General features: G+C 60.8%; 52 protein-coding genes, 3 tRNA genes and 1 other RNA gene (2 of these 56 cut by a window edge). 19 read left to right on the top strand and 37 right to left on the bottom strand.

The window, feature by feature from the left end; all coding sequences use genetic code 11:
* On the bottom strand, positions 1-104 hold the start of the coding sequence (locus AC07Y9_RS13360) for an agmatine deiminase family protein (protein WP_102678666.1). Its footprint begins 946 nt before the window's first position; 104 of the gene's 1,050 nt are visible here — the first part of the coding sequence; its start codon is at positions 102-104; its stop codon lies beyond the left edge, outside the window.
* A gap of 133 nt (positions 105-237) precedes the next feature.
* Between AC07Y9_RS13360 and AC07Y9_RS13365 the strand changes: the two genes are divergently transcribed.
* Positions 238-1,098 carry a LysR substrate-binding domain-containing protein gene (locus AC07Y9_RS13365; protein ID WP_087091214.1) on the top strand — a complete coding sequence of 287 codons (861 nt, stop codon included), beginning with the start codon at positions 238-240 and terminating at the stop codon, positions 1,096-1,098.
* A gap of 136 nt (positions 1,099-1,234) precedes the next feature.
* Here AC07Y9_RS13365 and AC07Y9_RS13370 read toward each other — a convergent pair.
* The 16 genes from AC07Y9_RS13370 to rlmE form a co-directional block, all read right to left on the bottom strand.
* Positions 1,235-1,310: transfer RNA gene (locus AC07Y9_RS13370), tRNA-Thr, on the bottom strand.
* A gap of 137 nt (positions 1,311-1,447) precedes the next feature.
* Positions 1,448-3,553 carry a polyribonucleotide nucleotidyltransferase gene (gene pnp, locus AC07Y9_RS13375; RefSeq protein ID WP_007920885.1) on the bottom strand — a complete coding sequence of 702 codons (2,106 nt, stop codon included), beginning with the start codon at positions 3,551-3,553 and terminating at the stop codon, positions 1,448-1,450.
* Positions 3,554-3,749: 196 nt separating this feature from the next.
* A complete protein-coding gene (rpsO, locus tag AC07Y9_RS13380) occupies positions 3,750-4,019 on the bottom strand; it encodes a 30S ribosomal protein S15 (protein WP_009042128.1) in 270 nt (89 codons plus the stop codon).
* 140 nt (positions 4,020-4,159) lie between these two features.
* A complete protein-coding gene (truB, locus tag AC07Y9_RS13385; RefSeq protein WP_007920884.1) occupies positions 4,160-5,077 on the bottom strand; it encodes a tRNA pseudouridine(55) synthase TruB in 918 nt (305 codons plus the stop codon).
* Positions 5,078-5,080: 3 nt separating this feature from the next.
* Entirely contained in the window at positions 5,081-5,476 is a 396-nt protein-coding gene (gene rbfA / locus AC07Y9_RS13390) for a 30S ribosome-binding factor RbfA (RefSeq protein WP_007920881.1), read from the bottom strand.
* Positions 5,477-5,635: 159 nt separating this feature from the next.
* On the bottom strand, positions 5,636-8,149 hold the full coding sequence (infB, locus tag AC07Y9_RS13395) for a translation initiation factor IF-2 (protein WP_007920879.1): 2,514 nt from the start codon (positions 8,147-8,149) through the stop codon (positions 5,636-5,638).
* A 26-nt stretch (positions 8,150-8,175) separates the two neighbouring features.
* Positions 8,176-9,657, bottom strand: coding sequence for a transcription termination factor NusA (gene nusA / locus AC07Y9_RS13400; RefSeq protein ID WP_007920878.1), 1,482 nt, complete (start codon positions 9,655-9,657; stop codon positions 8,176-8,178).
* A 47-nt stretch (positions 9,658-9,704) separates the two neighbouring features.
* Entirely contained in the window at positions 9,705-10,163 is a 459-nt protein-coding gene (rimP, locus tag AC07Y9_RS13405; RefSeq protein ID WP_007920877.1) for a ribosome maturation factor RimP, read from the bottom strand.
* A 130-nt stretch (positions 10,164-10,293) separates the two neighbouring features.
* A tRNA-Met gene (locus AC07Y9_RS13410) sits at positions 10,294-10,370 on the bottom strand.
* A 96-nt stretch (positions 10,371-10,466) separates the two neighbouring features.
* Positions 10,467-10,552 (bottom strand) — tRNA-Leu (locus AC07Y9_RS13415).
* A 29-nt stretch (positions 10,553-10,581) separates the two neighbouring features.
* Positions 10,582-10,965, bottom strand: coding sequence for a preprotein translocase subunit SecG (gene secG / locus AC07Y9_RS13420; protein WP_009042126.1), 384 nt, complete (start codon positions 10,963-10,965; stop codon positions 10,582-10,584).
* Positions 10,966-10,969: 4 nt separating this feature from the next.
* Positions 10,970-11,725 (bottom strand): triose-phosphate isomerase, encoded by a 756-nt coding sequence (gene tpiA, locus AC07Y9_RS13425; RefSeq protein ID WP_007920876.1) that lies wholly within the window; start codon positions 11,723-11,725, stop codon positions 10,970-10,972.
* Between the two features lie 66 nt (positions 11,726-11,791).
* The gene (gene glmM, locus AC07Y9_RS13430) at positions 11,792-13,129 is read right to left on the bottom strand and encodes a phosphoglucosamine mutase (protein ID WP_009046932.1); all 1,338 of its coding nucleotides are present in this window, start codon (positions 13,127-13,129) and stop codon (positions 11,792-11,794) included.
* Positions 13,130-13,145: 16 nt separating this feature from the next.
* Positions 13,146-13,997, bottom strand: a complete 852-nt coding sequence (gene folP, locus AC07Y9_RS13435) for a dihydropteroate synthase (RefSeq protein WP_102678667.1) — start codon at positions 13,995-13,997, stop codon at positions 13,146-13,148.
* A gap of 8 nt (positions 13,998-14,005) precedes the next feature.
* A complete protein-coding gene (gene ftsH, locus AC07Y9_RS13440; RefSeq protein ID WP_009046930.1) occupies positions 14,006-15,910 on the bottom strand; it encodes an ATP-dependent zinc metalloprotease FtsH in 1,905 nt (634 codons plus the stop codon).
* A gap of 201 nt (positions 15,911-16,111) precedes the next feature.
* A complete protein-coding gene (gene rlmE / locus AC07Y9_RS13445; RefSeq protein ID WP_007920869.1) occupies positions 16,112-16,741 on the bottom strand; it encodes a 23S rRNA (uridine(2552)-2'-O)-methyltransferase RlmE in 630 nt (209 codons plus the stop codon).
* Positions 16,742-16,847: 106 nt separating this feature from the next.
* On the opposite strand from rlmE, the gene AC07Y9_RS13450 reads away from it, so the two are divergent.
* Positions 16,848-17,156, top strand: coding sequence for a YhbY family RNA-binding protein (locus AC07Y9_RS13450; protein ID WP_007920867.1), 309 nt, complete (start codon positions 16,848-16,850; stop codon positions 17,154-17,156).
* 12 nt (positions 17,157-17,168) lie between these two features.
* On the opposite strand, the gene AC07Y9_RS13455 is transcribed toward AC07Y9_RS13450, so the two are convergent.
* The 8 genes from AC07Y9_RS13455 to grpE all read right to left on the bottom strand — a co-directional run bounded on the left by AC07Y9_RS13455 (position 17,169) and on the right by grpE (position 27,647).
* The gene (locus tag AC07Y9_RS13455) at positions 17,169-17,573 is read right to left on the bottom strand and encodes an MFS transporter (protein ID WP_102678668.1); all 405 of its coding nucleotides are present in this window, start codon (positions 17,571-17,573) and stop codon (positions 17,169-17,171) included.
* A 28-nt stretch (positions 17,574-17,601) separates the two neighbouring features.
* Positions 17,602-18,078 (bottom strand): transcription elongation factor GreA, encoded by a 477-nt coding sequence (gene greA, locus AC07Y9_RS13460; protein ID WP_007920862.1) that lies wholly within the window; start codon positions 18,076-18,078, stop codon positions 17,602-17,604.
* Positions 18,075-21,296, bottom strand: coding sequence for a carbamoyl-phosphate synthase large subunit (carB, locus tag AC07Y9_RS13465; protein WP_102678669.1), 3,222 nt, complete (start codon positions 21,294-21,296; stop codon positions 18,075-18,077). The genes greA and carB overlap by 4 nt, the downstream gene beginning before the upstream one ends.
* Positions 21,297-21,400: 104 nt before the next feature.
* The gene (carA, locus tag AC07Y9_RS13470; protein WP_007920857.1) at positions 21,401-22,537 is read right to left on the bottom strand and encodes a glutamine-hydrolyzing carbamoyl-phosphate synthase small subunit; all 1,137 of its coding nucleotides are present in this window, start codon (positions 22,535-22,537) and stop codon (positions 21,401-21,403) included.
* Between the two features lie 258 nt (positions 22,538-22,795).
* Positions 22,796-23,602, bottom strand: coding sequence for a 4-hydroxy-tetrahydrodipicolinate reductase (gene dapB / locus AC07Y9_RS13475; protein ID WP_007920855.1), 807 nt, complete (start codon positions 23,600-23,602; stop codon positions 22,796-22,798).
* Positions 23,603-23,612: 10 nt separating this feature from the next.
* Positions 23,613-24,737 (bottom strand): molecular chaperone DnaJ, encoded by a 1,125-nt coding sequence (dnaJ, locus tag AC07Y9_RS13480; RefSeq protein WP_007920853.1) that lies wholly within the window; start codon positions 24,735-24,737, stop codon positions 23,613-23,615.
* A 324-nt stretch (positions 24,738-25,061) separates the two neighbouring features.
* Positions 25,062-26,978 carry a molecular chaperone DnaK gene (gene dnaK / locus AC07Y9_RS13485; protein ID WP_007920851.1) on the bottom strand — a complete coding sequence of 639 codons (1,917 nt, stop codon included), beginning with the start codon at positions 26,976-26,978 and terminating at the stop codon, positions 25,062-25,064.
* 102 nt (positions 26,979-27,080) lie between these two features.
* Positions 27,081-27,647 carry a nucleotide exchange factor GrpE gene (grpE, locus tag AC07Y9_RS13490; protein ID WP_007920848.1) on the bottom strand — a complete coding sequence of 189 codons (567 nt, stop codon included), beginning with the start codon at positions 27,645-27,647 and terminating at the stop codon, positions 27,081-27,083.
* A gap of 252 nt (positions 27,648-27,899) precedes the next feature.
* Between grpE and recN the strand changes: the two genes are divergently transcribed.
* Positions 27,900-29,573: a DNA repair protein RecN gene (gene recN, locus AC07Y9_RS13495; protein WP_102678670.1), complete on the top strand. Its 1,674-nt coding sequence runs from the start codon at positions 27,900-27,902 to the stop codon at positions 29,571-29,573.
* A gap of 90 nt (positions 29,574-29,663) precedes the next feature.
* On the opposite strand, the gene fur is transcribed toward recN, so the two are convergent.
* The gene (fur, locus tag AC07Y9_RS13500; protein WP_007920840.1) at positions 29,664-30,068 is read right to left on the bottom strand and encodes a ferric iron uptake transcriptional regulator; all 405 of its coding nucleotides are present in this window, start codon (positions 30,066-30,068) and stop codon (positions 29,664-29,666) included.
* A gap of 98 nt (positions 30,069-30,166) precedes the next feature.
* Here fur and AC07Y9_RS13505 point away from each other — a divergent pair, with 98 nt between their 5' ends.
* Complete coding sequence (locus AC07Y9_RS13505; protein WP_102678671.1) at positions 30,167-30,694, top strand: outer membrane protein assembly factor BamE; 528 nt, start codon at positions 30,167-30,169, stop codon at positions 30,692-30,694.
* Positions 30,695-30,752: 58 nt separating this feature from the next.
* Here AC07Y9_RS13505 and AC07Y9_RS13510 read toward each other — a convergent pair whose 3' ends face one another.
* From AC07Y9_RS13510 to AC07Y9_RS13520, 3 genes are read right to left on the bottom strand one after another with little or no spacing between them, the layout of a single operon-like run.
* On the bottom strand, positions 30,753-31,073 hold the full coding sequence (locus AC07Y9_RS13510; RefSeq protein ID WP_173679750.1) for an RnfH family protein: 321 nt from the start codon (positions 31,071-31,073) through the stop codon (positions 30,753-30,755).
* Entirely contained in the window at positions 31,066-31,500 is a 435-nt protein-coding gene (locus AC07Y9_RS13515) for a type II toxin-antitoxin system RatA family toxin (RefSeq protein WP_007920838.1), read from the bottom strand. Before AC07Y9_RS13515 ends, AC07Y9_RS13510 begins: the two co-directional genes overlap by 8 nt.
* Before the next feature lie 7 nt (positions 31,501-31,507).
* Positions 31,508-32,911, bottom strand: a complete 1,404-nt coding sequence (locus AC07Y9_RS13520) for a sodium-dependent transporter (protein WP_102678673.1) — start codon at positions 32,909-32,911, stop codon at positions 31,508-31,510.
* A gap of 117 nt (positions 32,912-33,028) precedes the next feature.
* On the opposite strand from AC07Y9_RS13520, the gene smpB reads away from it, so the two are divergent.
* Positions 33,029-33,511 carry an SsrA-binding protein SmpB gene (gene smpB, locus AC07Y9_RS13525; RefSeq protein WP_009042112.1) on the top strand — a complete coding sequence of 161 codons (483 nt, stop codon included), beginning with the start codon at positions 33,029-33,031 and terminating at the stop codon, positions 33,509-33,511.
* Positions 33,512-33,590: 79 nt separating this feature from the next.
* Here smpB and AC07Y9_RS13530 read toward each other — a convergent pair whose 3' ends face one another.
* Positions 33,591-34,358 (bottom strand): FCD domain-containing protein, encoded by a 768-nt coding sequence (locus AC07Y9_RS13530; RefSeq protein ID WP_007920835.1) that lies wholly within the window; start codon positions 34,356-34,358, stop codon positions 33,591-33,593.
* Between the two features lie 261 nt (positions 34,359-34,619).
* Here AC07Y9_RS13530 and AC07Y9_RS13535 point away from each other — a divergent pair, with 261 nt between their 5' ends.
* From AC07Y9_RS13535 to AC07Y9_RS13570, 8 genes are all read left to right on the top strand, one after another.
* Positions 34,620-36,305 carry a lactate permease LctP family transporter gene (locus AC07Y9_RS13535; protein WP_007920833.1) on the top strand — a complete coding sequence of 562 codons (1,686 nt, stop codon included), beginning with the start codon at positions 34,620-34,622 and terminating at the stop codon, positions 36,303-36,305.
* A 144-nt stretch (positions 36,306-36,449) separates the two neighbouring features.
* Entirely contained in the window at positions 36,450-37,274 is an 825-nt protein-coding gene (locus AC07Y9_RS13540) for a (Fe-S)-binding protein (protein ID WP_053259597.1), read from the top strand.
* Entirely contained in the window at positions 37,271-38,728 is a 1,458-nt protein-coding gene (locus AC07Y9_RS13545) for a LutB/LldF family L-lactate oxidation iron-sulfur protein (protein ID WP_087091206.1), read from the top strand. Before AC07Y9_RS13540 ends, AC07Y9_RS13545 begins: the two co-directional genes overlap by 4 nt.
* The gene (locus tag AC07Y9_RS13550) at positions 38,725-39,396 is read left to right on the top strand and encodes a LutC/YkgG family protein (protein ID WP_102678674.1); all 672 of its coding nucleotides are present in this window, start codon (positions 38,725-38,727) and stop codon (positions 39,394-39,396) included. The genes AC07Y9_RS13545 and AC07Y9_RS13550 overlap by 4 nt, the downstream gene beginning before the upstream one ends.
* Positions 39,393-42,203 carry an FAD-binding and (Fe-S)-binding domain-containing protein gene (locus AC07Y9_RS13555; protein WP_102678675.1) on the top strand — a complete coding sequence of 937 codons (2,811 nt, stop codon included), beginning with the start codon at positions 39,393-39,395 and terminating at the stop codon, positions 42,201-42,203. Before AC07Y9_RS13550 ends, AC07Y9_RS13555 begins: the two co-directional genes overlap by 4 nt.
* A gap of 278 nt (positions 42,204-42,481) precedes the next feature.
* Positions 42,482-42,769, top strand: coding sequence for a PA2433 domain-containing protein (locus AC07Y9_RS13560; RefSeq protein ID WP_007920821.1), 288 nt, complete (start codon positions 42,482-42,484; stop codon positions 42,767-42,769).
* 79 nt (positions 42,770-42,848) lie between these two features.
* Positions 42,849-43,240: a transfer-messenger RNA gene (gene ssrA, locus AC07Y9_RS13565) on the top strand.
* Positions 43,241-43,676: 436 nt separating this feature from the next.
* Positions 43,677-44,063, top strand: a complete 387-nt coding sequence (locus AC07Y9_RS13570) for a DUF6124 family protein (RefSeq protein WP_102678676.1) — start codon at positions 43,677-43,679, stop codon at positions 44,061-44,063.
* A 142-nt stretch (positions 44,064-44,205) separates the two neighbouring features.
* Here the strand turns inward: AC07Y9_RS13570 and AC07Y9_RS13575 are convergent, their stop codons facing one another.
* The gene (locus AC07Y9_RS13575) at positions 44,206-45,444 is read right to left on the bottom strand and encodes an SGNH/GDSL hydrolase family protein (protein WP_102678677.1); all 1,239 of its coding nucleotides are present in this window, start codon (positions 45,442-45,444) and stop codon (positions 44,206-44,208) included.
* Between the two features lie 109 nt (positions 45,445-45,553).
* Between AC07Y9_RS13575 and AC07Y9_RS13580 the strand changes: the two genes are divergently transcribed.
* Both AC07Y9_RS13580 and AC07Y9_RS13585 read left to right on the top strand, forming a co-directional pair.
* Positions 45,554-46,459, top strand: coding sequence for a LysR family transcriptional regulator (locus AC07Y9_RS13580; RefSeq protein WP_102678678.1), 906 nt, complete (start codon positions 45,554-45,556; stop codon positions 46,457-46,459).
* 246 nt (positions 46,460-46,705) lie between these two features.
* Positions 46,706-47,806: a polyamine ABC transporter substrate-binding protein gene (locus AC07Y9_RS13585; RefSeq protein WP_087091200.1), complete on the top strand. Its 1,101-nt coding sequence runs from the start codon at positions 46,706-46,708 to the stop codon at positions 47,804-47,806.
* Between the two features lie 39 nt (positions 47,807-47,845).
* Here the strand turns inward: AC07Y9_RS13585 and AC07Y9_RS13590 are convergent, their stop codons facing one another.
* From AC07Y9_RS13590 to AC07Y9_RS13600, 3 genes are all read right to left on the bottom strand, one after another.
* A complete protein-coding gene (locus tag AC07Y9_RS13590; protein WP_102678679.1) occupies positions 47,846-49,483 on the bottom strand; it encodes an ArnT family glycosyltransferase in 1,638 nt (545 codons plus the stop codon).
* Positions 49,484-49,658: 175 nt separating this feature from the next.
* Positions 49,659-50,540, bottom strand: a complete 882-nt coding sequence (locus AC07Y9_RS13595; protein WP_102678680.1) for an alpha/beta fold hydrolase — start codon at positions 50,538-50,540, stop codon at positions 49,659-49,661.
* 2 nt (positions 50,541-50,542) lie between these two features.
* Positions 50,543-51,619: a sugar phosphate isomerase/epimerase family protein gene (locus AC07Y9_RS13600; RefSeq protein ID WP_102678681.1), complete on the bottom strand. Its 1,077-nt coding sequence runs from the start codon at positions 51,617-51,619 to the stop codon at positions 50,543-50,545.
* A gap of 130 nt (positions 51,620-51,749) precedes the next feature.
* Here AC07Y9_RS13600 and AC07Y9_RS13605 point away from each other — a divergent pair, with 130 nt between their 5' ends.
* The gene (locus AC07Y9_RS13605) at positions 51,750-52,355 is read left to right on the top strand and encodes a TetR/AcrR family transcriptional regulator (RefSeq protein ID WP_007920808.1); all 606 of its coding nucleotides are present in this window, start codon (positions 51,750-51,752) and stop codon (positions 52,353-52,355) included.
* A gap of 79 nt (positions 52,356-52,434) precedes the next feature.
* On the opposite strand, the gene AC07Y9_RS13610 is transcribed toward AC07Y9_RS13605, so the two are convergent.
* On the bottom strand, positions 52,435-52,752 hold the full coding sequence (locus AC07Y9_RS13610; RefSeq protein WP_053259584.1) for a hypothetical protein: 318 nt from the start codon (positions 52,750-52,752) through the stop codon (positions 52,435-52,437).
* A gap of 342 nt (positions 52,753-53,094) precedes the next feature.
* Here AC07Y9_RS13610 and AC07Y9_RS13615 point away from each other — a divergent pair, with 342 nt between their 5' ends.
* Positions 53,095-53,649 (top strand): GNAT family N-acetyltransferase, encoded by a 555-nt coding sequence (locus tag AC07Y9_RS13615; RefSeq protein WP_102678682.1) that lies wholly within the window; start codon positions 53,095-53,097, stop codon positions 53,647-53,649.
* Between the two features lie 6 nt (positions 53,650-53,655).
* Here AC07Y9_RS13615 and AC07Y9_RS13620 read toward each other — a convergent pair whose 3' ends face one another.
* Positions 53,656-54,000, bottom strand: coding sequence for a hypothetical protein (locus AC07Y9_RS13620; protein ID WP_087091193.1), 345 nt, complete (start codon positions 53,998-54,000; stop codon positions 53,656-53,658).
* Positions 54,001-54,126: 126 nt separating this feature from the next.
* Positions 54,127-55,080, bottom strand: coding sequence for a LysR substrate-binding domain-containing protein (locus AC07Y9_RS13625; RefSeq protein WP_102678683.1), 954 nt, complete (start codon positions 55,078-55,080; stop codon positions 54,127-54,129).
* Between the two features lie 152 nt (positions 55,081-55,232).
* Between AC07Y9_RS13625 and AC07Y9_RS13630 the strand changes: the two genes are divergently transcribed.
* Positions 55,233-56,402 (top strand): M20 aminoacylase family protein, encoded by a 1,170-nt coding sequence (locus AC07Y9_RS13630; protein WP_102678684.1) that lies wholly within the window; start codon positions 55,233-55,235, stop codon positions 56,400-56,402.
* A gap of 73 nt (positions 56,403-56,475) precedes the next feature.
* Positions 56,476-56,817 carry the start of an ABC transporter substrate-binding protein gene (locus AC07Y9_RS13635; RefSeq protein ID WP_102678685.1) on the top strand. It continues 447 nt past the right edge of the window, so the window shows 342 of its 789 coding nt (coding positions 1-342); its start codon is at positions 56,476-56,478; its stop codon lies off the right edge, out of view.

Genomic DNA, 56,817 nt, shown 5'->3' on the forward strand with positions numbered 1-56,817 from the left:
TTTTCCCACAGGGCCTGGTTATGGGGAAAAGCCATCCAGGTGGCGGCGTGCTGTACCCATTCGGCGGGCATGAACCAGCCGTTCTGCGCATCGTTGAATTGCATACAAGTGCCTTCAGTTAAGATTTTGTTATCACTGAAAGCCGCGACCGCGGCCATGACTTGTATGCTAGGCCTGTAAAAACGACCGAACAAACGATAGATTTTGTCGAATTCTGATTAGCTGGGCTTATCAATCATGCTTAAACACTGGCCACCCCTGAATGCCCTGCGCGGCTTCGAAGCCGCCGCCCGCCTAGGCAGCTTCCACAAGGCCGCCGAAGAGCTGCACCTCACCCAGTCGGCCATCAGCCAGCAGATTCGCAGCCTGGAAAGTTTCCTCGAACAGCCGCTGTTCTTCCGCAACGGCCGCAGCGTGGCCTTGACCGATGCCGGCTTCGACCTGCTCAGCACCACCCAGTCGCTGCTGCAACAACTGGCCGTGGGCATCCGCCGCCTGGACCAGTACCGCAAACCCAATCAACTGGTGGTCAACACCACCCCGGCCTTTGCCCGCCACTGGCTGGTGCCGCGCCTGGCGGACTTTCACCGACTTCATCCGCAGGTTGACCTGTGGCTGCTGACCACCGACGAAACACCCGACATGGCCACCCAGACCATCGACATCGCCGTGCGCGACGACCTCAGCGCCCAGGCCGAATGCAGCTTTCGCGTGTTGCTGGAAGACCGCCTGTACCCGGCCTGCCATCCCGCCTTGCTGGAACAGGCAGCGGACGCGCGCACCACCCTGCACGGCGAGCGCGAGATGGACTGGAGCCATTGGCAGGTACAGGGCGGCATCGACGTCGGCCAGCACAGCCAGGGGCTGAACTTCTCCGACCCCGGCCTGTTGCTGGACGCCGCCAGCCAAGGTTTGGGGATAGCCCTGGTCAGCCAACTGCTGGCCGGTCGCGCCCGGGATCAGGGGCTGCTGGTGGCGCTGGCGGAGCAGACCGTACGCGGCCCGAACTGGAGCTGGCTAGTGCACCGCGACAGCGAAGGCGATGCCCTCACCCGCAGCTTCTGCGACTGGCTGGCCGGGGCCCTTGGCAAGGCTTGAGCAGGTTTCCTGGCGGAGCCGGGACATCCATCAATCGCCCGGGCACACATCACGAACACCAGAAACGACAAAGCCCGCACTGGGCGGGCTTTGTAGGTATCTGACAGGCATTCATGGATTGTTTGAAACGGCTGACTGGTGCCCGAGACAGGAATCGAACCTGCGACCTTCGCGTTACGAGTGCGCTGCTCTACCGGCTGAGCTACACGGGCGCTGGGCTAAACCTAGCACCGGGACCGGGGTTTTGCCATATCACCCGCCCGACAGGGAGCAAGGCACAAACGGCAGATAGCAAAACGCCCCGAACCAGTCGGGGCGTTTGCTTGTTCAGCTTACAGCGTCAGGGGTCTTAAACGCCCGAAGCCTTGGCTGCTGCCACGTCTTTGATGGACAGCTTGATACGGCCGCGGTTGTCCACGTCCAGCACCAGCACTTCCACTTCCTGACCTTCTTTCAGGATGTCGGTCACTTTCTCGACGCGAGCATCGCTCAACATGGAGATGTGAACCAGACCGTCCTTGCCAGGCAGGATGTTGACGAATGCGCCGAAGTCGACGATGCGCTCAACCTTGCCAACGTAGATCTTGCCGATCTCGGCTTCCGCGGTGATACCCAGAACGCGCTGACGCGCAGCTTCTGCGGCTTCCTTGGTTTCGCCGAAGATCTTGATCGAGCCGTCGTCTTCGATGTCGATCGAAGCCTTGGTCTCTTCGCAGATCGCACGGATGGTCGCGCCGCCTTTACCGATGACATCACGGATTTTGTCGGTGTCGATCTTCATCGCGATCATGGTCGGAGCGTTGGCCGACAGTTCGGTACGCGACTGGCCAATGATCTGGTTCATCTGGCCGAGGATGTTCAGGCGAGCTTCCAGGGCCTGGCCCAGGGCGATCTCCATGATTTCTTCGGTGATGCCCTTGATCTTGATGTCCATCTGCAGCGCGGTGACGCCTTTGGCGGTACCGGCTACCTTGAAGTCCATGTCGCCCAGGTGGTCTTCGTCACCCAGGATGTCGGTCAGGACGGCGAATTTCTCGCCTTCCTTGACCAGGCCCATGGCGATACCGGCAACCGGTGCCTTCATCGGCACGCCAGCATCCATCAGTGCCAGGGAAGCACCGCACACGGAAGCCATGGAGCTGGAACCGTTGGACTCGGTGATTTCCGATACCACGCGGATGGTGTAGGGGAACACGTCGGCGGCTGGCAGCATGGCCTGAACCGAACGACGGGCCAGACGGCCGTGACCGATTTCACGACGACCAGCGCCCCCCATGCGACCACACTCGCCCACCGAGAACGGAGGGAAGTTGTAGTGCAGCATGAAGGGGTCTTTCTTCTCGCCTTCCAGGGTGTCCAGCAGCTGTGCGTCACGGGCAGTACCCAGGGTCGCGACGACCAGGGCCTGAGTCTCGCCACGGGTGAACAGGGCCGAACCGTGGGTCTTCGGCAGAACGCCGACTTCGATGTTCAGCGGACGTACGGTGCGGGTGTCGCGGCCGTCGATACGTGGCTTGCCGTTGACGATGTTTTCGCGAACGGTGCGGTATTCGATTTCACCGAAAGCGGCTTTGACGTCGCCGGCGGAAGGCTGGCCTTCTTCGCCGGACAGCTTGGCGACGACCTGGTCTTTCAGCTCGCCCAGGCGTGCATAACGGTCGGCCTTGACGGTGATGGTGTAAGCCTGGGAGATCGCTTCGCCGAACTCGGAGCGGATAGCGCCCAGCAGGTCGGTGGCTTCTGGAGCCGGAGCCCAGTCCCAGGTTGGCTTGGCGGCTTCGGCAGCCAGCTCTTTGACGGCCTGGATAACGGCCTGGAATTCGTCGTGGGCGAACAGTACGGCGCCCAGCATCTGGTCTTCGGTCAGCTCTTTGGCTTCCGATTCAACCATCAGTACCGCTTCTTCGGTACCGGCTACGACCATGTCCAGACTAGATGCCTGAAGCTGCTCGTAAGTCGGGTTCAGCAGGTAGCCGGTGCTTTCATGGAAAGCAACGCGGGCAGCACCGATCGGACCATCGAAAGGAATGCCGGAAATCGCCAGCGCAGCCGAGGTACCGATCATCGCAGCGATGTCCGGATCGGTCTTCTTGCTGGTGGAAACCACGGTGCAGACAACCTGCACTTCGTTCATGAAGCCTTCTGGGAACAGAGGGCGGATCGGGCGGTCGATCAGACGCGAGGTCAGGGTTTCTTTCTCGGAAGGACGGCCTTCACGCTTGAAGAAACCGCCAGGGATCTTACCGGCAGCATAAGTCTTTTCCTGGTAGTGAACAGACAGAGGGAAGAAACCCTTGCCTGGATCGGCTTGTTTGGCGCCAACCACGGTCACCAATACGCTGACGTCGTCGTCAACGGTGACCAATACTGCGCCGGAGGCCTGACGGGCGATACGGCCAGTCTCGAGGGTAACGGTCGACTGACCGAACTGGAATTTTTTGATTACCGGGTTCACGGTGTCCTACCTTCTTTGTGGCTCTTGGGGGAACTGGTTTCTTGCGAAATTCTTGGGCAATCCCGGGAATCGGCCCGGCCTTTATTGTCCAGGTAAAACTACGGTCCAGATAAAACTTGAGGCTGGGAGCCTGCCATGCGCCTGCGGGAAACCCACTGACGCACGGCAAACAACCAACCTCTAGCGCAATCGCTGATTAGCGACGCAGACCCAGGCGACCGATCAGAGCGCTGTAACGGCTCAGGTCTTTGCCTTTCAGGTAGTCCAGCAGCTTACGACGCTGGTTAACCATGCGGATCAGACCACGACGGGAGTGGTGGTCTTTACCGTTGGCCTTGAAGTGACCTTGCAGTTTGTTGATGTTGGCGGTCAGCAGTGCAACTTGCACTTCTGGCGAACCAGTGTCACCAACAGCTTGCTGGTAGTCGGTTACGATTTGAGCTTTTTCTTCAACGCTGAGTGCCATTTGGCTTTCCTCTCAAAAGGCAGCGCTCCGAGAAACGCCACCAACAGGCCAGGGACAAATCCCCGTATCTATAAATGAGCTGTGACCGTGCCTGTTAACAGCCACCCTCTCCAGCCTGCTGTTACACAGGCTGGTTCCGGTCATTCCGACCGAATCAGTCGACGCGGCGCAATGCGCCCGTCTTCGCTCACTTCACCGATACCGATAAAGCGACCGTTATGATCCTGTACCCGCACCATGCCGAACTTCGGTGCATCGGGAGCCCGTACCGGCTGGCCGTTGAGCCAGTAGAACGCGCTGTGCTCGGAGAACTGCAGCAGCGGCCAATCCAGCAGGCCGCTGTCCGATGGCATCAGGAAGCGATCCACTGCTTCGTTGCCGCCTTCGGCATGTACCGCTTCAAGCTCTTCCAGCGTGACGGTCTGGGCCAGACTGAAAGGGCCGGCCTGGGTGCGACGCAGTTCCGCGACGTATGCACCACAACCCAGCTTCTCACCGATATCCTCCACCAGGGTGCGGATATAGGTGCCCTTACTGCAGTCCACCGCTAGCCGCGCAGTATCGCCTTCAAAGGCCAGTAATTCCAAGCGCGCAATAGTAACAGAACGCGCTTCGCGCTCCACCACTTCGCCTGCACGGGCCAGCTTGTAAAGTGGCTGGCCATCACGCTTGAGGGCCGAGTACATCGGTGGTATCTGGCTGATTTGCCCACGAAATTCCGGCAGCACCGCTTCAATATCGGCGCGACCAACGGTCACTTCGCGAGTCTGCAGGACTTCACCCTCGGCATCGGCCGTGGTGGTGGTCTTGCCCAACTGCATCAGGGTTTCGTAACCCTTGTCGGAATCGAGCAGGTATTGCGAGAACTTGGTCGCCTCGCCAAAGCACAACGGCAACACACCGGTGGCCAGGGGATCGAGGCTGCCGGTATGCCCGGCCTTCTCGGCGTTGAGCAACCAGCGGACTTTCTGCAGCGCCGCGTTGGAGGTGAACCCCAGCGGCTTGTCGAGCAGGATGATACCGCTGACGTTACGACGGATACGCTTGACCTGAGCCACCGCTTACTCCTTGGCGTCTTCGGGTGTAGCGGCGTGCTGGCTGTCTTCGGCCACGGCGCGCTCGATCAGGGCCGACAGATGCGCACCCCGCACGACGCTTTCGTCGTAGTGGAAGTGCAGCTGTGGAACGCTGCGCAACTTCATCTCGCGAGCCAGCTGCATACGCAGGAAGCCGGCGGCCGAATTGAGCACCTTGATACTCTGAGCGATATCGTCAGCGTTGTCCTGGCCCATCACGGTGATGAAGATCTTGGCGTGACCGACGTCACGGCTGACTTCAACGGCGGTGATGGTGACCAGGCCGACGCGCGGATCTTTGACTTCACGACGGATCAGCTGAGCGAGCTCACGCTGCATCTGGTCGCCGATACGTTGGGTACGGCTGTATTCTTTTGCCATGTCTTGTTACCTGTTGCTGCCTCGCGGTGAAACCCGCAAGGTCTGAAAGCGGCAAACGCCCGGCCTGACAGAAGCCAGACCGGGCGTTGCGTTTAGAGTCCGGACGATGCGCCGTGCATTTGCATGCAACTGGCCATCATGGCTCTTGAAGTGCGCGAGTTAGAGGCTGCGAGCAACCTGAACCTTCTCGAAGACTTCGATCTTGTCGCCGACTTTGACGTCGTTGTAGCTCTTCACGCCGATACCGCATTCCATGCCGGCACGCACTTCGGAAGCGTCATCCTTGAAGCGGCGCAGGGATTCCAGCTCGCCTTCGAAGATAACGATGTCTTCACGCAGTACACGGATTGGACGGTTACGGTGAACGACACCCTCGATCACCATGCAACCGGCGATCGCGCCGAACTTCGGCGAACGGAACACGTCACGAACCTCGGCAACACCCAGGATGTTCTCCCGAACGTCGCTGCCCAGCATACCGGTCAGGGCTTTCTTGACGTCTTCGATGATGTCGTAGATCACGTTGTAATAACGCATATCCAGACCTTCCTGCTCGACGATCTTGCGAGCGCCGGCATCGGCACGCACGTTGAAGCCGAACAGTACAGCGTTGGAAGCTAGGGCCAGGTTGGCGTCGCTTTCGGTGATACCACCGACGCCGCCGCCGACTACGCGCACTTGCACTTCGTCGTTGCCCAGGCCGTTCAGAGCGCCTTGCAGAGCTTCCAGCGAACCACGGACGTCGGATTTGAGGACGATGTTGAGCGTCTTCTTCTCTTCCTGGCCCATGCTTTCGAAGATGTTTTCCAGCTTGCCGGCGTGAGCGCGAGCCAGTTTGACTTCGCGGAACTTGCCTTGACGGAACAGAGCCACTTCACGGGCTTTCTTCTCGTCGGCAACCACGCTCATCTCGTCGCCAGCGTCCGGGGTACCGTCCAGGCCGAGGATCTCGACCGGAATGGCCGGACCTGCTTCCTTGATCGGCTTGCCGTTCTCGTCGAGCATGGCGCGCACGCGGCCATAGTTCGAGCCGACCAGCACCATGTCGCCTTGACGCAGGGTACCGTCCTGAACCAGTACGGTCGCCACCGGGCCACGGCCCTTGTCGAGACGCGATTCAACCACGACACCACGGCCAGGAGCCGAAGGAGTGGCGGTCAGTTCGAGCACTTCGGCCTGCAGCAGTACGGCTTCGAGCAATTCGTCGACGCCGGTACCCATCTTCGCGGAAACCGGAACGAATGGGGTATCGCCACCCCAGTCTTCGGAAGTCACGCCATGAACCGACAGTTCGCTACGGATGCGATCGAGGTCGGCACCCGGCTTGTCGATCTTGTTCACCGCGACCACCAGAGGTACGCCAGCCGCCTGAGCGTGCTGAACGGCTTCAACGGTCTGCGGCATCACGCCGTCGTCCGCTGCAACCACCAGGATCACGATGTCGGTCGCCTTGGCACCACGAGCACGCATGGCGGTAAACGCGGCGTGACCCGGGGTATCGAGGAAGGTGACCATGCCGCGTTCGGTTTCAACGTGGTACGCACCGATGTGCTGGGTGATGCCGCCGGCTTCGCCAGCCGCTACCTTGGCACGACGGATGTAGTCGAGCAGCGAGGTCTTACCGTGGTCAACGTGACCCATTACGGTCACGACTGGCGCACGAGGAACCGCTTCACCTTCGAACTTCAGGGACTCGGCCAGGGAGTCTTCCAGGGCGGTGTCGCTGATCAAGGTCACTTTGTGGCCCAGTTCTTCAGCAACCAGCTGGGCAGTTTCCTGGTCCAGTACCTGGTTGATGGTGGCCGGGGTGCCCAGCTTGAACATGAACTTGATGATTTCGGCAGCCTTGACCGACATCTGCTGGGCGAGATCGCCAACAGTGATGGTTTCGCCGATCTTCACTTCACGCACGACCGGGCCGGTTGGGCTCTGGAAACCGTGAGCGTTGCGTTTCTTCAGCTTGGCCTTGCCGCGACCACCACGACGGAAGCCATCGCTTTCTTCGTCGGTGGTACGTGGGGCAACGCGTGGAGCCGGAGCTTTTTCCTTGACGGAAGCACGATGCGGAGCGTTTTTACGCTCGCCATCGCCACCACGACGATTGTCGTCGTTACGGCTCTTGTCAGGGCGACGCTGCTCGTCCTTCTTGCGCACTTCAGCGACCGGCGCTGGAGCGACAACAGGGACATCTTCAACAATCGGCTCGGCAACCACCGCAGGTGCGGCAACCGCTTCAACGGCAGCAGGTTGCGCAGCAGCAGGCTGGCGACGCGCTTCTTCTTCGGCGCGACGCTTGGCTTCTTCTTCAGCCTTCTGACGTGCAGCATTTTCTACTGCGCGACGCTCTTCCAGTTCACGCTGGCGCTCGGCTTCGATTTCTTCCGGGCTGCGCTGTACGAAGACTTTCTTCTTGCGTACTTCAACGCTGATGCTTTTGCTGCCGGCCACACGCAGGGTGCTGGTGGTTTTACGCTGCAACGTGATCTTGCGCGGTTCTTCCACTTTCGCCTTGTGGCTGCTCTTCAAGTGAGTCAGCAACGATTGCTTCTCACTGTCGGTCACATGTTCCTCGGCGGCGGTGTGCGGCAGACCTGCCTCACGCATCTGCTGCAACAGGCGCTCTACCGGTGTTTTGACCTCATCGGCCAGTTGTTTCACCGTGACTTGCGTCATGCACTTCTCTCCTCAGGCCGCGCCTATTACTCGAACCAATGGGCTCGGGCGGCCATGATCAACTTGCCGGCACGATCATCGTCAATGCCGTCGATGTCGAGCAGGTCGTCAATAGACTGCTCGGCCAGGTCTTCGCGGGTAATTACGCCGCGCACCGCCAGTTCCATCGCCAAATCCTTGTCCATACCCTCAAGCGAGAGCAGGTCTTCGGCCGGATGGGCGTCTGCCAGCTTTTCCTCAGTAGCGATGGCTTTAGTCAACAAGCGATCCTTGGCACGAGCGCGAAGCTCGTTGACGATGTCTTCGTCAAAGCCGTCGATGTTGAGCATTTCTTCCAACGGTACGTAGGCAATCTCTTCCAGGCTGGTGAAGCCTTCATCAACCAGCACCTGTGCCAGCTCTTCGTCGACTTCCAGCTCATCGATGAAGTTGCGCAGGATGTCGCCGGTTTCAGCTTGCTGCTTAGCCTGGATGTCCGATTCGGTCATCACGTTCAGGGTCCAGCCAGTCAACTGGCTAGCCAGACGCACGTTCTGACCACCGCGACCGATGGCCTGAGCCAGATTGTCTGCGCCAACGGCGATGTCCATGGCATGGGCATCTTCGTCGACGATAATTGCCGCGACTTCAGCCGGCGACATGGCGTTGATCACGAACTGCGCCGGGTTGTCGTCCCACAGGACGATATCCACACGCTCACCGCCCAACTCACCGGAAACGGCCTGGACGCGCGAACCGCGCATGCCAATGCACGCACCCTGAGGGTCAATGCGCTTGTCTTTGGAACGGACCGCAATCTTGGCGCGCGAACCCGGATCCCGGGAGGCAGCCATGACTTCGATCAGGCCTTCGGCGATTTCCGGCACTTCGATACGGAACAGCTCGATCAGCATTTCCGGCGCGGTGCGCGACAGGATCAGCTGCGGGCCGCGGTTCTCGGTGCGGATTTCCTTGAGCAGCGCACGAAGACGCACGCCAACACGGAAAGTCTCGCGAGAAATGATGTCTTCACGGGCCAACAGCGCTTCAGCGTTGTTACCCAGGTCGACGATCACGTTGTCGCGGGTCACTTTTTTCACGGTGCCGGAGATGATTTCACCCAAGCGCTCGCGGTAAGCGTCAACGACTTGAGCACGCTCGGCTTCGCGGACTTTCTGCACGATGACCTGTTTGGCGGTCTGCGCAGCAATGCGGCCGAATTCGATCGACTCGATCTTTTCCTCGACGACATCACCGACTTTCGCGCCCGGATGGGTTTCCTGGACCTTGCTCGGCCAGGTTTCCACAGCCGGATCGTCCAGATCGGCTTCCTCGACTACCGTCCAGCGACGGAAAGTCTCGTAAGCACCGGTGTGGCGATTGATTTCCACACGCAGATCAACTTCGTCCTCGAAACGCTTTTTGGTAGCAGTGGCCAGAGCCAGCTCCAGCGCTTCAAAAATTACGCTTGCCGGTACACCCTTTTCATTGGATACCGACTCAACAACCAGCAGTACTTCTTTGCTCATCGTACGCCTCGCCTTTCGCAAGCCATTGGATCCGCGGGATCCGCGTCTCAGTCAAAACTGGGAATTATGTGGGCCTTGTCGATCATGTCGATCGGCAACAGGAACTCGTGGTCTTCCACCTGCACCACGACGTCCTGCTCCTCCACCCCGCGGAGAAGGCCCTGAAAATTACGCCGACCTTCAAAAGGCGAGCGCAGCTTGATCTTCACTTGTTCACCGACATACTTGGCAAACTGTTCAAGGGTGAACAGCGGGCGTTCCATGCCAGGAGAGGAAACTTCAAGGGTGTATTCAACGGAGATCGGATCTTCGACATCCAGAACGCCGCTGATCTGACGGCTGACGATGGCACAGTCGTCCACCAGCACACCGCCTTCTTTATCGATATAAACGCGCAACAGTGAGTGGCGACCTTGAGCCGAAAACTCGATACCCCAGCATTCATAGCCAAGGGCCACGACCACCGGGGCCAACAAGGCCTGCAACTGTTCTAGCTTGCTCGACACCTGAACCCCCTCGTGCATGCTTGTGCAAATAAAAAATGGGCGAAGCGCCCATCCCGGAAACGCCGTTGAATAGCGGCGTTATAAAGTGTCCAGCTAACAAAAAGCCCCTGAAAAGGGGCTCCGCTAAAACTGGTTGCGGGGGCCGGATTTGAACCGACGACCTTCGGGTTATGAGCCCGACGAGCTACCAGACTGCTCCACCCCGCGACAAAGCTGGGGCGGAAGTATACGACCGATCCCTTTTTGGGTCAATGTAACCTTCCACCTACAAGAAAGCCCGCAACAGCGGGCTCTCCTGATAATTGGTACCGAGAAGGGGACTCGAACCCCTACACCCTATGGGCACAACCACCTCAAGGTTGCGTGTCTACCAATTCCACCACCTCGGCATAGACTACGTTACTGCGTGAAACTCTTCTTACTTCTGCTCTTGAGCTGGAGGTACGTCAGTCGCATTGGTTGCCGACTTTTGCTCTTGGAGCACCGGGACATCATCAGAAGCCGGTTTTTGCTTTGGCGCTTCAAGCACCGCTGGATCTGGCAGACCTACTTGAGTCAGCTCATGAGCTTTCTCTTTAGCAAAGTAACCTAACCCTAAGCTGGTTATGAAAAAACCTGCGGCAAGTATAGCAGTAAACTTACTAAGAAAGGTAGAGGAACCTTGGCTTCCGAACACAGTATTTGAAGCACCTGCTCCGAAAGACGCGCCAGCGTCCGCACCTTTACCCTGCTGCAGCAATACCAGAGCTACTACGCCCAGCGCACCCAGCAGATGAAAAACGACTACGACTGTTTCCAGCATTTTTTCAGTTTCCCGCGGCGCGACAAATCGCACCGAACTCATCTGCATTCAGGGAAGCTCCACCAATGAGCCCCCCATCGATATCCGGCATGCCGAACAGTTCGACCGCATTGGCCGCCTTCACGCTGCCGCCGTATAGAAGCCGCACACCTCGTGCCACTTCAGAATTCTCTGCCGCCAACTGCGCCCGAATGGCTGCGTGCACATCCTGGGCCTGTTGCGGCGAAGCAGTCAGCCCGGTACCAATGGCCCAGACCGGCTCGTAAGCGATAACGGCATTGGCAAACGCGCCAACACCCAACTCTTCGATGATGCTACCCAGCTGACGCCCGACAACTTCAAGAGTCTTCCCGGCCTCGCGCTGCTCGAGGGTTTCCCCTACACACAAGACCGGCTTCAAGCCACAAGCCTGTGCTGCTGCGAATTTGCGATTCAGCGTACCGTCACGCTCACCCATCATCAGGCGACGCTCGGAATGCCCAACCAATACCAGGGAACAACCTGCATCCACCAGCTGACTCGGAGCAATCTCCCCTGTCAGCGCACCTTGCATGGGCTCCACCGCAGAATTCTGCGCGCCGACCGAAATCGACTTGCCTTTCAAGCCATCAATCACCTGATTGATATACAAGCAAGGCGGGAATACCGCGACATCAACACCGCTAGGCAAGGCCAGATGACGCAGGCCATTGATCAGCTCAGCGACGCTGGCGCGGGTACCGTGCATTTTCCAGTTACCAGCTACCATAGGGCGACGCATGCTGTACCTCGTCGGTCAAAGTGGGCGCAGATGTTACCCAACCGCATCAACACTGGCAAGCCGAAATCAGGCAGAAACTTCCGCAACCAGTTTTGCCAGTTCGTCAGCATAGCCACGGACCTGGGCTTCATCATCACCTTCGACCATGACGCGAACCAAAGGCTCGGTGCCCGACTTGCGCAGCAACACCCGCCCACGCCCAGCCATCGCGGTAGTGACACGCGCGCATGCCTCTTTCACAGCCGGATGCTCGACAGGATTGGCTCCACCGCCAAAACGGACATTGACCAGAATCTGCGGACATTTGCGCAGCGCCTGACGCGACTGTGCCAAGCCTTCATCACGCCGTTTCAGTGCCATCAGCACCTGCAGGGCGGCAATGATCGCATCACCCGTGGTAGTGTGCTGGAAGCACACGATATGGCCGGAGTTTTCACCGCCTACCAGCCATTGGCGTTCAAGCAGCTCGGCAATGACATAACGGTCACCGACATTGGCGCGCACGAATGGAATACCCAGATCAGCCAAGGCCAGCTCGAGACCCAGATTGCTCATCAAGGTACCGACCACACCGCCCTGCAGCTTGTTACGCGCGTGCAAATCCCGGGCAATGATGAACAACAGTTCGTCACCATCGACAATGGCGCCTGTATGGTCGACCATCAACACCCGATCGCCATCACCATCGAAGGCGATACCCAGATCGGCGTGCTCGGCCAATACCGCAGCCTGTAACTGCCCCATGTGGGTCGAGCCACAATTGTCGTTGATGTTCAGACCGTTAGGCTGTGCGGAGAGCACCACCACTTCAGCGCCCAACTCACGAAAAACACTGGGCGCGACCTTGTAGGTCGCACCGTGGGCACAATCGACAACAATCTTCAGACCCGCAAAGCTGGTACTGGAAGGAACGCTGCTCTTACAGAATTCAATGTAACGGCCCGAGGCGTCATTGATGCGCGATACCTTACCCAGCTTGCTGGACTCCACCACAGTCATCGGCGCATCCAGCAGCTCTTCGATCATCAGCTCGACTTCATCCGGGAGCTTGGTACCTTCACCCGAGAAAAACTTGATCCCGTTGTCATCGTGAGGATTATGCGACGCGCTGATCACGATCCCCGCCTCGGCATGGAAAGTGCGGGTCAGGTAGGCGATGGCAGGAGTGGGCATCGGCCCCAGCAGCATTACATCCGCCCCAGCAGCGGACAGGCCCGCCTCAAGCGCAGACTCGAACATGTAACCGGAAATGCGCGTGTCTTTGCCCACCAACACACGACAGGCACCCATACTGCGAAAGGCCATACCCGCAGCCCAGCCCAGCTTGAGCATGAAATCGGGAGTAATAGGGTACACGCCCACACGACCGCGAATGCCGTCGGTGCCAAAGTATTTCTTGCTCATAAGTGCTCCATCATTCTTATTCGGCTGATTCCACAGCTGTAATCATCCGCACGACATCCACCGTCTCAGCCACATCATGGACCCGCAGGATCTTTGCCCCTTTGGACATTGCCAGAGCGGCAAGAGCCAATCCGCCATACAGCCGCTCGCCGACGGGGCGACTCAATGCCTGACCTATCATGCTCTTTCGTGAAACTCCGACCAGCAGAGGTCGACCAAGGGCATGCAGGGCATCCATATGCTTGAACAGGCTCAAGTTGTGCTGCAGGGTCTTCGCGAAGCCAAAACCCGGATCCAGAATGATCCGTTCCGATCCGATACCCACTGCTGCACACTGAGCCATACGGTCAGCCAGGAACTCCCCCACTTCCTTGGTTACATCCCGATACTGCGGATTGTCTTGCATATCGCCAGGCTCACCGAGCATATGCATAAGGCAGACCGGTAAACCTGTGGCCGCCGCAGCATCCAGCGCGCCATCCCGCCGCAACGAGCGGACATCATTGATCAACCCCGCACCCAGGCGCGCAGTTTCGCGCATGACAGCAGGCGTGGATGTATCGACCGAAATAATGACATCCAGTTCACGATGGATGCGCTCGACGATAGGTGCTACCCGCTCAAGCTCTTCAAGCGGCGATACCGCCCTTGCACCAGGACGAGTGGACTCGCCCCCCACATCGATGAGCGTCGCGCCCGCCAACACCATACTTTCGGCATGGCGCAAGGCAGCATCAAGCTGACTGAAACGGCCACCATCGGAGAAGGAGTCGGGAGTTACATTAAGAATGCCCATGACATGCGTATGGGCCAAATCAAGAACCCGGTTGCCGCAAGGCAACCGGGTCGAGGACGACATAGAAGTCATTTCAAACCTTAGTGGTCAGCAGCCGGGCCGCCGATCGGTGTCTCTGGACGTTCGTTCTGCACCACTGGAGGTGTGGTACCCGAGCCGCCCTCCCAATCGCGAGGCTCGCGAGGGGTACGACCAGCCATGATGTCGTCGATCTGCTCGGCATCGATGGTTTCATACTTCATCAAGGCATCGGCCATCGCATCCAGCTTGTCGCGGTTATCCGTGAGGATCTGCTTGGCGGTGCCATAGCACTGGTCGATGATGCTACGAACTTCGGAGTCGATCAGCTTGGCGGTTTCTGCAGACAGGCTTGCATGCTGGCTGCCAGCACTGCGCCCCAGAAAGACCTCGCCCTCTTCTTCGGCGTACATCAACGGACCCAGTTTTTCGGAAAGCCCCCATTTGGTCACCATGTTCCGCGCAATCTGGCTCGCGCGCATGATGTCGTTAGAAGCACCGGTAGTTACACCATCGAAGCCCAATGTCATTTCTTCAGCGATACGACCGCCGTACAGCGAGCAGATCTGACTGATCAGCGCACGCTTGGACAAGCTGTAGCGATCCTCTTCCGGCAGGAACATGGTTACACCCAGAGCCCGACCACGCGGGATGATCGAAACCTTGTAGACCGGATCATGCTCAGGCACTACGCGACCGACAATGGCGTGACCCGCTTCGTGATAAGCCGTGTTCTGCTTTTCCTTCTCGGACATGACCATGGATTTGCGCTCCGCGCCCATCATGATCTTGTCTTTTGCCAGCTCGAACTCTTTCATTTCGACGATGCGCTTGCCGCTACGGGCAGCGAAAAGCGACGCCTCGTTCACCAGGTTGGCCAGGTCGGCACCAGAGAAGCCGGGCGTACCACGGGCAATCACGGCCGGCGCGACATCTTCACCCATCGGCACTTTACGCATGTGAACTTTCAAAATCTGCTCACGGCCACGGATATCCGGCAAACCAACCACAACCTGACGGTCAAAGCGGCCTGGACGCAGCAGCGCCGGGTCCAGCACATCAGGACGGTTGGTGGCGGCAATAACAATGATGCCGTCGTTCATTTCAAAGCCATCCATCTCTACCAGCAGTTGGTTGAGAGTCTGCTCACGCTCATCATGACCACCACCCATGCCGGCACCACGATGGCGACCAACGGCATCGATCTCGTCGATGAAGATGATGCACGGGGCGTGTTTCTTGGCCTGTTCGAACATATCGCGAACGCGGCTGGCACCCACCCCAACGAACATTTCGACGAAGTCGGAACCGGAGATGGTGAAGAACGGAACCTTGGCTTCACCAGCAATGGCCTTGGCCAGCAAGGTCTTACCAGTACCCGGCGGGCCAACCATCAGCACGCCACGAGGAATACGACCGCCCAGGCGCTGGAACTTGCCCGGATCGCGGAGAAACTCAACCAGTTCACCCACTTCTTCCTTGGCCTCGTCGCAACCCGCGACATCCGCCAATGTGGTTTTCACTTGATCTTCGGACAACAGGCGCGCCTTGCTCTTACCGAAGCTCATCGGCCCGCCCTTGCCACCAGCACCACCCTGCATCTGCCGCATGAAGAACATGAAGACGGCGATGATCACCAGGATCGGGAAGCTGGCGACCAGCAGTTGGGTCCAGATGCTTTGCTGCTCAGGCTGCTTGCCTTCGACGACCACGTGGTTATCCACCAGGTCACCGATCAGGCCGTTGTCCTGAATCGCAGGACGAATGGTCTTGAAGCTATCGCCATCGTTGCGCTTGCCGGTAATCACATAACCATCAACGGCTACGCGCTCGACCTTGCCATCCTTAACTTGCTGGATAAAGTCGGAATAGTTGAGGGTCTGCGGCTCGTTAGGGCTGGAGAAGTTGTTCATCACCGTCACCAGGACAGCCGCGATGATCAACCACAGGATCAGATTCTTTGCCATATCGTTCAATTAACTACCCTCTGAAGCAAGCTCCGCTGCTGGCGCGCGCTTCGCATGATATTCACCGACCTAACTTACTACATTACCTACAGCTCTGGCAGGCGCTGTCTGTAACCCTTTGTGAAACCCAGATTACACAATATTCGCTTAAGCCCCCGGGGCGAAATACGAAAAAACTATCAACCCGGTCAAAAACAACCTTTACTCGATACGCCCGCGAAAGCCACGTCCCAGCAGATACTGCTCGCGAGAACGATCACGGGAAGAACTCGGTTTGCGCATCACCACCTTGTCGAACATCTTGCGAACGTTCTTGTGGTATTCGTCGAAACCTTCTCCCTGGAAAATCTTTATCAGGAAGTCGCCACCGGGACGCAGAACCCGCCCCGCCAAATCAAGTGCCAACTCGCACAGAAACATCGCCCGCGGCATATCTACGGCAGGCGTACCACTCATATTGGGGGCCATATCGGAAATCACAAGGTCCACCTGGGAATTTCCGACCGCCTCGAGGATTTGAGCCAACACTGCATCTTCGGTGAAGTCGCCCTGAATGAAGGTGACATCAGGGATGCTATCCATTTCCAGAATGTCGGAAGCGATCAGTCGCCCCTGCCCGCCGATCAGACGACTGGTCACCTGCGACCAGCCCCCTGGCGCCGCGCCCAGATCGATAACACTCATTCCAGGACGGATCAGGCGATCCTTTTCCTGGATTTCCAGCAGCTTGTAGCTGGCACGCGAACGGTACCCATCTTTTTGCGCCATTTTGACGAATGGGTCGTTGAAGTGCTCTTTCAGCCAGTTATGGCTTGTCTTGGAACGGGCCACGGGCCACCTCAAAAAATAAAACGGGTCGTGATTAACTGGGCGGTCCCGGACGCGCTCGGGTAAACTGGCCGCCGCTTTTTACAAGATCAGACGCAGGGGTCAGATTATGCCGCTCACTCAAGAGCAGAAGAAACAGTACAAATCCATTGGCCACCATCTGAAACCAGTATTGACTGTGGCTGACAACGGTTTGACCGAAGGTGTGTTGGCCGAACTTGAACGTGCCTTGAGCGATCATGAGCTGATCAAGATCAAGCTCAACATCCTCGAACGCGAGTCCCGCCTGGAAGCCATTGCAGAACTGTGCAAGGCCGGCAAAGCGGATCTGGTGCAGGTCATCGGCAAAATGGCGTTGATTTATCGCAAGAACGCCAAGGTAAACAAGCAACTGTCCAACGTCCATCGCTTCCACTGACGTCGACAGGGGTCAAGGGCGTGCTTCGCGCGCCCTGCCACTCCACCCAGGCACCGGCTGCAATACCAGCACCAGACCGGAAAAAGCCAAGACAAGATAGCTGAACAGCTGCCAGCGCTCGACATCCGACAGCCCGAGGCGCACCACGAAATACATCGTGCACGCACATAACGCCACCAACAGCAGCTGCCCTCGCATATCCCGCCACAGGCTCGCCAGCCCTTCAGCACGCACCAATACCAGCACCTGAAGAACGATGCATACCGCTGAAAAACCAACCAGCAGCGCACTCAGCGCATTACCGATCTCTTCGATCAGCAGCGGCGCCAGGCCAATCTGGCCCAGCACCGGCAACAAGCCGACATGCAACAACCACACACCACCGACCCACAACATCTGAGTCAGCTGCCAAAGCATGGCGCCTGCATTCAGCAGGCGCCCTCGTTCAGACGTGGCGGACTTCGACAATCTCATACTCGATCACGCCGCTAGGCGTTTTAACGGCAACCACATCACCCTCTTCCTTGGCGATCAAGGCACGGGCAATGGGCGAACCTACAGAGATCTTTCCGAGCTTGATATCAGCCTCATCCTCACCAACGATCTGGTAAGTGACGCTCTCATCGGTTTCGACGTTGGCGATTTCGACGGTAGTGCCGAAAATCACCTTGCCTGTATGAGGAATGCTCGTCACATCGATGACAACCGAGTTTTGCAGGCGGCCTTCAATATCACGGATGCGCGCTTCAACCATTCCCTGCTCCTCGCGGGCAGCATGGTATTCAGCGTTTTCCTTGAGGTCACCGAGTTCTCGAGCCTCACCGATGGCCTGGCTCAAGCGTGGCCGCTCGACCTTGCTTAGGAACGTCAACTCTTCTTCCAGGGCCTTGGAACCCTGGACGGTCATTGGGTATTTATTCATGCCTTCAATCCTGCATGTAGATCCTGCAAGCGACGCACGGTCTTTTCCGGACCGAACTTGAGCGCCTCACAGATGGCCTCGCCCGCAGCAATGGTGGTGGTGCAGTAGATCTTGTGCTGCAAGGCGTTACGACGAATGGAATAAGAGTCAGCGATCGACTGACGACCTTCGGTGGTGTTGATGATCAGCGTGACTTCGTCATTCTTGATCATGTCGACCACGTGCGGACGACCTTCAGTCACCTTGTTCACACGGCGCACCTTCAGGCCTGCCGCCTCGATCAGCTTGGCAGTACCGGCAGTAGCGACCACTTCGAAGCCCAAGTTGATCAGATCACGAGCCACACCCGCAACCAGCGGCTTGTCGTCGTCACGCACGCTGATGAACGCAGTACCACCAGTCGGCAGCACTTCGCTAGCGCCCATCTGGGCCTTGGCGAAGGCTTCGCCGAAGGTGTCACCGACACCCATCACTTCGCCGGTCGACTTCATCTCCGGGCCAAGGATCGGGTCGACACCCGGGAATTTGGCGAACGGGAACACCGCTTCCTTGACGCTGTAGAAGTTAGGAATGATTTCCTTGGTGAAGCCCAGCTCTTTCAGGGTCTTACCCGCCATGACGCGCGCGGCGATCATCGCCAGGGAGACACCGATGCACTTGGAAACGAACGGCACGGTACGGGAAGCACGCGGGTTCACTTCGATGACGTAGATCTGCTCGCCCTGCAAGGCCAACTGCACGTTCATCAGGCCGACCACGCCCAGCTCCAGGGCCATCTTCTTGACCTGTTCGCGCATCTCGTCCTGGATGTGCGCAGGCAGCGAGTACGGCGGCAGCGAGCAAGCGGAGTCACCGGAGTGCACGCCAGCCTGTTCGATGTGCTGCATGATCGCGCCGATCACCACATCCTTGCCGTCGCAGACCGCATCCACGTCCATCTCGATGGCGCAATTGAGGAAGTGGTCCAGCAGCACCGGACTGTCGTTGGACACTTGCACCGCTTCACGCAGGTAGCGCTTGAGCTCTTCTTCTTCGTAAACGATTTCCATCGCCCGGCCGCCCAGCACATAGGATGGACGCACCACCAGCGGGTAGCCGATCTTGGCCGCGGCACGAATCGCTTCGTCTTCGCTGCGCACGGTGGCGTTTGGTGGCTGACGCAGGTTCAGGCGCTCGACCATCTGCTGGAAGCGTTCGCGGTCTTCGGCACGGTCGATGGCGTCAGGGCTGGTACCGATGATCGGCACGCCGGCCGCTTCCAGGGCTCGCGCCAGTTTCAGCGGAGTCTGGCCGCCGTACTGGACAATCACGCCTTTTGGCTTCTCGACGCGGACGATTTCCAGCACGTCTTCCAGGGTCACTGGCTCGAAGTACAGGCGATCGGAGGTGTCGTAGTCAGTGGAAACGGTTTCCGGGTTGCAGTTGACCATGATGGTTTCGTAACCATCGTCACGCAGCGCCAGTGCCGCGTGCACGCAGCAGTAGTCGAACTCGATGCCCTGGCCGATACGGTTCGGACCGCCACCCAGGATCATGATCTTGTCGCGACCCGAAGGTGCAGCCTCGCACTCTTCCTCATAGGTCGAGTACAGGTAGGCGGTATCGGTGGCGAACTCGGCCGCGCAGGTGTCGACGCGCTTGTAGACCGGGAACACTTCCAGCTTGTGGCGGTGGGTACGCAGGTTCTTCTCGGTCACGCCCAGCAGCTTGGCCAGACGCTGGTCGGAGAAACCTTTGCGCTTGAGGCGGAACATCAGGTCGCGGTCAATGGCCGACAGACCCAGCGTCTTGACCCTCTCCTCTTCCTTGATCAGATCTTCGATCTGCACCAGGAACCAAGGGTCGATCATGTTCATGCCGAAGATCTGCTCGACGGTCATGCCGGCACGGAACGCATCAGCCACGTACCAGATACGCTCGGCGCCCGGCACAGTCAGCTCGCGCTTGAGCACGTTCATGCTTTCCGGGTTGCTCAGGTCGAGCTTCGGATCCAGACCGCAGACACCCACCTCCAGGCCACGCAGCGCTTTCTGCAGGGATTCCTGGAAGGTCCGGCCGATGGCCATCACCTCACCCACCGACTTCATCTGAGTGGTCAGGCGGGCATCGGCCTTGGCGAACTTCTCGAAGGCGAAGCGTGGCAGCTTGGTCACGACGTAGTCGATGGACGGTTCGAAGGACGCCGGGGTCTTGCCACCGGTGATGTCGTTCGACAGCTCGTCCAGGGTGTAACCCACGGCCAGCTTGGCGGCGACCTTGGCGATCGGGAAGCCGGTGGCTTTCGAAGCCAGGGCCGAAGAACGGGATACCCGCGGGTTCATCTCGATCACCACCATACGGCCAGTGTTCGGGCAGATGCCGAACTGGACGTTGGAGCCACCGGTTTCCACGCCAATCTCACGCAGTACCGCCAGGGAGGCGTTGCGCAGGATCTGGTATTCCTTGTCGGTCAGGGTCTGTGCCGGAGCCACGGTGATCGAGTCACCGGTGTGCACGCCCATCGGGTCGAAGTTTTCGATCGAGCAAACGATGATGCAGTTGTCCTTTTTATCGCGGACCACCTCCATCTCGTATTCTTTCCAGCCGATCAGCGATTCGTCGATCAGCAGTTCCTTGGTCGGCGACAGGTCCAGGCCACGGGCGCAGATTTCTTCGAACTCTTCACGGTTGTAGGCGATACCACCACCGGTGCCGCCCATGGTGAAGGACGGGCGGATGATGCACGGGAAGCCCAGCTTCTCGAGGACCGCATTGGCCTCGTCCATACTGTGGGCGATACCGGAGCGCGGGCACTCCAGGCCGATCGCCTTCATCGCGGTGTCGAAGCGCGAGCGGTCTTCGGCCTTGTCGATGGTGTCGGCATTGGCGCCGATCATTTCCACGCCGAACTTCTCCAGAACGCCTTCACGCTCCAGGTCCAGGGCGCAGTTCAACGCAGTCTGGCCACCCATGGTCGGCAGCAGAGCGTCCGGACGTTCTTTCTCGATGATCTTGGCAACGGTCTGCCACTTGATCGGCTCGATGTAGGTGGCGTCGGCCATGGCCGGGTCGGTCATGATGGTCGCCGGGTTGGAGTTCACCAGGATGACCCGGTAACCCTCTTCGCGCAGGGCCTTGCAGGCCTGGGCGCCGGAGTAGTCGAATTCGCAAGCCTGGCCGATCACGATCGGGCCAGCGCCGAGAATCAGGATGCTTTTAATGTCTGTACGTTTTGGCATGGGTTGTCACTCAAATCCGCAGGTCAGTCGGCAAGCCGTCTTGATCAAATCTCTGAAGCGCTGAAGGGGCCGCCGAGGCCGGGGCCACCTTCAGGGGCGAGCACTCAGCGTCGCTTGGCCATCTCGTTGATAAAACGATCGAACAGCGGCGCCACATCGTTCGGGCCCGGGCTCGCTTCAGGGTGACCCTGGAAGCTGAACGCGCTCTTGTCGGTACGTTCGATGCCTTGCAGGGTACCGTCGAACAGCGATTTGTGGATCGCCCGCACGTTGCCTGGCAGGGTGGCTTCGTCCACCGCAAAACCGTGGTTCTGGCTGGTGATCATCACTACACCGCTGTCCAGGTCCTGGACCGGGTGGTTGGCACCGTGGTGGCCGTGGCCCATCTTCACCGTCTTGGCGCCGGAGGCCAGTGCCAGCAGTTGGTGGCCCAGGCAGATACCGAAGACCGGGATCTCGGTTTCCAGCACGTCCTTGATCGCCTGGATGGCGTAATCGCAAGGCTCGGGGTCGCCAGGACCGTTGGACAGGAACACGCCGTCAGGCTTGAGTGCCAGGACGTCGCTGGCCGGAGTTTGCGCAGGCACTACGGTCACGCGGCAACCGCGCTCGACCAGCATGCGCAGGATGTTCAGCTTGACGCCGTAGTCGTAGGCAACCACGTGGTACGGCAGCTCGGAAGCCTCGATGGTCGGATGACTGTCGGTCTTCAGGCTCCAGACGCTGGAGCGCCACTCGTAGCTTTCCTTGGTGCTGACGACCTTCGCCAGATCCATGCCTTTCAGGCCAGGGAAGCCGCGCGCTGCGGCAATCGCCGCTTCGTCGGAGATATTGTCACCGGCCATGATGCAGCCGTTCTGCGCGCCTTTCTCACGCAGGATGCGCGTCAGGCGACGGGTGTCGATACCGGCGATCGCCACAACATTGTTGGCTTTCAGGTAATCGGACAGGGACAGGGTGTTACGCCAGTTGCTCGCAACCAGTGGCAGGTCGCGAATCACCAGACCGGCCGACCAGACACGATCGGACTCGGCGTCTTCCGGCGTGGTGCCGGTATTGCCGATATGCGGGTAAGTCAGGGTAACGATCTGTTGGGCGTAGGAAGGATCGGTAAGGATTTCCTGATAGCCGGTCATTGCGGTGTTAAACACCACCTCACCAACGGTTTGACCGTCGGCTCCAATGGCTTCGCCGCGAAAAATGCTGCCATCAGCAAGGGCGAGTATGGCTGGCTTAGTCAAGAAGACCTCCCGTAAATAAAGCCTGAAAGGGCGATCGCAGGTTGTAAAAAAGCGGAGTGACGTATGGACACGTCACCCCGCTTCTTCACCGAATTATTCTGCGCGCTTTTAGTGGACACACTAAAGCTGTAGCTTACAGAAAAAGGCCTTTTTGGTCCACCGCTAAAGAGCCTTAAAGGCAGAGGAATGCGACAGAACATCGCTTAGCGGGGTAAAACAGGGCTCAAGCGCGAAGCCTAGCCCTGTTTTGGATGCATCTCAACGCAGATCCAGCACATCCTGCATGTCATAAAGACCCGCCGGACGACCGTCCAGCCACAACGCAGCACGTACTGCACCCTTGGCGAAAGTCATGCGACTGGAAGCCTTATGGGTAATCTCCAGACGCTCGCCCTCAGCAGCGAACAACACCGTGTGATCGCCCACCACATCACCACCCCGGACCGTGGCGAAACCAATGGTTTCACGCTCACGAGCGCCGGTATGGCCTTCACGGCCATACACCGCGACCTTCTGCAGATCACGCCCCAGCGCATCGGCAATCACCTCGCCCATGCGCAGAGCCGTCCCCGAAGGCGCGTCGATCTTGTGCCGGTGATGCGCCTCGATGATTTCGATGTCTGCATCATCGCCCAGCACACGGGCTGCCATGTCGAGCAGCTTCAGCGACAGATTGACGCCAACGCTGAAGTTGGCGGCGAACACGATCGGAATATCCTTGCCTGCCTCGGCCAGCACCTGCTTTTCCTTGGCGCCCAAGCCCGTGGTACCGATCACCATGGCCTTGCCCGCCTTGCGGCAGAACGCCAGGTTCTTCAGCATCACTTCCGGCAGCGTGAAATCGATCAACACATCGAATTCATCGGCAACCTTTTCCAAGCTGTCGGACATCGGCACACCGATGCGCCCCAGCGATGCCAGCTCGCCAGCATCGGCACCGACCAACGAACTGCCAGGCCGCACGATCGCCGCGGTAAGTCCGGAGAGCGGCGAGCGCTGTTGCACGGCCTCCACCAGGTTCTTACCCATGCGCCCTGCGGCGCCCATCACAGCTATACGTCGCATGCTTCGCTCCTTACAGGTCGCCGAAGAAGCGCTTCACGCCTTCGAACCAGCCAGTGGTTTTCGGCGAGTGGGTATTGTCGTCCGCCAGGGAACCACGCAACTCTTCGAGCAATTCACGCTGACGACGACTCAGGTTCACCGGCGTTTCCACCGCAACCCGGCACATCAAGTCGCCAGCACCGCCGCCACGCACCGGAGCCACGCCCTTGCCACGCACACGGAACTGCTTGCCGGTCTGGGTGCCCTCAGGGATCTTCAGCTTGACCCGGCCATCCAGCGTCGGGATTTCCAGCTCGCCGCCCAGCGCCGCGTCAACGAAGCTGATAGGCACTTCACAGAACAGGTGCTTGCCGTCGCGCTGGAAGATCGAGTGCTCACGCACATTGATCACCACATACAGGTCGCCCGTAGGGCCGCCCTGGGTCCCCGCCTCTCCTTCTCCGGACAGACGAATGCGGTCGCCGGTATCGACGCCCGCCGGTACCTTAACCGACAGCGTCTTGTACTCTTCGACGCGACCTTCGCCATGACAGGAATCGCACGGATCGGAAATGATCTTGCCCTGGCCATGGCAACGCGGGCAGGTCTGCTGCACCGAGAAGAAGCCCTGTTGCATGCGCACCTGGCCGATACCGCCACAGGTCGGACAGGTAACAGGCGAGGAGCCTTTCTTGGCGCCCGAGCCGTCGCAAGGCTTGCAGTTGACCAGCGTCGGAACGCGGATATTCACGGTGGTGCCGCGCACCGCCTCTTCCAGGTTCAGCTCCAGGGTGTAGCGCAAGTCGCTGCCACGCTGAGCCCCGCCACGGGAGCCGCCACGACCGCCACCAAAGAAATCACTGAAGACATCGCCAAAGATGTCGGAGAAGTTCTGGCCACCAAAGCCGGCACCACCACCGCCCATGCTCGGATCGACACCGGCGTGACCGTACTGGTCATAAGCCGCGCGCTTGCTCGAGTCAGACAATACTTCATAGGCCTCGTTGGCCTCCTTGAACATATCTTCCGACGCTTTGTCGCCGGGATTACGGTCCGGGTGGTGCTTCATCGCCAGGCGGCGGTAAGCCTTTTTCAGGTCGGCTTCGCTCGAGCCTCGCTCCACACCCAATACTTCGTAATAGTCACGCTTTGCCATAAGTCTTCACACTCTTAAGGACGTTCGACAATGCTCTCCTGAGCCTCGCCAAACTCGTTGAGCCCCAATACAGGCCCGGACCCAACTCACGTCAATTCAACGATCCTGGTCTTGGATAGACGACCAACAGACTGGCCGACAACTGCGGTAATCCCGAACGGAAAGCAGGAGCATTTCCGACCGTACCGCCAGCGCGCGAAAAGAGCCGCACGCCGTAAAAAATTCGCTTGCTCCAGACACGCCAACGCGGGAGCAAGCTCCCGCGCGGCGACATCCTACCAGTCACCGCACAAAGGCAGTCAACCGGCCGACCAACAAGCAGTCTTACTTGTGGTCTTTTACTTCTTCGAACTCAGCGTCGACGACGTCGTCGGCTTTCTCGGCCGATTCACCCTGCGAAGCTGCGCCTTCTGCCGGCTGAGCCTGCTCGGCGTACATCTTCTGAGCGACCGGAGCGGACACTTTCGACAGCTCTTCGACCTTGGCGTCGATGGCAGCCTTGTCGTCGCCTTTGATAGCGGCTTCAAGGGCAACCACGGCAGCTTCGATCGCAGCCTTCTCTTCAGCAGTCACTTTGTCGCCCGCATCAGCGATCATCTTGCGAGTCGAGTGAACCAGGGCATCGCCTTGGTTGCGCGCGCTGGCCAGCTCTTCGAACTTGCGGTCTTCTTCGGCGTTGACTTCAGCATCACGAACCATCTGCTGAATTTCTTCCTCGGACAGACCGGAGTTGGCCTTGATCACGATCGACTGGGTCTTGCCGGTCGCCTTGTCTTTCGCGCCTACGTGCAGGATGCCGTTGGCGTCGATGTCGAAGGTCACTTCGATTTGCGGCACGCCACGTGGAGCTGGTGGAATCTCGGCCAGGTCGAACTTGCCCAGGGACTTGTTCTGCGCGGCTTGCTTACGCTCGCCCTGCAGCACGTGAATGGTCACTGCGCCCTGGTTGTCGTCGGCAGTCGAGAACACTTGCGATTTCTTGGTAGGAATCGTGGTGTTTTTCTCGATCAGCGCGGTCATCACGCCACCCATGGTTTCGATACCCAGGGTCAGCGGGCTGACGTCCAGCAGCAGTACGTCTTTCACGTCACCGGCCAGTACCGCGCCCTGGATGGCAGCACCCATGGCAACGGCTTCGTCCGGGTTCACGTCCTTACGTGCTTCTTTACCGAAGAAATCGGTGACCAGCTTCTGCACCAGCGGCATGCGGGTCTGACCGCCGACCAGGATCACGTCGTCGATCTTGCTGACGTCGATACCGGCGTCTTTCATGGCGATGCGGCAAGGCTCGATGGTGCGCTGAACCAGGTCTTCGACCAGCGACTCCAGCTTGGCGCGGGAAATCTTCACGTTCAGGTGCTTAGGACCAGTGGCATCTGCGGTGATGTACGGCAGGTTGACGTCGGTCTGCTGGCTCGAGGACAGCTCGATCTTGGCTTTTTCAGCGGCTTCTTTCAGGCGCTGCATGGCCAGCGGGTCACCCTTGAGGTTCATGCCGCTTTCTTTCTTGAACTCGTCCACGAGGTAGTCGATCAGACGGATGTCGAAGTCTTCACCACCGAGGAAGGTGTCACCGTTGGTTGCCAGTACTTCGAACTGGTGCTCGCCATCGACTTCAGCGATTTCGATCACGGATACGTCGAAGGTACCGCCACCCAAGTCATAAACGATCACGGTGTGATCGCCCTTGGCCTTGTCCATGCCGTAAGCCAGAGCGGCCGCGGTTGGTTCGTTGATGATACGTTTTACATCCAGGCCCGCGATGCGGCCGGCGTCTTTGGTCGCCTGGCGCTGACTGTCGTTGAAGTAGGCCGGAACGGTGATCACCGCTTCGGTCACGGCCTCGCCGAGGTAGTCTTCGGCGGTCTTCTTCATTTTCTTGAGGATTTCGGCCGAGATCTGTGGCGGAGCCATTTTCTGGCCGTTCACTTCAACCCAGGCGTCGTTGTTGTCAGCCTTGACGATCTTGTAAGGGACCATCTGGATGTCTTTCTGTACGACTTCTTCGTCGAAACGGCGACCGATCAGACGCTTCACCGCGTACAGGGTGTTGTGCGGGTTGGTCACGGCCTGACGCTTGGCCGACTGGCCAACCAGGATTTCGCCATCGTTGGCGTAAGCGATGATGGACGGCGTGGTACGCGCGCCTTCAGCGTTTTCGATAACTTTTACGTTGCCGTTTTCAAGAATGGAGACGCAGGAGTTGGTAGTCCCCAGGTCGATACCGATAATTTTGCCCATGTTAACTCTCCCGAAACTTTAGATTTTGTTGCCGCAGCAATGGTGGCCGACTGCGGTAGCACTTAAACGCTTGACCTATAAATGGGGCCCCTGCGCGCGATTTCAAGCCTTCTCGTCAATCGAAGGCGAAACCGGTGCGGGCGCCTTGCTGACCACGACCATGGCCGGGCGCAGCAGGCGACCGTTGAGCTGATAGCCCTTCTGGAACACCTTGAGAACGCTGTTCGGCTCGACGTCGGCACTTTCCTGCATGGCCATCGCCTGGTGCTGTTCAGCGTTGAATGGTTCGCCATGCGGATCGATCGCTTCCAACTGATAACGCTTCAGGGTGTCCTGGAACATCTTCAGGGTCAGTTCGATACCTTCACGCATCGGGCGAATGCTTTCGTCGTCCGGGCTGGACAACTCAAGACCGCGCTCGAGACTGTCGATCACTGGCAGCAGGTCGCCAGCAAAACGCTCGAGGGCGAATTTGTGAGCTTTTTCTACATCCTGCTCGGCACGGCGGCGGACGTTCTGCAGATCGGCCGCAACACGCAATGCCTGATCCTGAGCGCCAGCCAACTGCTCTTCGAGCACTTGCACACGAGCCGCCAGATCTTCGCCCGAGGCCTCGGGGGCCTGATTGGCGTCGAGATTTTGCGTATCCAGCGTCTGTTCGTCAGCCATAAAATTCTCCTTTCAATATCGTCCGCGAGCTCAACTCACGCTTCTGCCCCGGTATATGGGGTCGCATTTTCCAGGTTCAAGGGCCGCGCCCTCGGCAAAAATCATTGGACGACCCCAAACGCCGGTCACCAATTATTCCCGCACACGATAAAAAAATCCGTCAAGCAAGCGAATCGAGCTAAGGGCAGGCATTGTCAGCCGAAAACAAAACACTGTATAAATAACCAGACCTAAAGCTTGGGAGCGGCCTTTATGCTGGTGCACCTGTCCGTACACAACTACGCCATCGTTGAGCATCTCGATCTGGAACTGGATCGCGGGATGAGCGTCATCACGGGTGAAACCGGCGCCGGCAAATCGATCATGCTCGACGCCCTGGGGCTGACCCTGGGTGATCGCGCCGACAGTGGCGTAGTACGCCCAGGTGCCGACAAGGCCGACATTCTCGCCACCTTCGACCTGGAAGACATTCCCGAGGCCCGCACCTGGCTCGCCGAACGCGACCTGGACAACGACAGCCCATGCATCCTGCGCCGGGTCATCACCGCCGAAGGCCGTTCCCGTGGCTACATCAATGGCTCCCCGTGCCCGCTAGGCGACCTCAAGGCACTCGGCGAACTGCTGATCGACATCCACAGCCAGCATGAACACCAGTCGCTGCTGAAAACCGATACCCACCGCCGCCTGCTCGACGAATACGCTGGCGCCACCGACCTGGCTCGCCAGGTATCGCTGGCGGCCCAGCGCTGGCGCCAGACCCGCCAGGAATTGGAGCGCCTGTCCAACTCCGGGGACGAGCAGCGGGCGCGCCACCAGCTCCTCAGCTATCAGCTGGAGGAACTGGAGAACCTCGCCCTGGGCGAAAACGAACTCGAGCAACTGGAACTCGAACACAAGAACCTGACCAATGCCGAAAGCCTGCTGGGCATCTGCCGGCAAGTCGTCGAGCATTGCAGCGAAAGTGATTCGGGCAACGTCCTCAGCGCCCTCACAGCGAGCCTCAATCGCCTGTCGAGCATCGGCAACACCTCCGGCGCCCTGGCGGAAGCCACCAACCTGCTGGCCAGCGCGCAAATCCAGGTCGAAGAAGCCGTCGGCGAACTGAATCGCTTCGTCGACCATTTCGATGCGGACCCGGCGCGCCTGCAACAACTGGAGGAGCGGCTGGACGCCATCTATACCCTGGCCCGCAAACACCGGATCCAGCCCACCGAGGTGGCAGCCATGCAGCAGAAACTGCTGGAGGAAATCGAAACTCTGGATGCCAATGACGAATCCATTGAGCGCCTGGGCGATGAGCTGAAATCCTATGCCCGGCACTATCACAAAAAAGCCAGGGAGCTGAGCGAGCTGCGCCAGCAGGCCGCAACCAGCCTGGCCAGCGCCGTAGAACAGGAAATCCAGCGCCTGGGCATGCCTGGCGGCCGCTTCACCATCGAACTGCACGCCAACAGCGGCGATGAACTGCAGCCCAACGGCCTCGAGCAGGTCGAGCTGCTGGTCAGCGCCAACCCCGGCCAGCCGCTCAAGGCCCTGGCTAAAGTCGCATCCGGGGGCGAACTGTCGCGGATCAGCCTGGCAATCCAGGTGATTACCGCGCAGACCTCTCGTGTCCCGACCCTGGTATTCGACGAAGTGGACGTCGGCATCGGCGGCCCGACCGCGGAGATCGTCGGCCAACTGCTACGTCGCCTCGGTGAGCGCGGCCAGGTATTGACGGTCACCCACTTGCCGCAGGTGGCAGCCCAGGGCCATCAACATCTTTTTGTGCACAAGGTGCGCGGCAGCGATGCGACTCACACCGCGGTTTCCAAACTGGGCAAGACCGAGCGGATCGAAGAGGTAGCGCGGATGCTGGGCGGCATCGACCTGACCAAGGAGTCGCTGGCCCACGCGAAAAAAATGGTGGTTACCGCCAAGGCTTGAGTCCCTGCCACTTTAATAAAGAGCAGAAAGCACGAAGGCGACCCTTGGGTCGCCTTCGATCGTTTCGCGGACTATGTCCGCGCGACATGCTTATTTCTTCGTGCGTACGTACAGCACCAAGTTGTGATCCACCAACTCGAAGCCATGCTTCTCGACAATCGCCTTCTGAAGCTTCTCGATTTCTTCGTCGAAGAATTCGATCACCTCACCGGAATCCACGTTGACCATGTGGTCGTGGTGACCGCCGTCAGCCAGTTCGAATACCGCATGACCGCCATCAAAGTTGTGGCGTACCACAAGGCCTGCTGCTTCAAACTGGGTCAGAACACGGTAAACCGTGGCCAGACCGACATCCTCGCCAGCTTCCATCAGCGCCTTGTAAACATCCTCGGCGCTCATGTGTCGCTGCTCGGCGGAATCGAGCATTTGTAGAATTTTGACCCGTGGCAGAGTCACTTTAAGGCCGGCTTTACGTAGTTCGCTATTTTCAACCATGGTCAGCTTTCTCGCGGATGCTGCTTCGCAGCTTCTCTTAATGCGGGTATGATCGGGGTTTACGTTGTCCCAGCCAAGATAGTGGAAGTCGCCCACCGATGCAAAACACCAAGCTCTTGCTAACCAGTTTCACCTTCGTGGGACTGCTCGCACTCGCCGGTTGTTCATTCCCCGGGGTTTACAAAATCGACATCCAGCAGGGCAATGTCGTCACGCAGGACATGATAGACCAGTTACGCCCGGGAATGACCCGCCGGCAAGTACGGTTTATCATGGGCAACCCTCTGTTGACCGACACGTTCCACGCCGATCGCTGGGATTATCTGTACAGCCTGCAACCAGGTGGCGGTGAACGCCAGCAGGAGCGCGTCAGCGTTATCTTCAACGGTAACGACCAACTGGTCAGCCTTTCCGGTGACTTCATGCCTGGCGTAAGCCGCGACGAAGCCATCCTGGGCAAGTACAGCGGCACTACCGTGACCGCCCCTACTGAAAACGCCGAACAGCCAAAACCGGAAAAACCGGCCAAGCCTGGCTCTCTGCTCGATCAGATCCAGAAGGACGTCGACAACGTCGAGACCGTTCCGGTGCCAACGCCAGAACCTCTGGACACCTCGCCGCAATAATTTGTGGTGAAATAAAAAAGCCCGGCGAGTCCGGGCTTTTTGTTGCCTGTCGATTTGCTCAGGACTCTGAAGTACGAGCCCGGGCCTGCGCCGCCTTTGCCGCGCGCAGACGTCGGACCTCTTTAGGGTCAGCCAGCAGCGGGCGGTAGATTTCAATGCGGTCGTCCGCCCGAACCGGCTGCTTCCCCGGGTCCGCAACCGCTTTGCCAAAGATCCCCAGCGGACAATTGTCCAGATCCAATTCTGGAAATTGCGTGCCTATCCCACAGCCTTTCACTGCCGCACGAACAGTAGTCCCCGTTGGCACCGCAACACTGAGCAATACCTGCCGGTCGACCGCGGCATACACCACCTCGACTTCGATCATTGGCTCAAGCATGCAACTGCTTGGCCCGCTGACAAAACGCATCGACCAGGGTGTTGGCCGCCTGGTTGAACAAAGGCCCCAAGGTCGCGCGAACCAGTGGACCGGCGTAGTCGAACGACAAATCCAGGCTGATCTTGCAGGCCTTCTCGCCCAGCGGCTTGAAAATCCACACGCCGTGCAACTGGTTGAACGGCCCTTCCTCCAGGTTCATCTCGATCGACTGGCCCGGCACCAGGGTATTGCGCGTCACGAAATGCTGGCTGAGCCCGCCCTTGGCAACGGCCAGGCTGGCGCGCATCTGCACCTCACTGCTCTCCAGCACCTCGGCCGACGAGCACCAGGGTAAAAACTCCGGGTAGCGCGCCACGTCGTTGACCAGGTCGTACAAAAACTGCGCCGGATAAGGCAACAGGGCCGAGCGTTGAATATGTGTCGTCATGTCAGCGTCATTTCCACAACTGGGCGGCAAACACTATAAGAATGCCGATGGGCGCCACATAGCGCATCAAAAACAGGGTCAGGGCAAAAAGCAGCGGACTGCGGATCGACAGCTCATCACGAACCGCCTCGCGCCCCATTACCCAACCCGCGAACACCACAAAGCAGAGGCCACCCAAGGGCAACATGATCCGCGAGGTGAAGAAATCGATCACCCCGAAGAAATCCAGACCACCCGCCGCCCCCCATTGGTAGAGGTGGAAAGCCCCGCCTTCGTTCACGAAAAACTTGGCCTGCTGCCAGATATTGAAGGAGAACACCGTTCCCAATCCGACGAACCAGCAGGTAAACGCCAGCCAGAATGTCACCCAGCCGCGGCGGATTCGAGTCCGCTCCACCAGGTAAGCCACCATCGGCTCCAGCAGCGAGATCGCCGAGCTCCAGGCGGCAATGGCCACCAGGACAAAAAAAACCACGCCCATCAGCTGGCCGAACGCCACATTACCAAAGGCAAAAGGCAAACTGACAAACATCAGCCCTGGACCCTCACTCGGGTTCAACCCCGCGGCAAACACGATCGGGAACAGCGCCAGCCCCGCCAGCAGCGAAACGAAGGTATCCAGCAGCGCCACGCCGACAATAGTGCCGGAAATGGACGAATGCTTCGGCATGTAAGCGCCGTAGATCATGATGGAACCGACACCGACGCTCAGGGAAAAGAACGCATGCCCCATGGCCGGCAACAGGCCGTCGAGCAGCTTGTCGGTGCTGAAGTCGAACATGAAATGCACGCCTTCCATGAAATGCCCGGTGGTCAGGCTGTAACCCAGCAGGATCAGCAGCATCACGAACAACAGCGGCATCATGATCCGTAGGCTGCGCTCAAGCCCGGCCACCACGCCCTTGGCGATGACAGCCGCCGACAACAGCATGAACAGCGTGTGCCACAGCGTCAGCCGCCAGGGGTCGGCAATCACCGTGCCGAAATAGGTGCCGACCTGATCCGCCGTCACACCCTGGAAATCACCACGGCCCATATCGATGATGTAGTCCAGCGACCAACCACCAACGACGCTGTAGAAGGAAAGAATCAACAAGGCCGTGATCATCCCGGCGAACGCGCCCCAGGACCACTTGGCCGAATGCCCGGCCTCCAGGGCCAGCGCCTTCAAGGCATTGGCCGGGCTTTGCCGGGCGCGACGGCCGATCAGGGTTTCCGCCAGCATCACCGGCACACCGATCAGCGCAATGCAGGCGAGAAATACCAGGACAAAGGCGCCGCCACCGTAGACGCCGACCATATATGGGAATTTCCAGATACTTCCCAGGCCCACGGCAGAACCAGTCGCAGCGAGTATGAAAACCCAGCGACTGGCCCAGCCGCCGTGGACAGAAACCTTGTCCGTCGACATCAAAAACGCGCCCAACCGAGAAAAAAGAGGACGCATTGTCCGGGATTCACTCAACCTGCTCAAGCACGCAGCTTCACCGTAGCCGACACGCGTGCAACTGCCTATAATGCCGCCCCTATGGCTAAACAGAAGAAACACCCAACAGGGACCATCGCGCAAAATAAAAAGGCGCGTCACGATTACTTCATCGAACATCGGTTCGAGGCTGGCATGGTCCTGGCCGGCTGGGAAGTAAAGAGTCTGCGTGCGGGCAAGGCACAACTGGTCGACAGTTACGTGCTGCTCAAGGACGGCGAAGCCTGGCTGCTGGGCAGCCACTTCACGCCACTGACCACCGCCAGCACCCATGTGATCGCCGACCCCGTGCGCTCGCGCAAACTGCTGCTCAACAAGCGCGAGCTGGAGAAGCTGTTCGCTGCCGTGCAGCAGAAGGGTTATGCCTGCGTGTGCCTGTCGCTCTACTGGAGCAAGCACATGGTCAAGTGCGAGATCGCACTCGGCAAGGGCAAGAAGGAATACGACAAGCGTCATACCGAACGCGAGCGCGACTCCGATCGTGAGCTGCATCGCGCGGTGCGCAACAAGGGCAAGGAAGAGTAACGCCCTTCTGCCTTGATGCCATGATCACGAGCCAGCTCGTTCCTAGCAGGAGCGAGCTGGCCAGCGATGAATCTCCCAACTAAATCCCCTTGCGCCGCTCCGCCCGAGCCACGCGCTGCACTTCCTGACGCACCTCTTCCAGCACTTCCTGCACATACAGAATGTGCCGGCTGGAGACTTCGCGCGCCTGCTCGGCACGTCCTTCGATAATCGCCTGGTACAGATCGCGGTGCTGGCTGATCAGCATGTCGCGGGTTTCGGTGCGCTGCTTGTACATGCCGCCAATGTTGGTCACCACGTTGCGCTTGAGCAGATCGAACAGCCCGCGAATGGTGTGCAGCAAGACAGCGTTGTGACTGGCCTCGGCAATCGCCAGGTGGAATTGCGCGTCTGCCGCCCCCTCTTCCGCCCGGCTCACATCGCCGGCCCGGGAATAGCAATCCTGCAGTTCCTCGAAGGCCGCGGTGAGCCGTTCACGATCCACCTCGGTGGCACGCAATGCCGCGTAATAGGCGCATGAGGCTTCCAGGGTGTGGCGAAATTCCAGCAAGTCACGCTGGGCTTCAGGGTTGCTTTCCAACAACTGCAGCAGCGGATCGCTGAAGGTCGAGCCCAGCGACTCCACCACATAGTTACCGCCACCCTGGCGACTGACCAGCAAGCCCTTGGCCGTGAGTTTCTGGATCGCCTCGCGCAACGACGGTCGCGAGACACCGAACTGTTCCGCCAACGCACGCTCCGCCGGCAGGCGCTCACCGGACTTCAGCGTGCCCTCGAGGATCATCCCCTCGAGCCGCTCGACAATATCGTCAGACAAACGGCGCTGACGAATCTGATCAAACCCCATAACTCACTCTCCACGATCCCGACCGCGCGCCGGGCTCTCTATTCTGGCCTATCGGGGCCCCGCCAGCACCTATCAGAACGCACATCGGCGAGCGGATCAGATGCCATCTGCACCGCACCTTCGACAAAAGTTTTAGGGCGGCAAATTGACACACCGCTCACAAGGCTTTTACCCTAGCCAACAGCGATTGTAAATTGGTCTTACCAATTAACCAAATACGCTGACCAGTGCCTGACCAACAACAATTAGGGGCCACCCCATATGCAAACCTGGCAACAGCTTTACAGCCCGCTCGGCAGCCTCGGCCTGTCCGCCCTCGCCGCCGTCATCCCGATCGTCTTCTTCTTCCTGGCTCTGGCCGTGTTCCGCCTCAAAGGACACGTTGCCGGCAGCATCACCCTGGCGCTATCGATACTGGTGGCGATCTTCGCCTTCCAGATGCCCGCCGACATGGCGCTTGCCGCCGCTGGCTATGGATTTGCCTACGGTCTGTGGCCCATCGCCTGGATCATCGTCGCCGCCGTGTTCCTCTACAAACTGACGGTCAAGAGCGGCCAGTTCGAGGTCATCCGCAGCTCCGTGCTGTCGATCACCGACGACCAGCGCCTACAGGTGCTGCTGATCGGCTTCTGCTTCGGGGCCTTTCTCGAAGGTGCCGCCGGGTTCGGCGCGCCGGTCGCCATTACCGCCGCGCTGCTGGTGGGCCTGGGGTTCAATCCGCTGTACGCCGCCGGCCTGTGCCTGATCGCCAACACCGCCCCGGTGGCCTTTGGCGCCCTGGGCATCCCGATCATCGTGGCGGGCCAGGTAACCGGCATCGACGCGTTCAAGATCGGCGCCATGACCGGCCGCCAGCTGCCGCTGCTGTCGCTGTTCGTGCCGTTCTGGCTGGTGTTCATGATGGACGGCCTGCGTGGCGTCAAAGAGACCTGGCCCGCGGCGCTGGTGGCCGGCCTGAGCTTTGCCGTGACCCAGTACTTCACCTCGAACTTCATCGGCCCGGAACTGCCGGACATCACCTCGGCCCTGGCCAGCCTGGTTTCCCTGACGCTGTTCCTCAAGGTCTGGCAACCCAAGCGTTCGTTCGCCGCGGCCACCGCCAGCGTCGGCGCCGCTGCCGTGCGCAACGGCGGTTTCGGCCAGCCGCGCACCACCCAGCCTTCGCCCTACAGCTTCGGTGAAATCTTCAAGGCCTGGTCGCCATTCCTGATTCTCACCGTGCTGGTCACCATCTGGACCCTCAAGCCGTTCAAGGCGATGTTCGCCGCCGGCGGCTCGATGTACAGCTGGGTATTCAACTTCGCGATTCCGCACCTGGATCAGCTGGTGATCAAGAGCGCGCCAATCGTCGCCACTCCGACCGCGATTCCGGCGGTGTTCAAACTCGACCCGATTTCCGCCACCGGCACGGCGATTTTCTTCTCCGCGCTGATCTCGATGCTGGTGCTGAAGATCAATTTCAAAACTGGTCTGACCACTTTGAAAGAGACCTTCTACGAACTGCGCTGGCCGATCCTGTCCATCGGCATGGTGCTGGCCTTCGCCTTTGTCACCAACTACTCCGGCATGTCCTCGACCATGGCCCTAGTGCTGGCCGGCACCGGCGCGGCGTTCCCGTTCTTCTCGCCGTTCCTCGGCTGGCTGGGGGTGTTCCTGACCGGTTCGGACACTTCGTCCAACGCCCTGTTCAGCTCGCTGCAAGCCACCACCGCGCACCAGATCGGCGTCAACGACACCCTGCTGGTAGCGGCCAACACCAGCGGCGGCGTGACCGGCAAGATGATCTCGCCGCAATCGATCGCCGTGGCCTGCGCCGCCACCGGCCTGGTAGGCAAGGAATCGGACCTGTTCCGCTTCACCCTCAAGCACAGCCTATTCTTTGCCACCATCGTCGGCCTGATCACCCTGGCCCAGGCCTACTGGTTCACCGGCATGCTGGTGCACTGATCGCGACACCGAAAGAACCGGCGCCGGAGCACCCACCCGGCGCCTGCAACTCACAACCCGGTCTGCAAGGCTGCTGAAAGCTTGTCTCTCTATATTCAGCAACCGCCGCAGACGGATAACCGGGACCACCCGGAGACACGCCTGATGAGCGAGCTTTTTTACAACGCCGTGCCTAACGCGACCCGTGTCGCACCACCCTTGGCCGAACCGCGCCAGTACCCCAGCGAGAAACCGTCGCGGGTCTACCTGTTCGGCACCTGTGTGGTCGACCTGTTCTATCCCGAAGCCGGGATGGATGCGATTCACTTGCTCGAACGCGAAGGCATTCGCGTGGAGTACCCGCAAGGGCAAAGCTGCTGCGGACAACCGGCCTACACCTCGGGTTACACCGAGCAGGCGCGCACCGTGGCCCGCTCGCAACTGGCGCTGTTCGCCGGCGACTATCCGGTGGTGGTGCCATCGGGTTCCTGCGCGGGCATGCTGCGCGAGCACTACGCGGACTTGTTCAAGGACGAGCCGCAAACCTTGAAGCAGGTGCAGGCCCTGGCCGAACGCACCTACGAGCTGGCGGAGTTCCTGTTGCACGTATGCAAGGTGCAGCTCAAGGACAGTGGCGAGCCGATCAAGGTGGCGCTGCACACTTCCTGCTCGGCACGGCGCGAGATGAACACCCACCTGCACGGTCGTGAGCTGCTGGCACAACTGGGCAACGTGGAACGAGTAGAACACGACCACGAAAGCGAATGCTGTGGCTTTGGCGGGACTTTCAGCGTCCGAATGCCGGACATCTCCGGCGCGATGGTCGCGGACAAGACCCGCGCGCTGAAGGAATCCGGCGCCCACCAGGTGCTGAGCGCCGACTGCGGCTGCTTGATGAACATCAACGGTTCGCTGGAGAAACAACGGGAAGCGCTGCGCGGCCAACATCTGGCCAGCTTCCTCTGGCAGCGTACCGGAGGTGCCGCATGAGCGCCCCGGAGCTGATTCCGACCCTGACCGTGTCGGACGATTTTCGCACCCGGGCCCACCAGGCCCTGGGCGACCGACAACTGCGAAACAACTTTCGCAGCGCCATGGATTCCCTCATGGCCAAACGTGCGGCGTCGTTCAGCGATGCCCACGAGCGCGAACACCTGCGGGCCCTGGGCAATGCGATCAAGGCCCGTGCGTTATCCAAGCTGCCCGACCTGCTCGAGCAGCTTGAACAGAACCTGACCCGCAACGGTGTGACAGTGCACTGGGCGGAAACGGTGGACGAGGCCAATGGCATCGTCCTCTCGATCATCCGGGCTCACGAGGCGCGGCAAGTGATCAAGGGCAAATCGATGGTCAGCGAAGAGATGGAGATGAACCATGTCCTCGCTGAACAAGGCATTGAATGCCTTGAGTCGGACATGGGCGAGTTCATCGTCCAGCTCGACCACGAGAAGCCTTCACACATAATCATGCCGGCGATCCACAAGAACGCCGGTCAGGTCGCGTCCTTGTTCCACGACAAACTTGGTGTGGAGTACACCAAGGACGTTGACCAACTCATTCAGATCGGTCGCAGGGTCCTGCGGCAGAAATTCTTCGAAGCGGACATCGGCGTCTCCGGCGTCAACTTCGCCGTGGCCGAGACCGGCACCCTGCTGCTGGTGGAAAACGAAGGCAACGGCCGCATGTCGACCACGGTGCCGCCCGTGCACATCGCCGTCACCGGCATCGAGAAGGTCGTCGAGAACCTGCGCGACGTGGTGCCGCTGCTATCGCTGCTGACCCGCTCGGCGCTGGGCCAGCCGATCACCACCTACGTCAACATGATCTCCGGCCCGCGCAAGGAGCATGAGCTGGACGGCCCGCAGCAAGTGCACCTGGTGCTGCTCGACAACGGTCGCAGCCAGGCCTTCGCCGACAGCGAATTGCGCCAGACCCTGAACTGCATCCGCTGCGGCGCTTGCATGAACCATTGCCCGGTCTACACCCGCATCGGCGGCCACGCCTACGGCGAGGTCTACCCCGGCCCCATCGGCAAGATCATCACCCCGCACATGGTCGGCCTGGCCAAGGTGCCGGACCATCCGAGCGCGTCTTCGCTGTGTGGCGCCTGCGGCGAAGTGTGTCCGGTGAAGATCCCGATCCCGAGCCTGTTGCGTCGCCTGCGCGAAGAGAACGTCAAGGCTCCGGACAGCCCCCATCAGGTGATGCGCGGCCAGGGCAGCAAGTACTCGCGCAAGGAACGTTTTATCTGGAACGCCTGGGCCAGGCTCAACAGTTCGCCGACCTTGTATCGCCTGTTCAGCCTCGCGGCCACCCGCCTGCGCGCGCTGACCCCGAGCAACGTCGGCCCCTGGACGCAAAACCACAGCGCACCGAAACCCGCCGCCCGGTCTTTGCACGACCTGGCCCGCGAGCATCTGGCCAAACAGGGAGAACGTCGATGAGCGCCAAACAGAACATCCTCGGCAAGCTGCGCAGCAGCCTGAGCGGTACCACGCCGATTGTGGATAACTTCGATGAGGCCCTGGTCACCGAGCCTTACACCTACACACCGGAACAACGCATCCCGCAACTGCGCAAGCAGATGGAAGCGGTGCACACCGAGATTCATCAGACCACCGCCCAGGATTGGCCGGCGCTGCTCGCCCGCCTGCTGAGCGAACGCCAGTTGCCGAGCCTGCTGATCGCCCCGACCACGCCCCACGGCCAGCGCGTCAGCCAATACTGGGCCGAGCATCCCGGGTTGCCGACGTTGAAGGCCTATGATCGGCCCATCGAGGAATGGAAAGCCGAGCTGTTCAACGACACCCCGGCCAGCCTCACCACCACCCTCGGCGCCATCGCCGCCACCGGCAGCCTGATCCTCTGGCCTACCCGCGAAGAACCGCGGCTGATGAGCCTGGTGCCGCCGGTGCATTTCGCCCTGCTCAAGGCCAGCGAGATCCGCGACAACTTCTATCAAGTCCAGCAGGAATACGCCTGGGCCCAGGGCATGCCGACCAACGCGCTGCTGGTGTCCGGGCCGTCGAAGACCGCCGATATCGAGCAGGTCCTGGCCTACGGCGCCCACGGCCCGAAAGACCTGGTGGTGCTGATCCTGGAGGACCAATGAGTCTACCGACGGCTTTTCTGCGTGATGCCCAACAACTGATCCCCCAGGAGCGGCGTTTCGATGACCCGCTCTCCACCCTGGCCTTCGGCACCGATGCGAGTTTTTATCGGCTGATTCCGCAACTGGTGATCCGCGTCGAGTCCGAAGACGAAGTGGTGGCCCTGCTCAAGCTGGCCCAGCGCGACCGCGTACCGGTGACCTTTCGCGCCGCCGGCACCAGCCTGTCGGGACAGGCCATCAGCGATTCGGTGCTGCTGGTGCTCGGCGATAACTGGAATGCCCGCGAGATCCGCGACCAGGGCCAGCAGATCCGCCTGCAACCGGGGGTGATCGGCGCCCAGGCCAACGCCTGGCTGGCGCCGTTCGGACGCAAGATCGGCCCCGATCCGGCCTCGATCAACGCCTGCAAGATCGGCGGCATCGTCGCCAACAATGCCAGCGGCATGTGCTGCGGCACCGCGCAAAACACCTACCACACCCTGGCCGGCCTGCGCCTGGTGCTGGCCGACGGCACTCGCCTGGACACCGAAGACGCCGCCAGCGTCGCGACCTTTCGCAGCAGCCATGGCGATCTGCTGGAACGCCTGGCCAGCCTCGGCCGCGAGACCCGCGCCAACAGCGAACTGGCGGCGAAAATCCGCCACAAGTACCGGCTGAAAAACACCACCGGCCTGTCGCTCAATGCCTTGGTGGATTTCGATGAGCCGCTGGACATCCTCAGCCACCTGCTGGTGGGCTCCGAAGGCACCCTGGGTTTTATCAGCGCGGTGACCTACGACACGGTGATCGACCACCCGCACAAAGCCTCGGCGCTGATCGTCTTCCCGGATGTGGAAACCTGCTGCAACGCGGTAACCGTGCTGAAAAACCAGCCCGTTTCCGCCGTGGAACTGCTGGACCGCCGCAGCCTGCGTTCGGTGCAGGACAAACCCGGGATGCCGGCCTTCGTCCAGCAACTGTCCGCCAATGCCTGTGCGCTGCTGATCGAATCCCGCGCGGCATCTTGCGCGCTGCTCCAGGAACAACTGGCGCAGATCATGGCGTCGCTGGCGTCTTTCCCGGTGGAAAAACAGGTCGACTTCACCGAAGACCCGAAGGAAAACGCCAAGCTCTGGGCGATCCGCAAAGACACCTTCCCCGCCGTCGGCGCGGTGCGCAAGACCGGCACCACAGTAATCATCGAAGACGTGACCTTCCCGGTGGAGCAGCTGGCGATCGGCGTCAATCGCCTGATCGCGCTGTTCGACAAACACAACTACGACGAGGCGATCCTGTTCGGCCATGCGCTGGAGGGCAACCTGCATTTCGTCTTCACCCAGGGCTTCAACAGCGCCGAGGAAGTGGCGCGCTACCAGGCCTTCATGGATGACGTGGCACAACTGGTGGCGGTGGAGTTCGGCGGCTCGCTCAAGGCCGAGCACGGCACCGGGCGCAATATGGCGCCCTTCGTCGAACTGGAATGGGGCAGCGATGCCTACCAGTTGATGTGGCAACTCAAGCGCCTGCTCGACCCCAACGGCATCCTCAATCCGGACGTGGTGCTCAGCGAAGACCCGCAGATCCACCTCAAGCACCTCAAGCCGCTGCCGGCGGCCGACGAGATTGTGGATAAGTGCATCGAATGCGGCTTCTGCGAGCCGGTGTGCCCGTCCAAGGGGCTGACCCTGAGCCCGCGCCAGCGCATCGTGATCTGGCGCGATATCCAGGCCCGCAAGCGCGCCGGCGTCGACACCACGGAGCTGGAAGCGGCCTATCAATACCAGGGCATCGACACCTGCGCCGCCACCGGCCTGTGCGCCCAGCGTTGCCCGGTGGGCATCAATACCGGCGAGCTGGTGAAAAAGCTACGCAGCCAGCACGCCACTCACGCCAAGGCGGCCGATTGGCTTGGCTCGCATTTCGCCGCCACCTTGCAAGGCGCGCGGTTCACCCTGCACGTGGCCAACGGCGCGCGGATGCTGCTGGGGGCGCCACGCCTGGCCAGGGTTTCGGCGGCGCTGAGCAAACTATCCAAAGGCCAGGTGCCGCAATGGACCAGCGCCATGCCGCAGCCGGAACGGGCCATTCGGTTCAGCCCGGCCGTCAGCGACCAGCGGCCACGGGTGGTCTACCTGGCGGCCTGTGTGTCGCGGGTCATGGGCCCGGCGGCCGGGGACAAAGAGCAAAGCTCGCTCTACGACAAGACCCGCGGCCTGCTGGAAAAAGCCGGCTACCAGGTGGTGATCCCGGACAATGTCGAAAGCCTGTGCTGCGGCCAGCCGTTCGCCTCCAAGGGCTACGCGGAACAGGCCGAGCACAAGCGCCAGGAACTGATCGGCGCCCTGCTCCACGCCAGCCGCGGCGGCCTCGACCCGATCTACTGCGACACCAGCCCCTGCACCCTGCGTCTGGTGCAGGACCTGGGCGATGTGCGCCTGGACCTGTACGACCCGGTGCGCTTCATCCGCACCCACCTGATGGACAAGCTCGAGTTCACTCCCCAGGAAGCGCCGGTCGCCGTGCATGTCACCTGCAGCACCCAGCACCTGGGCGAAAGCCAGGCGCTGATCGACCTGGCGCGGCGTTGCAGCACCAATGTGGTGATCCCGGAAGGCATCCATTGCTGCGGCTTCGCCGGCGATAAAGGGTTCACCACACCAGAGCTCAACGCCCACTCCCTGCGTAGTCTCAAGGACGCGGTGCAGTACTGCAGCGAAGGCATCTCCACCAGCCGCACCTGTGAAATCGGCCTGAGCCAGCATGGCGGGATCGATTATCACGGGCTGGTCTATCTGGTGGACCGGGTGACCCAGTCCCGGCAAGCCTGATCGGTATGCGCCCACTGTAGGAGCGAAGCTTGCTCGCGATGAACTGGAGAGCACTGCGGTTAGCCAGTGAGTGGGCGATACCGTTAACGACCATGGCGAGCTCCTACAGGTTTCTTGCACCCGCAGGCTCAGTGGTCGCGACCCTGGGCAGAAAAATAGAACCCTGGCGAACCACCGCAGTCCACCGATCAAGCTCCCGAAAACGGGAGCTTCCTGAAATCTCGGCAGTTCGTACTGATGGCCAGCAGCGCCTGGCCCTTCAGTTCAAGGAGACGCCCATGAAACGCTCTGTACTGTTAGGCCTGTTCGTCACCGCTTCGGTCCTGGCTTCCCCCAGCTTCGCCGGGAACCAGGAAGACCTGTGCCAGGTGAACCTGCAAACCATCCGTGATGCACGGACCACCATCCAGGCCGCGGACCTGCAGGCCAACATCGACGCCACTGTGCAACAAGCCCAGGCGGCCCAGGCGAAAAACACCGAGGAAGGCACCAAGGAATGCATCGCCCTGACCACCCGCGCGATCCAGAGCATCCAGAACAGCGCCAAGGGTGAAGGCGGCGGCTAACGGGCCCCGCCTTCGGGATGGCCTTGCGGGCCATTTTGGCGTAGACTCTACAAACCTGCTGGTAATGCACAGCAGGTTCGGGGCCGTTTAGGATTCGACGCCGGTTGCGAAACTTTAGGTGCATGCCGAGTTGGTAACAGAACTCGTAAATCCACTGTTGCAACTTCCTATAGTTGCCAATGACGAAACCTACGGGGAATACGCTCTCGCTGCGTAAGCGGCGCTAGCCTTCCTTCTGGTACCTTCGGGTCCAGCAATCATCAGGGGATGTCTGTAAACCCGAAATGATTGTCATACAGAACAGAATCGCCGTGCAGTACGTTGTGGACGAAGCGGCTAAAACTTACACAACTCGCCCAAAGCACCCTGCCCGTCGGGTCGCTGAGGGTTAACTCAATAGACACGGCTACGCATGTAGTACCGACAGCGGAGTACTGGCGGACGGGGGTTCAAATCCCCCCGGCTCCACCAAACGAAGCACCAACAAAGCCCGCCTTGTGCGGGCTTTGTTGTTTCTGGCCTTAACGTTCCGCCACCATCGCCCACCGCCCCCTCCCCGCACTCACAGTGCCGAGCCTTCCTTCCCCTGAAGCAGCGTTAAGTCTCTTTCTATTGTGCGAATTTTCCTAGAAACTCCCAGCCGCTTGCGCCTACCGCCCTGCACTGGCTAGCCTCGATTCGTCACTGCAAATTCAGTGACCGGGTTTAGCAGCTCGACGTGTAACTAGGCGCATGGCGCCCCCATTACGCGGCGCTTTTTTTTGGCTCCGCTTTATGGCGGCCGTGCGCAGGGCACCTTCGGGTGCGCCGGGGTCCTAGTCACCGGTCTGCTAACCTGCGAACGGCCGCCACCCTATCGTTTAGCAGCGACGGTGATGGCTCCTATCTCTGTACTAGGAGTTACACCATGAAAAAGCTCGTCCCCGATCCGCCCCGCACTGCGACCCATCGCGTCAGGAACCTCGAACACGATCTGGCCAATCAGCACATCCGGCAAAAGCTTTCAGTTCAGCCTGCTGATGTGTCTCTGATTCAGTCGCTCAAAAAAACCGTCAGTATCCCGGTGAGCCGCGATTCCTTGTTCTCGGTCCGGGAAGGCATCAACGCCGAAGAAGCCCTGCTCCATGTCTCCCTGCTGCTGAAAAGCGCCGAGAAGGTTTCCGATGAAATCACTGAGCGCGGCAGTGGCATCGAGCGCGGTTTGATCTGGTCCCTGGTGCACTCGGTGGAGATGGCACGGGCCGTGGTAGACGCCTTGCTCGATGGCAGTCGCCACACGCCATCGCTGAAGTAGAACACCCCGCGAACGCACGGCGCGGCAGCATGACCTGCCGCGCTGTTCCTTAATGACATCACCTGCGCATGTGGAAAACAGACACGGCCTGAACGAGCCTGGAATGCTGGCCGCATTCGAATTCAACGCACCCGCCAAACACTCAAAAAAGCATCTCCAAATCCACCCCCTCCGCCATCGCCTTATTCCCCGCATCCCCCGGATGCAGGTGATCGCCCGAATCGATCAACGGCAACAACCGGGTCGGATGCTGTGGATCGCGGGTCAGTTGGTCAAAGTCGATCACCGCATCAAATGCCCGGCTGCTGTGAATCCACTGGTTGAGCGCCTGGCGCAGTTGTTCCTTTTGCGGGCTGTGGTAGTGCTCGATGATGCTGCCTTCCAGGGCGCCTTCGAAGGGCAGCAGCGTGGTGCCGATGATGCGCAGGTTGTGGCGGTGCGCCTGGTCGATCAGTTGTCGATAACCGGCGATTAGCTTGTCCAGTGCAGGCAAGGGTGCGTTGGGCGCGAAGGCGGTGCCGGGCCAGCTGATGTCGTTGATTCCCAGCATGACGACCACGCTTTTCACCCCGGGTTTGCTCAGCACGTCGCGCTCGAAACGTGCCCGTGCGCTGGCGCCCATGCCATTTTCGAGCAGGCGCGCGCCGGATATGCCGCCGTTGAGCACGGCGATGTTCTCGGCGGCCAGGCGCTGGGCGAGGAAGTCGGGCCAGCGGCGGTTGCTGTCCAGGGTCGAGCCGTTGCCGTCGGTAATGGAGTCGCCGAGCACCACCAGCGCCCGGCTGTCGGGCGCGGCGTCCACCAGGATGTCGCTGAGGAACAGCCGCGCTTGCACCTGCTCCTTGCCTTCCAGGCGCGGCGCATCAATCTGGTTGCCCGGGCTGATGAACGCGGTTTGCTTGCCGTCCCAGTGGAAGGTGGTCAACGGCGTGGGCTGTGGCAGGTACAGCGAAACCCGCAGCTCGCCGAGGGCCGGCACCGCCAGCGCGACCGGGTCGCTGGTGCGGGTTTCGCCCGGCGCGATGCTGACCTGCTCCTCGCCGCCAAACTTCAGGACTTGTCCGGAGCCTGCGCGAACGGACTCGCCCTCCTCCATGGCGGCGACCCACGCTGCGCCAATCAGCAGAGGCTGCTGGCCGTATTCGTTGGACACCACCACCCGCACCCGGCTGCCACCGACGCTGACGCGCAGCTTCTGCTGGATGGTGCTGTCGGCCAGGGTTTCGGGAATCCGCGTGGGCAGCGGCAGCTCGTTGCCCCAGGTTGGTTGCGGGCTGGCCATCCAGGTGGTGAGCCAGTTGTCCTGGGCCAGGGCAGGACCTGCGGTAAGCAGGGCCGTGACTATCAGCGGCAGGGAAAATCTTGAGTGCAGGGCTTTCATCCGGGTAGCTCCTTGAGGCCGTAAGGCTGAGGCGAGCCAGATTGCTCCATTCGAAATAACCGTGATAGAAGGCATAACTTCATACAACCCATTCCGATATCGAATACCCATGGACAGCCTCAAAGCGATGCATTGCTTCGTCCGCGCCGTCGAGCTGGGCAGCCTGTCGTCGGCCGCCCGGGAGCTGGGCAGCACCCAGCCCACCGTCAGCAAGCTGGTGGCTGCCCTGGAACAGCAGTTGGGCACCCGCCTGCTCATCCGCGGCACCAGCGGGCTGACGCCCACCGAACAGGGCAAGCGCTTCTACGAACGGGCGAAAGCCGTGCTGGAGGAATACAGCGAAGCGGTGGCCGAGGTGCGCGGCCTGACCGAGCGCCCCGAAGGCGTGCTGCGGGTTAACGTGCCAGTGAGCCTGGGGGTGTTACACCTCAATGCCTTGCTGCTGGCGTTCATGGCGCAATACCCGGACATCGAGGTGGAGCTGATCTTCAACGATCGCTTCGTCGACCTCACCGAGGAAAACGTCGACCTGGCCCTGCGCCTGGGCGGGGACCTGCCGCCCAACGCCATCGCCCGACGCATCGCGACGTCGCCGCGCTACCTGGTGGCGGCCCCGGAGTACCTGCGCCAGCATGCGCCCTTGAACAGCCCGGCCGACCTGGGCGAACACAACTTCCTGCGCTTCGCCTGGCTGGCGGCGGGCGACCGCCTGGAGCTGAGCGGCCCGAGCGGCGAGAAGGTCAGCGTCACCCCCAAAGGGCGCTACCGGAGCAACAGCTCGTTGGCCATCCGCGACGGCGTGCTGCAGGGCGCGGGGCTGTGTGTCACCCCGGCCTGGCTGGTCAGCGACCTGCTGGACAGCGGGCAACTGGTGCGGGTCCTGCCCGACTGGAGCGGGCCAGCCAACGAGGCGTTCCTGATCTACCCCGAGCGCCGCTACCGGCCCCTGCGCGTGCGTTTGCTCATGGACTACCTGGCCGAGCGAGTGGCGCGGTTGCCGGGCTTCATTCCCTGAACCCAGGGCCAGCGCGTTGCCTGCCATGGACACGATCAATGGCCATTACGATCCCCTTTTGGCCAACCCCGTGCTGTGAATCCCAGGGGCCGTCGGCAAGAATCGAACCCGGACCACTGACTCGGTGGCCCAGGCTGTCACCAGAACCGCCCTTGTGAACCTTGACCCTCTTTGTCCTTTGCCCTTTCAAGGACCGCCTGCCGCGTACAGAACATAAAAACCATCGCCACGCTGGGGAAACCATTCATGGCCACTATGAAACGCATACTGAGTGCAACCGTTTGTGGGCTGTCGCTGCTGGCCGGCGCGGCACAGGCCGAGCAGCGCGAGCTGCGGGTGTACAACTGGGCCGACTACATCCTGCCATCGGTGCCCAAGGACTTCGCCAAGAACAGCGGCATCAAGGTCACCTGGGACACCTTCGACACCAACGAATCCCTCGAAGCCAAGCTGCTGACCGGCAACTCGGGCTACGACCTGGTGGTGCCGTCGAACCAGTTTCTCGACACCCAGATCAAGGCCGGGGTGTTCCAGAAGCTCGACAAGTCCAAGCTGCCCAACTGGAAGCACCAGGACCCCGAGCTGCTCAAGCTGCTGGACCGCAACGACCCGGGCAACCAGTACGGCGTGCCCTACATGTACGGCACGGTGCTGATCGGCTTCAACCCTGCCAAGGTCAAGGCGGCGCTGGGCGACAACGCGCCGGTGGACAGCTGGGACCTGGTATTCAAGCCGGAGAACATGGAGAAGCTCAAATCCTGCGGCGTGGCCATGCTCGACTCGCCGTCGGAAATCCTGCCGCTGGCCCTGCATTACCTGGGGCTGGACCCCAACAGCCAGAACCCGCAGGACTATGAAAAAGCCAAGGATCTGATGCTGAAGATCCGCCCCTACGTCACCTACTTCAACTCGGCCAAATACATGACCGATATCGCCAATGGCGACATCTGCGTGGCCATCGGCTACTCCGGCAGCTTCTACCAGTTCGGCAATCGCGCCAAAGAGGCCGGCAACGGCGTGGTGGTGGACTGGCGCCTGCCCAAGGAAGGCGCGCCGATCTGGTTCGACACCTTCGCTATTCCCAAGAGCGCGAAGAATGTCGCCGAGGCCCATGAGTTCCTCAACACACTGCTGGACCCGAAAGTCATCGCGCCCATCAGTGATTTCCTCGGTTACCCCAACGCCAACAAGGATTCGATTGCGCTGATCAACAAGGAGATCACCGGCAATACCGACCTGACGCCAACCCCCGAAGCCCTGAAGAAGCTCTATGTGGTGCAGCCGCTGCCGCAAAAGCTGGAGCGCGTGCGGACCCGGGTCTGGACCAGTATCAAGTCGGATAAATAATCCGCCCTCAGGCAGCCCCGCCCTGGGGCTGCCTGGCCTTCACTTCAGCTCGAACACCAGGCAGGGATTGTCATTCAAGCGCCCCTCGAACACCGGGGTCGCCTGCTCCAGCGCAGTTCCCGCCAGCAATGCCCGATCCTTGCGCGCCAGGATCACCCAGGCCGGACGCGGCAACGACGCCAGCGGCGACAGATCGTCCTTGCCGATAAACCGCGGCTGCTCGTCGTGGTCCAGGTTCATCATGTAGCGCACCGCCCAGGTGTCTTTGCCCAGGTTGAGAAACACCAGGGTGCCGCGGTCCTCCCCACGCAGTTGCTCGACCTGCCCGACAAAACCCCGGGTGGCGAATTGCAGGTCCTTGGCCGGCTCGATCACCTTCACCAGCAGCCACCACTGCGCCGCCAGGGCCAACAGGCTGAGCAACACCAGGCGCCGCCCCGGCGCATTGCGAGTGGTTTGCCAGACATGCAGCGCCAGCACCTGCAGGCCGAAAAACACCGCCATCATCAGCGGCAACGACAGCGCCGGCCAATAATTGTGTTTCTGCCAGCTGTGCCGACAGACCAGCAACACCACGGCGCACAAGCCCGGCAACAGCATAACCAGGCCGAGATAAAACCAGCGCACCCTGAGCAGCCAGCGCTGCGGGTGGAGCAGGCCGTAAGCCGCGACTGCCGCGAACATCGGCACCATGGGCAGGATGTAATAGGCACGCTTGAAGTGCGGCACCGACAAGCCGAGCAGGATCATCAATCCACAGGCGCCCAGGCGCGCCAGCAGTTGCAGCTTGTCGTCGGCGTGCCGCGTGGACCATTGCCGACGCAGGACGAACAGCGTCGCCAGCGCCAGCGGCACCACCGGGAAGTACCGGTAGAGGCTGAGCTGAAAGTAGAAATACAGCGGCTCGCCGCTTTCATCGAGGCGCCCGCCCACCTGCATCTGGTAGACCTGCCGGGCGAAGGCTTCGCCGCCACTGAACTGCGCCAATTGCATCAACGCCCACCAGCAGGCAGCCAGCAGGATCAGGCCGACCAGCCCATGGACGAGTACCTTGCTCAGCCGCCGCCAGCCGTCGCCCGGTGCCCGGCAAGTACTCAATGCCCAGTAGGTACAGGCCACGCCGCAGACCTCGATCAGTCCCAGGGGGCCGCGGATGGCGAAGGCGATGACGAACAGCGGAAAAATTGCGTACTGGCGCCATTTAGAACCCAACTGCTCGCCGCTGTGCAGCAGGTAAAAACAGCCCAGGCACAGCAGCGAGACCATCTGGTCCAGGCATACCGAGCGCGACTTCTCCAGCCACTGGGTGGTCAGCGCCGTGAGCAGCACCGCCAGCAGCGCCCAGGTGCGGTCGAACGGCGCCAACAGGCGGTACAGCAGCGCCAGCACCCCGGCCGAGGCCAGCGCCGTGGGCAGGATATTGGCCAATTCGTTAGGGGCGCCGAACAGCTGGGCAAAGCCATAGCTGAACAAGGTGGCGGTGCCCGGATAGTCCGGGTAAGGCTCGCCATAGGTGGTGGGAAACAGGCTCGCGCCGTGGCGGAACATCTCCTGCAAGAACAACATCCAGCGCCCATCGAAGCCTTGCGCCGGCTGGTCCCAGATGCCCAGGGTGAACAGCATCAGGGCCAGCAGAAAAACGCCCAACATCTCGATGCGAATACGGTGGTGGTCCATGGATGATCCGTCAGAGGGTGCGCTGCCCGAAGGCTGGGGATGCCGGCTGCCATGTTGCAGCGCCAAGCCCTGAACCATCCCTGAACAGCCTGTAAAAAAATGCTGGCCTCCCATCAGCCCCACTCGCAAAGACAGGCTGGCGCCCCCTCCCCCCTGATCACTCAACTTGGCGTGTTCAGTCCTCCTGCCGAAGAAACGGCAACAGATGAGCAATAAAGGCCTCGGGTGCCTCTTCGGTAATGAAGTGGCCACACCCCGGCACTATCGCCCCCTGAAGTCTCAGGGCATTGCCCTTCATCGTCAGCAACGGCGCATCGTTGGTGGCGTGTTCGGCGCCAATCGCCAGGACCGGCATTGCCAGTGGGCAGCTGGCACGCTCGCGGTTCTGCCGGATGCTCTCGGGGATGGCCCGGTAATAGGCGAACCCGCCCCGCAGCCCACCGGGCACCGAGTAGGCTTTGACATAGGTCTGGACCGCGACCCGCTCCTGATGCACCGACCACTTTTCGAACATGTAAGCCAGGTACTGCGCCTCCCGCCCGGCGATCAGCATCTCCGGCAGGTCCTGCAACTGGTTGAACATGAAGTGCCAGAGAAAGATGTTCTGCCCCGCAGGCGCGAAGATCGTCGGCGCCTCGGCCAGGCCGGGAATCACCGCCTCCGTCAGGGCCAGTTTCTCCACCGCCTGCGGATAGTCGCTGGCCAGGGCGTAGGCCACCCACATGCCGACATCGTGCCCCACCACCGAGTACTGGCTGTAACCGAGCGCCAGCATCAAGGCCTGCAGGCGAGACGCCGTGGTGCCGGTGTCGTAGCCCTGCTCGGGGCGATCGGACAAGCCCATGCCGGGGAGGTCGACCGCGATCGCCCGGTAACCCTGCCCGGCCAGCGCCTGCATGACATGGCGCCAGGTGAACCAGGTCTGCGGCCACCCGGGGATCAACAGCACAGGCTTGCCCTGGCCCTCACTGACATAGTGAATGCGCCCGCCGTCCACCTGTACGTAGCCATGGCGGTAGTCACGCCCGGCAAAAGCCTGCTGCTCGAAAAGATCCATGCTCAGCGTCCTTGATGGGAGGGCTGGGCAATGCCCAGCAGTCGGTTGATCTGGGCCTGGTCCAGCGGCGCGCCGGCGAAGTCGTCAAAGACTTTGTCCGTCACCTGGATGATGTGCTCGTTGATAAAGGCCACGCCTTCGCGCGCGCCCTGCTCCTGGTCTTTCAGGCAGCACTCCCATTCCAGGGTCGCCCAGCCGGCATAGTCATAGAGCGCCAGCTTGGAAAAGATCCCCTTGAAATCCACCTGCCCGTCGCCCAGCGAACGGAACCGCCCGGCCCGTTCGGCCCAGGGCTGATAACCGCCGTAAATGCCCTGGCGGCCGGTGGGATTGAACTCGGCGTCCTTCACATGAAACATGCGAATGAACTCGTGGTAGATATCCAGGTAGTCCAGGTAATTGAGTTGCTGCAGGACGAAATGGCTGGGGTCGAAGAGCATCTTGCAGCGCGGGTGGTTGCCGACCCGCTCCAGGAACATCTCGAAGCTCACGCCGTCATGCAGGTCCTCGCCCGGGTGGATCTCGTAGCACAGGTTCACCCCCTGCTCGTCACAGGCGTCGAGAATCGGCAGCCAGCGCTTGGCCAGCTCATTGAACGCCGAGTCGACCAGGCCTTCCGGGCGTTGTGGAAAGGGAAAGAAATAGGGCCAGGCGAACGAGCCGGAAAAGGTCCCCATGTCGCTGAGCCCCAACCGACGCGAAGCCTTGGCCGACAGTTTCAGCTGTTCGAGGGCCCACTGGGTCCTGGCGCCACTGTCGCCCCGCAGAGCCGCCGGGGCGAAGCCATCGCACAGGCTGTCGTAGGCCGGATGCACGGCCACCAACTGGCCGAACAGGTGGGTGGTCAGTTCGCTGATCACCAGCCCATGTTCGGCCAGGGTGCCGCTGACCTCATCGCAATAATCCTGGCTGCTGGCCGCCAGGCGGACATCGAACAACCGCTCATCCCAGGCCGGTACTTGAAGCGCCTTGAACCCCAGCCCCGCCGCCCATGCGGCAATGGCGGGCAGGGTATTGAATGGCGGTGCCGCATCACTGAATTGAGCCAGGTGCAGGCTCGGTCCCTTGAGGGTTTTCATGGTTCACGCCCTATTATTTGTCGGTCGACAAACAATAGGGCTCCCCTCGACACCCCGTCAATACGATGGCTTGATTTTTTTGTCGATCGACCAATAATTGGCAGCACTCCCTTTGCATCGAGAACTGGACATGGCTGGCAGACCCCGCGAATTCGACCGAAAGCAGGCCCTGTACAAGGCGCGCGATGTGTTCTGGCAGCGCGGCTTCGAGGCCACGTCCATGTCCGATCTGGTGGACGCGCTGGGCATTGCCTCGGCGCGCATCTATGCGGCCTTTGGCTCCAAGGAAGCGTTGTTTCGCGAAGCCATCGAAGTCTACGAATCAGGCGACGGCGCCTTTGCCGACGCAGCCCTGGGCGACGACATCAGTGCCCGCGATGCCATCGAACGCATGCTCAGGGAAGCCGTCGAACTCTATACCCAGCCCGACCGGCCACTGGGCTGCATGGTGGTGTCCTCCGCCACCAATTGCTCGGCGGACAACGACGGCATCAGAGAATGGTTGGCCGAACACCGTCGCGACAGGACCCGCTCCATCATCGAGCGCCTGGAGCAGGCCGTGCGCGCTGGCGAGCTGCCCAAGCGCACCGACGTGATGTCCCTCGGGGACTGCTATGCCACGGTGCTGCATGGGCTGTCGGTGCAGGCCCGGGACGGCATCGGCAGGTCGCGCCTATTGGCGATGATTCCCATGGCCATGGCGGCCTTCGATGCGCAAACCGAAGCGGCCACTTAACACTTGCGAGCAGCCAATCGCGGACAAAAAAACGGCCCGGCGGGATCACCGCCAGGCCGTATTCGAGTCATTGCGCGATTTACAGAAAGACCGCCGAGAGCATGCCCAGCGCGCCCAGGCAACAGCCGATCAGCGTGCCGCGCCCCGGCACCTCACGGAACACCGACCAGATCACCAGCGGTTCGAGCAGCAACAGCGAGGTCACCGACACCACCGTGATCATCCAGATATCGCCGACCGCCAAATAGCCCAGCCAATAGGCGCCAATCAGGCAGATACCGGCGAAACACATGATCAGTACAGGCAACGCCAGGTCCGGCCATGACGTGTTGCCCGTATGCGCCAGGCGGGCGGCGACCACTTCGCTGTAGATCGCGCAGAACTCGCCCAGCACCATCAGCCCTACAGCAGAAACTCCGAGTAATTCTTTGGACATATGACAAACCCCTTGGTATTGAGAGCCAGATTTTTCAGCTCCCAGGCAGCAATGGCTCCGCTGACGGAGCCGCCATGACGATGCCGAGGGGTTTGCTCTAATTCAGTGGCCGTGAGGAACCTGAACATGTCCATCTCCTGCGTGGTGGGTGGTACGGGCGCCCGCGAACGCCATGGACGATTGCGGGCCGCTCTCTGTATAGGGTATTTCCGGGGTGGTCGACACGCGTTTTTTGTAGAGTTTGTGTGTGTTGTCGCGATGACACCCCGGCAAGCCTTTGTCCTCCTTATTCGAGATGCATCCATGGCCCTCCTTGAACTCCACAGCGCCCGCCTCGACCTGGTGGTGCTGGCCCCGGCCCAGGCCGAACTCGAAAGCGCCTACCACCTGGACAACCAGCAGCACCTGGCGCCCTGGTCGCCGTTACGACCTGCCCACTACTACAAGCCCGAACAGGTACGCCTGCGCCTGGAACAGCAGGCGGTCGCCTATGGTTTTGGCAATGCCGTGCATTTCGCCCTGCTGGAAAAGGCCAGCGGCCAGATGATCGGCACGTGCAATTTCACCGGGATCATGCGCGGGGCGTTCCAGGCCTGTTACCTGGGTTATTCCCTTGCCGCGGCCCATCAGGGCCGGGGCTTGATGCACGAGGCGCTGCAAACCGCCATCGGCCATATGTTCGACGAGCTGAAGCTGCACCGGATCATGGCCAACTACATCCCCGACAACCAGCGCAGTGCCGCGTTGCTGGAACGCCTGGGGTTCGAGCGCGAAGGTTATGCCAAGGCCTACCTGCAAATCGCCGGGCGCTGGCAGGATCATGTGCTCACCGCGCGGGTCAACGACGCCCTGGTGTGACTGGCGCTACTCGGCCCGGAAGTTCCAGACGATCTCCACCACCCGCACCGCCAATATCAGGTACACCAGGAACAGCGCGACCTGCAGCAGCCGGTGATAGGGCAGCCTGGCCAAGCGGCGTAGGCCGTCGCTGACATTGAGCAGCATCAGCAGCGCCGACACCCCGATCAGCCCCCAGCCGGTCAGGCCGGAGCCGAACAGGCCCAGGAACAGGTGGTGGTCGCTGTGCAGCGCATTGGTCCCGGCGGCGAACAGCAAGGCGCAGACCAGCAGGTTCTTGACGTTGTCGAAGACCCGCGTGTTCAGGTCGCCGTCCAGCAGGTCCAGATACTTTCGCCACAGTTTGCGCATGTTCAAGGCACCTGTTCAGCCGCAGGAAAGAAAGACGCCCAGGGCGTTTTCAAAGATCAATCACCCGCCGGGCGCACCTCCCAGCGTAGTGACGATTGCCACAACCTGCTTGCGGTCGTTCCCCCCTCAGACCCGCAGGCGCACGGTCTCGAACAAGGCCCGGTCCTCTTTGCGTGCCGAGCGCGCATGCCGGCGGATCACCTGCAGCAGGCAATCGGTGAAACACAGCGCCGGGTTGCTCAGGGCGACATTGCAGCGGGTGACGATGCTCAGGTGCCGGGGTTCGAACTGCTCCTCCAGTTGCAGCGACACCAGGCGCCCGAGGAACGGCGGGGCGGTGCTCATGATGGTCGGACCCCAGGTACACATGTCGGCGTGCTCGACCATCATTTGCAGGATCGCCAGGGAATGGGCGCGGACGATGCGGCGTTCGTCGATCTGCGCGCCGTGGCGCCAGAACAGGTCCTGCATCAGCGCGTCGTGGCCATCCGGGGCGTAGTTCAGGGTCCATTGCTGATCGAGCAGCTCATGGATCGAGCGGGCGTCCTGCCGGGCATGGCCCTGGCGCACCAATACCGAGGTCTGATAGTCCAGCAGGGTCTCGCAGGAAAAGTCCTGGGGCGCCTGGGACGGGTGCAACTGGCCGATGGCGAAGTCCATGCTACCGTCGCGCAGCAGCGGCTGGGCCACCGCCATCAGGCTTTCGAACAGCTCCAGGCGCACCTGCGGCATGCGCTGGAGAAACTCCAGTACCACCTCGGGCAGCAGGGTCAGGGCGATCCACGGCGTGACCCCGACACACAGGCGGCCGCTGTTCTTGCCGCGCAACTGGTCCAGCTCGGCCTGGGCATGCTCCAGTTGCTTGAGCACCAGCCGGGCGTGGGTCAGCAGCACCTTGCCGTACTCGGTGAAGTTCAGGCCGCTGGGGGTGCGGACGAACAGCGGCAGCTGCTGGGCGATTTCCAGCTCGCGCAGCGCCTTGGTCACGGCCGCCTGGGACAGGTTCAGCGAACGCGCGGCGCCGCGGATACTGCCGGTCTCGGCGCTGGCGATCAAGGCTTGGAGTTGGTGCAATTTCATCGGCGTGCCCAGGTGACAACTTCAGGTTGTCATCATAACCAAACTGAGCCTCCCCGACAGGCCGCCCGATGCCTAAGATCAGCCCGACAGCGCCTCGACGATTCGCCCGACGGGTCCGAGCTGGCGAGCGACCCTGGCCGAGGAGCCCCACCATGAACGCCCGTTACGTGCTACCCGAGATAGCCGAGCAGCAGAACGCGATGATCGCCCTGCGCCGCAGGATCCACGCCCATCCCGAACTGGGTTTCGAAGAGTTCGTCACCAGCGAACTGGTGGCCGGGCAACTGCGCGAATGGGGTTATGAAGTCAGCACCGGCGTCGGCCGCACCGGCGTGGTGGCCACCCTGAAGAATGGCCAGGGCCGAGCGCTCGGCCTGCGGGCCGACATGGACGCCCTGCCGATCCAGGAAACCAGCGGCGTGCCCCACGCCAGCCGGATCGACGGGGTGATGCATGCCTGCGGCCACGATGGCCATACCGCCACCCTGCTGGCGGCGGCGCACTACCTGGCGCGCTCGCGCAACTTCAAGGGCACCCTGCAGCTGATTTTCCAGCCCGCCGAAGAAGGCCTGGGCGGCGCCCGGGCGATGCTCGATGACGGCCTGTTCGAGCGTTTCCCCTGCGACGCGGTGTTCGCGATGCACAACGTGCCGGGCCATCCGACCGGGCACCTGGGCTTCTACAGCGGCCCGTTCATGGCCTCGGCCGACACCGTGACCGTCAAGATCATCGGCCACGGCGGCCACGGCGCGGTGCCGCACAAGGCGGTCGACCCAGTGCTGGTGTGCGCCTCGATCGTGGTCGCCCTGCAAAGCATCGTCGCGCGCAATATCAACCCCCAGGACACGGCCATCGTCAGCGTCGGCGCGATCCATTCCGGCACCGTCTCCAACGTGATCCCCGCTTCGGCCGACATGAGCATCAGCGTGCGCGCCCTGACGCCCGAGGTGCGCCAGTTGCTCGAACGACGCATCACCGAGCTGGTGCACGGCCAGGCCGCGAGTTTTGGCGCCCAGGCGCAGATCGACTATCAGCACTGCCATCCGGTGCTGATCAACCACCCCGAGGAAACCGCCCTGGCCCGGGAAGTGGCCCGCGAGTGGCTGGGCGACGAACAGTTGATCCACGACCTCAAGCCGTTCACCGCCAGCGAAGACTTCGCCTTCATGCTCGAACGCTGCCCCGGCAGCTACCTGGTGATCGGCAATGGCCAGGGCGAAGGCAGCTGCCTGCTACACAACCCGGGTTACGACTTCAACGACCACTGCCTGCCCATCGGCGCGACCTATTGGGTCAAGCTGGCCGAGCGTTTTCTTGGCTGAGTGGGCAGGTAGCGACAAAAGGCTGTAGCAGTGTCATCACTGACGTAGCCGGCGATTAACCGAGGAAAAAACAATGAAAAAAACGATCGCTGCGGTTTCATGGGTGCTGTTGTCGGTGTCGGCCAGTGCCGGCGCGGCCGACTGGTCGGGCAAGGTGCTGAAGCTGGGCGTGGACCCGACCTACCCGCCCCTGGAATACAAAGACCCCGACGGCAAGCTGAGCGGCTTTGGCATCGACATCGCCGAAGCCCTGTGCGCCGAGCTGAAGGCCCGCTGTGTGTGGGTCGAAAGCAGCTGGGACGGGATGATCCCCGCCCTGCTGGCGCGCAAGTTCGACGCCATCGCCTCGTCGATGACCGTCACCCCCAAGCGCATGACCCGCATCGCCTTCACCGACAAGATCTCCAACGCCCCC

The sequence above is a fragment of the Pseudomonas sp. GW456-L12 genome (genome assembly GCF_059424045.1).

Excerpts from the sequence above, each read along its gene's own strand:
- AC07Y9_RS13510 (WP_173679750.1), bottom strand. The coding sequence starts at position 31,073 with ATGCTTGAGCCAATGATCGAAGTCGAGGTGGTGTATGCCGCGGTCGAC.
- AC07Y9_RS13455 (WP_102678668.1), bottom strand. The coding sequence starts at position 17,573 with ATGCTTTGGCAGCTGACTCAGATGTTGTGGGTCGGTGGTGTGTGGTTG.
- tpiA (WP_007920876.1), bottom strand. The coding sequence starts at position 11,725 with ATGCGTCGCCCTATGGTAGCTGGTAACTGGAAAATGCACGGTACCCGC.
- rpsO (WP_009042128.1), bottom strand. The coding sequence starts at position 4,019 with ATGGCACTCAGCGTTGAAGAAAAAGCTCAAATCGTAACCGACTACCAG.
- AC07Y9_RS13585 (WP_087091200.1), top strand. The coding sequence starts at position 46,706 with ATGGCCACTATGAAACGCATACTGAGTGCAACCGTTTGTGGGCTGTCG.
- grpE (WP_007920848.1), bottom strand. The coding sequence starts at position 27,647 with ATGGCTGACGAACAGACGCTGGATACGCAAAATCTCGACGCCAATCAG.
- rbfA (WP_007920881.1), bottom strand. The coding sequence starts at position 5,476 with ATGGCAAAAGAATACAGCCGTACCCAACGTATCGGCGACCAGATGCAG.
- AC07Y9_RS13610 (WP_053259584.1), bottom strand. The coding sequence starts at position 52,752 with ATGGTGCTGGGCGAGTTCTGCGCGATCTACAGCGAAGTGGTCGCCGCC.
- dnaJ (WP_007920853.1), bottom strand. The coding sequence starts at position 24,737 with ATGGCAAAGCGTGACTATTACGAAGTATTGGGTGTGGAGCGAGGCTCG.
- AC07Y9_RS13590 (WP_102678679.1), bottom strand. The coding sequence starts at position 49,483 with ATGGACCACCACCGTATTCGCATCGAGATGTTGGGCGTTTTTCTGCTG.
- AC07Y9_RS13555 (WP_102678675.1), top strand. The coding sequence starts at position 39,393 with ATGAGTCTACCGACGGCTTTTCTGCGTGATGCCCAACAACTGATCCCC.
- infB (WP_007920879.1), bottom strand. The coding sequence starts at position 8,149 with ATGACGCAAGTCACGGTGAAACAACTGGCCGATGAGGTCAAAACACCG.
- AC07Y9_RS13520 (WP_102678673.1), bottom strand. The coding sequence starts at position 32,911 with ATGTCGACGGACAAGGTTTCTGTCCACGGCGGCTGGGCCAGTCGCTGG.
- smpB (WP_009042112.1), top strand. The coding sequence starts at position 33,029 with ATGGCTAAACAGAAGAAACACCCAACAGGGACCATCGCGCAAAATAAA.
- fur (WP_007920840.1), bottom strand. The coding sequence starts at position 30,068 with ATGGTTGAAAATAGCGAACTACGTAAAGCCGGCCTTAAAGTGACTCTG.
- AC07Y9_RS13615 (WP_102678682.1), top strand. The coding sequence starts at position 53,095 with ATGGCCCTCCTTGAACTCCACAGCGCCCGCCTCGACCTGGTGGTGCTG.
- AC07Y9_RS13505 (WP_102678671.1), top strand. The coding sequence starts at position 30,167 with ATGCAAAACACCAAGCTCTTGCTAACCAGTTTCACCTTCGTGGGACTG.
- dapB (WP_007920855.1), bottom strand. The coding sequence starts at position 23,602 with ATGCGACGTATAGCTGTGATGGGCGCCGCAGGGCGCATGGGTAAGAAC.
- nusA (WP_007920878.1), bottom strand. The coding sequence starts at position 9,657 with ATGAGCAAAGAAGTACTGCTGGTTGTTGAGTCGGTATCCAATGAAAAG.
- AC07Y9_RS13515 (WP_007920838.1), bottom strand. The coding sequence starts at position 31,500 with ATGACGACACATATTCAACGCTCGGCCCTGTTGCCTTATCCGGCGCAG.
- AC07Y9_RS13545 (WP_087091206.1), top strand. The coding sequence starts at position 37,271 with ATGAGCGCCCCGGAGCTGATTCCGACCCTGACCGTGTCGGACGATTTT.
- folP (WP_102678667.1), bottom strand. The coding sequence starts at position 13,997 with ATGACTTCTATGTCGTCCTCGACCCGGTTGCCTTGCGGCAACCGGGTT.
- AC07Y9_RS13630 (WP_102678684.1), top strand. The coding sequence starts at position 55,233 with ATGAACGCCCGTTACGTGCTACCCGAGATAGCCGAGCAGCAGAACGCG.
- AC07Y9_RS13600 (WP_102678681.1), bottom strand. The coding sequence starts at position 51,619 with ATGAAAACCCTCAAGGGACCGAGCCTGCACCTGGCTCAATTCAGTGAT.
- AC07Y9_RS13560 (WP_007920821.1), top strand. The coding sequence starts at position 42,482 with ATGAAACGCTCTGTACTGTTAGGCCTGTTCGTCACCGCTTCGGTCCTG.
- AC07Y9_RS13620 (WP_087091193.1), bottom strand. The coding sequence starts at position 54,000 with ATGCGCAAACTGTGGCGAAAGTATCTGGACCTGCTGGACGGCGACCTG.
- AC07Y9_RS13450 (WP_007920867.1), top strand. The coding sequence starts at position 16,848 with ATGCCGCTCACTCAAGAGCAGAAGAAACAGTACAAATCCATTGGCCAC.
- AC07Y9_RS13605 (WP_007920808.1), top strand. The coding sequence starts at position 51,750 with ATGGCTGGCAGACCCCGCGAATTCGACCGAAAGCAGGCCCTGTACAAG.
- AC07Y9_RS13595 (WP_102678680.1), bottom strand. The coding sequence starts at position 50,540 with ATGGATCTTTTCGAGCAGCAGGCTTTTGCCGGGCGTGACTACCGCCAT.
- AC07Y9_RS13365 (WP_087091214.1), top strand. The coding sequence starts at position 238 with ATGCTTAAACACTGGCCACCCCTGAATGCCCTGCGCGGCTTCGAAGCC.
- secG (WP_009042126.1), bottom strand. The coding sequence starts at position 10,965 with ATGCTGGAAACAGTCGTAGTCGTTTTTCATCTGCTGGGTGCGCTGGGC.
- AC07Y9_RS13535 (WP_007920833.1), top strand. The coding sequence starts at position 34,620 with ATGCAAACCTGGCAACAGCTTTACAGCCCGCTCGGCAGCCTCGGCCTG.
- greA (WP_007920862.1), bottom strand. The coding sequence starts at position 18,078 with ATGAATAAATACCCAATGACCGTCCAGGGTTCCAAGGCCCTGGAAGAA.
- glmM (WP_009046932.1), bottom strand. The coding sequence starts at position 13,129 with ATGAGCAAGAAATACTTTGGCACCGACGGCATTCGCGGTCGTGTGGGC.
- AC07Y9_RS13570 (WP_102678676.1), top strand. The coding sequence starts at position 43,677 with ATGAAAAAGCTCGTCCCCGATCCGCCCCGCACTGCGACCCATCGCGTC.
- AC07Y9_RS13575 (WP_102678677.1), bottom strand. The coding sequence starts at position 45,444 with ATGAAAGCCCTGCACTCAAGATTTTCCCTGCCGCTGATAGTCACGGCC.
- recN (WP_102678670.1), top strand. The coding sequence starts at position 27,900 with ATGCTGGTGCACCTGTCCGTACACAACTACGCCATCGTTGAGCATCTC.
- ftsH (WP_009046930.1), bottom strand. The coding sequence starts at position 15,910 with ATGGCAAAGAATCTGATCCTGTGGTTGATCATCGCGGCTGTCCTGGTG.
- AC07Y9_RS13530 (WP_007920835.1), bottom strand. The coding sequence starts at position 34,358 with ATGGGGTTTGATCAGATTCGTCAGCGCCGTTTGTCTGACGATATTGTC.
- dnaK (WP_007920851.1), bottom strand. The coding sequence starts at position 26,978 with ATGGGCAAAATTATCGGTATCGACCTGGGGACTACCAACTCCTGCGTC.
- AC07Y9_RS13580 (WP_102678678.1), top strand. The coding sequence starts at position 45,554 with ATGGACAGCCTCAAAGCGATGCATTGCTTCGTCCGCGCCGTCGAGCTG.
- AC07Y9_RS13625 (WP_102678683.1), bottom strand. The coding sequence starts at position 55,080 with ATGAAATTGCACCAACTCCAAGCCTTGATCGCCAGCGCCGAGACCGGC.
- carB (WP_102678669.1), bottom strand. The coding sequence starts at position 21,296 with ATGCCAAAACGTACAGACATTAAAAGCATCCTGATTCTCGGCGCTGGC.
- AC07Y9_RS13540 (WP_053259597.1), top strand. The coding sequence starts at position 36,450 with ATGAGCGAGCTTTTTTACAACGCCGTGCCTAACGCGACCCGTGTCGCA.
- AC07Y9_RS13550 (WP_102678674.1), top strand. The coding sequence starts at position 38,725 with ATGAGCGCCAAACAGAACATCCTCGGCAAGCTGCGCAGCAGCCTGAGC.